Here is a 47,977-nt window from a genome sequence, read left to right as displayed (position 1 = left end):
CGGCGGCGGGCTCGGATGCGGCGGCCGGGGCCTCAACGGCGTGTTCGGTTGTATTCACGGATGTCTTATCCGCGACCACCGGCCCGTCACCTTGCGCCTGGGCGGCCTTCTTGGCCTTGGCCCGTGCCAGGGCGGCGGCGATGGCGGCCTTCTTGGGATCCAGCTCTGCCTTGGGATGTTGCTCCCCAGGTGCCGGGGTGTCAGCCAGCCCATTGCCCTCGCCATTGGCGGCCTTGGCGGCCTTGGCGGCCTTGGCGGCACGACGGGCGATGGCCTCCTGCTTGCGCGCCTCACGGGCGGCAATCATGGCCTCGTTGTCCGGTGCGGGTTCACTCACGGCCACCTGGGCCGTCTCCTGTTTGGCCTTGATGCGGGCCAGGGCGGCGGCGACCGGATCTTCGCCCCCGGCCGTCGTCATGGCCTGGCGACGCTGGGCTGCGGCCTCGGCGTGGCGGGCTTCGCGGGCCGCCTTCTCACGCTCGAAGCGAGCCTGCTTGGCCTCGAAGCGCTGCTTGGCACGTTCGGCCTTCTCGGCCTCGGCACGGGCCTCGCGGATGTCATCCTTGGCGATCTTGTAGTACTGCACCAAGGGGATTTCGCTCGGGCAGACCCAGGCACAGGCGCCGCACTCGATACAGTCAAAGAGGTTGAGCTTCTCGGCCTTGTCGTACTCCTTGACCCGGCTGTACCAGTAAAGCTCCTGGGGCAGCAGGGTGGCGGGGCAGGCATCGGCGCAGGCACTGCAACGGATGCAGGCCTGTTCCGGGCCGGGGGGCGGCAGCTCGGCGCGGGTGGGGGAGAGCAGGCAGTTGGTGGCCTTGACCACGGGGACCATGGCGTGGGGCAGGGTGAAGCCCATCATGGGGCCCCCCATGATGACCCGCTGATCCGCCTCCGGTTGCAGCTCGAAACGCTGGAGCAGCCAGCGTACCGGCGTGCCCAGACGCACCCAGGCATTGCCGGGTTTCTTGAAGGCGTCGCCGGTGAGGGTGACGATGCGCTCGATGAGCGGCTCCCCATCGATGATGGCGCGCTTGATGGCAAAGACGGTGGCGACGTTGAGCACCATGATGCCCATGTCGACCGCCCGGCCTCCCTTGGGCACCTGGCGTCCGGTGAGCAGCTCTATGGTCTGTTTGGCGCCGCCGGAGGGGTACTTGGTCGGTACCGACTTGACCAGCACGTCGGCGTCGCTGGCATGGCGGGTCAGGGCCTCGATGGCCGCCGGTTTGTTGTCTTCCACCCCGATCAGGGTGAGCTTGGGCTTGAGCAGGTGCTTGAGTACCCGGATGCCGTCCATGATCTCGTCGGCGTACTCCTGCATCAACCTGTCATCCGTGGTGATGTAGGGTTCGCACTCCAGCCCGTTGATGATGAGAATTTCGGTGAGCTGGCCACGGCCGTCGAGCTTGCTGTGGGTCGGGAAGACGGCGCCGCCGAGCCCGGCGATGCCGGCCTGCTGGATGCGCTCGAGCAACGCCCCCCGCTCCAGGTTCCAGTAGTCAGGCTGGGGTGTGCGCTCGCCCCAGGCATCGTCTCCGTCCGGGGTGAGGAGGATGCAGAGATCGTCAAGACCGGAGGGGTGCGCCACCGTGTGCTGCTCGATGGCGGTGATGGTGCCCGAGGTGGAAGCGTGCACCGGCACGATGCGTCCCTTGTCAAAACGGGTGAGGGGTTGCCCTTTCTTGACCTTGTCCCCCACCCGCACCAGCAGTTCGCCGGCCGGACCCGCGTGCTGGCGCACCGGAATGATGAGCTGTGGGGGAAGGCCCGCGTCAACGACGGGGGTCAGGCTGGACTGGTGCTTGTTCTCGGGGGGATGGATGCCGCCGTGAAAATCCCACAGAGTGCCGGCTTTGATGCGTTCGAGCAGATGCTGCATGGTTACTCCGCTGTTTATTCCACTATCTTGACCGGAATGGCGACCTTGGCCAGATCCCATTTCCAGTTGTCGACCGTGGTCGGCACCGGGATCATTTCGATACAGTCGGTCGGGCAGGGGTCGACGCAGAGGTCGCACCCGGTGCACTCGGCCGCGATGACGGTATGCATCGCCTTGGTGGCACCCAGGATGGCGTCGACCGGACAGGCCTGGATGCACTTGGTGCAACCGATGCACATGTCTTCGTGAATGAAGGCCACCTTCTTGACGGGGATTGCCGCGTCTTCACCGCCGTCCAGAGACTGGGGCTCGACCCCCATCAGGTCGGCAATCTTGCGCATGGTGGCGTCGCCACCGGGCACGCACTTGTTGATCTTGTCGCCATTGGCCAGGGCTTCGGCGTAGGGTTTGCAGCCCGGGTAACCGCACTGGCCGCACTGGGTCTGGGGCAACAGGGCATCGAGCTGATCGACGATGGGATCGGCCTGCACATGAAACTTGACGGCGGCAAAGCCGAGAATGATGCCGAAGGCCAGGGCAAGCAGGGCCAGCACCAGAATGGCAAAGAGTATGTGAATCATAGCGTTATATCTTGATGAGGCCGGTAAAGCCCATGAAGGCCAGCGACATCAGGCCAGCGGTGACCATGGCGATGGAGACGCCACGAAACGGTGCCGGCACGTCGGCGGCCACCAGCCGCTCACGCATGGCGGCAAAAAGGATCAGCACCAGGGAGAAGCCGACGGCGGCCCCGAAGCCGTAGATGATGCTCTGGATGAAGTTGTGGCGCTCGTTGATGCTGAGCAGCGCCACGCCGAGCACGGCACAGTTGGTGGTGATGAGCGGCAGGAAGATGCCGAGCAGGCGATAGAGGGTCGGGCTGCTCTTGCGGATCACCATCTCGGTGAACTGGACCACCACGGCGATCACCAGAATGAAGCCCAGGGTGCGCAGGTAGGCGATCTCCAGCGGGATCAGGATGTAGTGCTCCATCAGATAGGAGCAGGCGCTGGCCAGCGTCATGACGAAGGTGGTGGCCAGACCCATGCCGATGGCGGTTTCCAGCTTGCCGGAGACACCCATGAAGGGGCAAAGGCCGAGGAACTTCACCAGCACGAAGTTGTTGATCAGCACGGTGCCGACCAGTAAAAGCAGGTACTCAGTCATTGAAGATGGGTTATCCGGTATGAAGGCGGCCGTATTATCTGATGTTAGGTGCCTTTAGACAACCGCAAGGCCGTATGGTTATTATTCGAATGCCCAATTCATGGAGGCATTGTGCGCCCTTTACCCGTCCTGACGCTGACCCTGGCCATGCTGCTCTGGTCCAGCTCCTTCATCGCCCTCAAACATGTGCTGGAAATCTGGTCCTTCGGTCAGGTGCTCTTCATGCGGATGGGGGTGGCGTCCTGTTGCTGGCTGCTCTGCTACCGCCAGCTTGGCCGCGTCACTTACCAGAAGGGGGATTGGCGCTGGTTGGCCCTGATGGGGGCGCTTGAGCCCTGCCTCTACTTTCTTCTTGAAGTCAACGCCCTGCGTTACACCAGTGCCGGCCAGGCCGGTATGGTCTGTGCCCTGCTTCCCCTGATGGTGGCTCTGGTGGCCTTCGTGCTGCTTGGAGAGCGGGTGAGTCGCCGCCAGCTGCTGGGCTTTGCCATCGCCATCGTTGGCATCGCCCTGCTGGGGTTGGGGGAGGGCGCCGACGAGTTCGCCCCCAACGCCCTGCTCGGCAACAGCCTGGAGATGGGCGCCATGCTCTGCGCCGCCACCTATTCCGTGGTATTCAAAAAGCTCTCCAGCCGCTACGGGGTGATGACACTGACGGCGTTGCAGGCCTTCGTCGGCATGCTCTTCTTCGCGCCCTTTGCCTTCAGTGCGCCCTGGCCCGCGAGCTGGGCCTGGCAGGACATGGGGGTCATCCTCTTCCTCGGCGCCTTCGTGACCCTTGGTGCCTACCTGCTCTACAACTGGTCGGTGACCCAGGTGAAAGTGACCCTGGCGGCTGCCTATGTGAACCTCATACCGGTCTTTACCCTGCTGCTCGCCTATCTGCTGCTGGGAGAGACGCTCACGGCCCTGCAATGGGTGGCCTGTGCCGCCGTGCTGGCCGGCATCGGGGTGGGCCAGCTGCCGTCCGGCAGGAAGCGTGCGCAGGCCGTCGCCACCGGGGGATGAGTCGCCGTCATTGGGCTACAGTCTGGGCAGGGAAACACGCTGTCTAAGAAGGAGCCGACCGATGAGCGACATGCACTTGCTGGCCGCGGCCAAAAGCCTGTTGAGCCATCCCCCCTTTACCCTGGCCGATGCCAGAGCCCTGGAGGCGCTGGAAGAGGAAGCGGTGGGGGAGGAGGGGCTCTGCATCGCCGCGCTATGGGACATCGCCCTCGCTTTGGCGGACGAGGAAGCCAGACACTATCTCCTGGGGGATGGCTGAGCGGGTTTCGGGTGGGCGGACAGCAATGACAACGGGGGGCCTGGGCCCCCCGTTGTCATTGGCAGCTGTCGCTCAGATGGAGAGGCTCTTGACGGTGTCCGACACCGAGTTGGCGTCCTCGATGATCTCCTTGATGACGTCGGCGATGATGGTGGCCTGCTCCTGACCTGCCACCGCCTTGTCGGAGACGACGGAGACGGTCTGGGTGATCTGTGAGGTGATCTCCGAGTTGTGCTTGATGACGGTGACGATCTCGCTGGTGGAGCTGGAAGTGCGCGCCGCCAATTGCCTCACCTCGTCGGCCACGACCGCGAATCCCCGCCCCTGTTCCCCGGCGCGGGCCGCCTCGATGGCGGCGTTGAGGGCCAGGAGGTTGGTCTGATCCGCGATGCCGCTGATGGTGGAGATGATGGATTCGATGCTCCTGGATTGCTGGTTGAGCTGCTCTATCTGCTTGCTGACCGCATTGACCGAGGTGTTGATGTGGGAGGAGGTGTCGAGCACCCTGTCGATGACCTCCCGTCCCCTGGCGGCGCTCGCGACGGTTTCGCTGGCGATGGCACATGCCTTCTGGGCCGCTTCCCGGGTGGAGATGGATTTCTCCACCCGTTCGGTGATGTCGCTCGCCAGCTTGATGATTTTGACCACCTTGCCCTCGTGGTTGAAGATGGGGTTGTAGGTGGCCTCCAGCCAGATCTTCTCCCCCCGGTGACCCAGACGCATGAAAAGCCCTGACTTGATGTCACCCGAACCGAGATCTTGCCAGAAATAGGGGTTATTCTGGTAGAAATCGCTGTCACAGAAGAGGCGATGATGCTTGCCGACCACCTCTTCCAGCCGGTAGCCAAAGCAGTTGAGGAAATTCTGGTTGGCGGTGATGACGGTGCCATCGGGTTGGAAATCAATGACCGCCAGGGACTTGTCCAGCGCTGCCAGCAGGGCCTGGGTGCGCTCCAGAGTGGATTGCTGCTGGGTCACGTCGGAGGCGACCTTGGCGATCCGCACCACCTTGCCGTCGATCACGATGGGGAAATAGGTCGCCTCCAGCCACACGGCCTTGCCGGATTTCGACTGGCGAATGAAGCGGCCGCTGCGGGAGACGCCGTGGCGCAGATCCTGCCACAAGGTCTCGTAATCCCGGGTATTGACGTCGTCGGGGAAGCAGAGGGTGCTGTGATGCTTGCCGATCACCTCGTCACGCTCAAATCCCACGATCTTGAGAAACAGCGCGTTGGCGAAGGTGACCACTCCCGCCGGGGTGAACTGGACGAAGGGGACCTGCAACTGGATAGCCTGTTCAAATGCCCCCAGCTCCACCACCCTTGCCGCTTGTTCACTGGCTTCCTTGCTTGCTTTTTGATTCCAGAACATGACAGTGCTCCTCCATGAGACCCTTGAATGAGATAACGACCAAATCTGAGTAAATTAACAATAGCATTGCGTCCTGATGAGTCGTCATCGAACTCAAATTAACTTTTTATTTTTCAATGTTGATAAATGGTTTTTTAATTGTGGGGTCTCGTACAAGGGTTATTTATCTCCTGGGCCGCCCTGGCCCCAGGGAATATTGGCATGAAGGCGCCTCTTTTGGCACTGACAATTGTCACGATGCCCCTATATATCGCCTTCATATGAACCCAGTGGCACGCCATGTGGCCTATATGGGGATTCAATGAGTCTTATATGGGCACGGTGAAATAGGTGGAGGCGGGGATCTGGAAATAGCCGCTATCTGACTCTCTGGTGTGAGAAATAAACGGCCAAGGGTGTGAGTTTTTGGATATGCGGCATGTGTGAACTCGTGACGACATTGCCGCTTCGGTATATTTCCTGTCCCGAAACAGGGGTGTTTATTTTGCCTGCAAGGTGGAGAGTTTCTGGTTCAGGGACTCAATCTCTTTCTGATATCGGGTAGTGACCGACTGCATCTCTGCCGAGACATTGCGGGATCTTGCCTTGTTCTCCGTGATCTGGGTCATCTCGTTGTTCATCTTCTGCTTTTTGGCCTCGATCTCGGTGCGCAGCGCCTCGGCCTGGCGTTGTTTCTGGCCGTTCGCCAGGCTCTGCTCTATCTCCCGGGTCTGGCTGGCCGCCTGCTCCACCGCCTCGGGGGAGGGGGTATAGACATTGAGTGCCATGGGTTTGGCGTCGCTGCTGCAGGGGATGTCGCTGAAGGTGATCTGCCCATCGCGGGCGCATTGATAGACAGCCGCCTGGACAACGGGGACGGTGGCAAGTCCCAGGCAGGCGAGAGAGATGACCAGCATGCGTGACATAGACTCCTCCTTGAATCCTCTTCCTTGCACACTAGTACATGGCGCAAGGTCAGACAACGGCCTCGTTCCGGGTGTGACATTCCGGTCCTCACGTTGCCTCTCTCTGGTCCATGGCGGGGAGATCTCCTGCGCAATGGGTGTGCCATGGCGGCATAAAGCGACGGATCCCTGCCTGTTTCCCCGCAGTTCAACACATCAGAGCACCATAACGGGCCGCAATGAGGTATCTTATGCCCCGATTTCATCCATCAAACGGATAAGAGACAACACATGATCATCAAACCCAAGGTTCGCGGCTTTATCTGCACCACCACCCACCCGGTCGGTTGTGAAGCCAATGTTCGTCGCCAGATCGCTTACACCCAAGCCAAGGGCGCCATCGAGAATGGCCCCAAGAAGGTGCTGGTGATCGGCGCTTCCACCGGCTATGGTCTGGCCTCTCGCATTGCCGCAGCCTTCGGCAGCGGAGCTGCCACCATCGGTGTCTTCTTCGAAAAGCCGAGCTCCGAGACCAAGACGGGCTCCGCCGGCTGGTACAACTCCGCCGCCTTCGACAAGGCCGCCAAAGAGGCCGGCCTCTACGCCAAGAGCATCAATGGCGATGCCTTCTCCCACGAGTGCCGTGCCAAGGTGATCGAGCTCATCAAGCAGGATCTGGGTCAAATCGATCTGGTGGTCTACTCCCTGGCCTCTCCGGTGCGCAAGCTGCCGGACACCGGCGAAGTGGTGCGCTCAGCCCTCAAACCCATCGGCGAGGTCTACACCTCCACCGCCATCGACACCAACAAGGATCAGATCATCACCGCCACCGTCGAGCCGGCGAATGAGGAAGAGATCCAGAGCACCATCACCGTCATGGGCGGCCAGGACTGGGAACTGTGGATGGCGGCTCTGCGCGATGCGGGTGTGCTGGCTGACGGCGCCAAGTCCGTGGCCTACTCCTACATCGGTACCGACCTGACCTGGCCCATCTACTGGCATGGTACCCTGGGCCGAGCCAAGGAAGATCTGGACCGCGCCGCCACCGCCATCCGTGGCGATCTGGCTGCCAAGGGGGGGACCGCCCACGTGGCCGTGCTCAAATCCGTTGTGACCCAGGCCTCCTCTGCCATTCCCGTGATGCCGCTCTACATCTCCATGGCCTTCAAGATCATGAAGGAGAAGGGCATCCACGAGGGTTGCATGGAGCAGGTGGACCGCATGATGCGCACCCGCCTGTACGGCGCCGACATGGCGCTGGACGAGCAGGCACGCATCCGCATGGATGACTGGGAACTGCGTGAAGACGTGCAGCAGACCTGCCGTGATCTCTGGCCCTCCATCACCACCGAGAACCTCAGTGAACTGACCGACTACACCGGCTACAAGCAGGAGTTCCTGCGCCTGTTCGGTTTCGGTCTGGACGAGGTGGACTACGATGCGGACGTGAATCCGGACGTGCAATTCGACGTGGTCGAGCTGTAAGTCGGTCACCAGCACAGACAGGGCCCTGCGGGGCCCTGTTTTTTTGCAGCAGACTCAACCTGTTGCCTCAGGTTTATTATCCGCGATCACCTTTTTCCCCGAACAAACCCGCTAGGCTTGCGCTGTCCGGATCACAGACGGCACCGCCGAGGTACGAAAGTCATGACCACATCCCATGAGGCGCCCAAGAAGCGCCAGCTCCCCACGGTTTATACCCTGCTTTTTATCATCATCGCCCTGATGGCGGCCCTCACCTGGGTGCTGCCGGCGGGCAAATACAACTATGTGACGGCCAAGACCCAGCAGCCGGTGGCGGCAGCGGCCGTGGCCGACTACAGCGGTGACGAGCGACTGCTGCCGGTACCCGGCAGTTACACCGAGCTCCCTTCCCAACCCCAGGGGGTATTCGATGTGCTCAAGGCGCCCATCCAGGGCTTTCACAAGGCGGCGGACGTGGCACTGTTCGTGCTCATCATCGGCGGCTTTCTGGCGGTGACCATGCAGAGCGGTGCGCTGGATGCCGGGGTCGGGGCCATAGTGCGTACCTTCGCCGGGCGCGAGCGGCTGCTCATCCCGGTGCTGATCGCCCTGTTCGCCCTGGGTGGCTCCACCTTCGGCATGGCGGAGGAGACGGTGGCCTTCTGGGCACTCATCGTGCCGGTGATGATGGCGGCGGGCTTCGATCGCATGGTGGCGGCGGGGATCATCCTGCTCGGCTCCGGGGTCGGGGTGCTCGCCTCCACCGTCAATCCGTTTGCCACCGGCATCGCCTCCGGTTTCGCGGGTATCCCCATCGGTGAGGGGATAGGGCTACGGGTCATCCAGTGGCTGCTGCTGGTGATCTTCGCCTCCTGGTTCGTGATGCGCTACGCCAGGCAGGTGCAGCAGGACAAGTCCCGCTCCGTGCTGGCCGACATCGTTTATGACGACGAGTTCTCCCAGATGAAGAGCAGCAACCTCGCCTTCAGCGGCAAGCAGAAGCTCACCATGCTGGTCTTCTTCGGCACCTTCCTGCTGATGATCTATGCGGTGGTGCCCTGGTCCGATCTGGGCATCGATCTGCTGCCCACCCTGGGCTGGTGGTTCGACGAGCTCTCCACCCTCTTCTTCAGCGCCTCCATCCTGATTGCCCTCATCAACCGGATGCCGGAGTCCAACTACGTGGCGACCTTCCTGAACGGGGCGCGGGATCTCATCGGGGTGGCCCTGGTGGTGGCGGTGGCGCGCGGCATCTATGTGGTGATGGAGCACGGCGTCATCATCGACACCATACTGCACTGGGCCGAGGGGCTGGTGAGCGGGCTGTCGTCGTCGGTCTTCATCCTGATGGCCTATCTGGTGCACATCATCCTGAGCTTCTTCATTCCCTCCACCTCGGGGCTCGCGACCGTCTCCATGCCGCTGATGGGACCGCTGGCGGACTTCTCCGGCATCTCCCGGGATCTGGTGATCACCGCCTATCAGTCCGCCTCCGGCTGGATCAACCTGTTTGCCCCCACCGCCGCCCACCTGGTGGCGGGGCTGGCGCTCGCCAGGATCCCCTACGATCGCTTCGTGCGCTGGGTGCTGCCCTTCATCATCGGGGTGGGGCTCATCACCATGGCGGTGCTGGTGGCCGGGGCCCTGCTCCACGACTGATGGCGCGGATAGAAAACGACAGACAACAAAAAGGCTCCCGCGGGAGCCTTTTTCATGAGCCTTGCTTACTGCTTGTAGCCCTTGAGGAAGCGGGCGAGGCGACCGATAGCCTCTTCCAGCTCCTCTTCCCGGGGCAGGAACACCAGCCGGAAGTGATCCGGCGCCGGCCAGTTGAAGCCGGTGCCCTGCACCAGCAAGAGCTTCTCCTGCTGCAGCAGGTCGAACACCATCTTCTGGTCATCGCGGATGTCGTACACCTTGGGGTCGAGGCGCGGGAACATGTAGAGCGCCCCCTTGGGCTTGACGCAGGAGACACCGGGGATCTCGTTCAAAAGCTCCCAGGCTTTGTCCCGCTGGCGACGCAGGCGGCCCCCCGGCAGGATCAGCTCGTTGATGCTCTGGTAGCCCCCAAGGGCGGTCTGGATGGCGTGCTGCATGGGCACGTTGGCACACAGCCGCATGGAGGCCAGCATCTCCAGCCCCTCGATATAGCCCTTGGCACGACCCTTGGGACCGGTGATGACCATCCAGCCCTGGCGGAAGCCACAGGCGCGGTAGGCCTTGGAGAGGCCGTTGAAGGTCACCACCATCACATCGTCGCACAGGGTGCAGACGCTGGTGTGGGAGATATCGTCGTAGAGGATCTTGTCGTAAATTTCGTCGGCGAAGATGATGAGGTTGTGCTGACGGGCGATCTCGATCACTTCAAGCAAAAATTCGCTGCCGTAGACGGCGCCGGTCGGGTTGTTGGGGTTGATCAGCACCAGGCCGCGGGTACGCGGGGTGATGCGGGCGCGGATGTCGTCGAGATCCGGGTACCAGTCAGCCCCTTCGTCACAGCGGTAGTGCACCGCATGGCCGCCGGAGAGGGTGACGGCCGCAGTCCAGAGCGGGTAGTCGGGGGAGGGCACCAGCATCTCGTCGCCATTGTTGAGCAGCGCCTGCATCGCCATCACGATGAGCTCGCTCGCACCGTTGCCGATGTAGATGTCGTCGATGTCGACCTTGCGCATCCCTTTTTGCTGGTAGTACTGCATCACCGCCTTGCGGGCGGAGAAGAGCCCCTTGGAGTCGCAGTAGCCCTGGCTCTGGGGCATGTTGAGGATCACATCCTTGATGATCTCCTCCGGTGCTTCGAAGCCAAACGGGGCCGGATTGCCGATGTTGAGCTTGATGATGCGGTGACCTTCGTCTTCGAGACGGCGAGCTTCTTTGTGCACCGGGCCGCGGATGTCATAGCAGACATCGTCGAGCTTGTGCGACTTGTCGATAGTGAACATGGTGAGCGTGATTCCTTCCCCGTGGGGCGCGTTGGCAGAAAAGCTGTTTTTAGTATCAAATTTCTCTGCCCCTATTCTTCACAGAATTGAATGCTAGAACAATCTAATTTATGGAATAAATCCCTGATATTTACCCCTGAAACAGGGTTGTTGAAATGTTAAATTCAGCATGATCGTTTGCCTCTCTTTGGTAGATTAGTGAAAGATGAGGGGCAGATTCATAAAGCAACATGAGTGTATTGAAATATCTCCCCCATCTGGCACGATTGGCTGGGGTAAAAAAGGCCCCGACCCGTCGGTCTGCCAGGGGAGCACGCAGGCACGGGGGCTCATCTTCCCGCTCTCGAGGTTCACTCATGCAGGCACCCGCCACCGGTCGCTACCGCCATTTCAAGGGGGGCTATTACCAGGTTCTGGCCCTGGCCTTGCACACCGAAACCCAGGAGCAGCTGGTGATCTATCAATCCGAACAGGATGGTCAGGTCTATGCCCGCCCCGTCGCCATGTTCATGGAGTGGATTGAACATCAGGGACAGGTGGTGAGCCGCTTCACGCCGGTGGCCTGAGGCAGGCTTGGCGACATGAAAAAAGGCGCCAGAGGCGCCTTTTTTCATGGTGTCGGGGCTTACAGACCCAGATTGGCTCTGGCATAGGCCTCAAAATCGGTGCAGCCGCCGATGTGCTGCTCATCCAGGAAGATCTGCGGCACAGTGGTGACCGGCTTGCCCGCCTTGGCGGCGAGATCGTCCTTGGTCAGCCCGGCCACGTTGATATCCACGTAGCGGAACTCGAAGTCATCGCGCTCCTCGGTCAGTTGCTCGGCAATCTGCTTGGCACGCACGCAATACGGGCAACCGGGACGACCAAAAATCTCTACAAACATCTTTTCTCTCCATTAAACAAGCCGTTGAAGAAGGCCATTGAGACGAGGCTGGGCACAGCATAGCCGTGGCGCCCTGTCAGTCAAAGCTGAAAATAGCGATGCTTACGTTCGCCATCTCCGATTGCGCCCACTGCTGATGATGGCGCCAGCGTCCCCCAAGGCCGGGGAATCGGGCCGCCTTGCCGGCAAGGCAGCCCGTCTATCACTGCTCGACGATCTGGATGGGTTGTTGCTGGTAGATGCTCTCCAGCACGCCTTTTTCGAAGACGGTCCAGGGCCAGGGCGCCTTGCTGGCGCGGTAGCGCTCGTGGGTCGCCGGATCCTGGGAGAGACCGCGCTGGAACATCACGAAGGCCTTGCGCTGGCCACCGGCGGTGTCGATGAAGCCGGCGAGGTTCGACGTACCTGTGATGGTACCGGTCTTGGCGTGTACCTTGTTCTTCATCATGGGAGCGGTGACGCTGCGTCGCCAGGCCAGGGTGCCGTCTACCTGGGAGCTTGGCAGCAGCTTGATGAAGTCGAGCTCGGCATCGTTCTTCTGGATGAAGTTAAGCACCGACAACATCTGGCGCGCGCTGATGAGATTGTGGGCGGAGAGGCCGGAGCCGTCGGCCAGGGTGGCGTTGCCAAGGTCAATGCCGTGCTTGGTCAGGATGGCGCGCACCGCCATGGTGCCGCTGCGATAGCTGCCCGGCTTGTTGTAGTAGTGATGCCCCACGGTTTTGAGGAAGGTATCGGCGTAGAGGTTGTCGGACTTTTTCAACATCTTGGCGAGCATCACCGGCAGGGAGACAGAGTAGTGGGTCGCCAGGGTCTGGGCACCGACAGGGGCCTGATGGGTGACCCGCAGCAGGCCGTCGTGGCTGATCCCGGCGCGGTTCATGGCCCAGCGGATGTTGTCCCAGCCCCAGGCCTCCACGTCATGGATGGCAAAGCGCAGCCCTTGTGGCTCCTTGTTCGGGGTGATGCAGCCCTTGAGCTCGTAGAAGTTGCCCTTGGCCATGTCTACTTCCAGAGCGCAGAACTGACGCGCCATGTCGCCATAGCTCATCACCTCCACGTTGTCGGCGCCGATGCCGATGGGCACGCCGCTGGCCACGTTGCCCACCGCAGGCTTGCCAATCTGGGTGGCGGTGATGGTGCCGTAGGCGCAGTTCTTGTCGATGATGACCGAGGAGACGGGAGCGGCGAAGCAGAGGGTCTGATCCCCCCAGGACCAGCCGTTGCCACGCTCATAGCCGTTGTAGGCACCGGTGTTGACATAGACGTTGCCCTGAATGCGGGTGACGCCCAACTGTTTGAACAGGGCAACCAGATCCATGCGCGACAGGGTCGGGTCGCCGACGAAGTTGATCCAGATGTCGCCGTTGATGGTAGTGCCCTGTTTGGCGCCGGGCTGGGCCTGGATGTCGGTGGCGAAGCGGAAGTCGGCACCGAGTTCGAGGCGTGCAGCGAGCGCGGTCAACACCTTCATGGTGGAGGCGGGGGCTATCATGTCATCGGCGTGACGGGCAAATTCCACCCCATTGTTGCCCTGTACGATGACGGCGTACTGGCCCCCCTTGGGCGGGGTCAGCGGGGCGGCCTGGACCGCCAGAGAAAAGAGAGCACAAAAACCAATCAACAGCCGCTGCATAGGATCCTCTAACTGAACGAAAGGGCGGCATCAGAAACCGCCCCGATAATCAAACCGGGTGACTGCCGGGTATCGCCTGCCATGGGGTCAGGCCGGGGCGTTGGCAGTCCGGTAACGCCCCTCGTAATCGAATATTTTTTCCTTCACCTGCCAGAAACGTCCCGACTTGCGGGCGATGACGAAATCCGGGTGACGGAACTGGTCTGCCGCGAGCATCACGCTCGCCAGGGTAGTGAATTCGGGCTCCAGGCCCGGGGCGGGCCAATGATGACGCACAAAGCGTTGTTGAAACAAGCGCTGTGCACCCCGGGAGTGAAAGGGGAAGTACTCCGTCAGGGTCAGGCCATCCTCGTCGTGGTAGGTCACCTCCAGCCGCTCCCCCTGCTTGCCGCGCCCAGGGCTCAGGGTCAAACCGGCGCAGCGGATCACCATGCAGTCCTTGAGATTGAGGGCCTCCTTGAGCTTGTCGTCAGGGTCCACCAGCAGCTGGTCACAGCGTTGGCAGCGGCGGGCGGCGATGTCGTTTTCAGCGCCGCATCCAGGGCAGATCTTGGCGCGAAAGCGGTAGTCGCACTCCTCGCGGTTGCCCTCGTCATCTTCAAACAGTCCCTGACAGCGGCGGCCGTAGTGCTCGATCACCTTGCCATCCTCGTCGGTCTTGCCCCAGAAGGTGTTGGCAAAGCCGCAGGCGGGGCAGGGTACCTGAACCGGCTCGGTACCGGCGTGGGGCCTGGGCTCCCCCACTTCGGGGGCAAACAGGTTGAAGTTGTTGCCTGCGTAGTCGAGCACCAGGCAATCGCTCTTGCCGGGTGAGAGGCGCAGGCCCCGTCCCACAATCTGCTGATAGAGCGACACCGATTCGGTGGGACGCAGCATCACGATGAGGTCGACGTGGGGGGCATCAAAACCGGTGGTGAGCACCGCCACGTTGACCAGAAACTTGAGCTCGCGCGCCTTGAAGGCACTGATTAGAGCGTCGCGCTCCGGTCCCGGCGTCTCGCCGGTGACGAGGGCGGCCTGCTGGCCTCTGGCACCGAGCAGGCCATGAATTTCCCGGGCATGCTCGACGGTGGCGGCGAAGATCATCACCCCCTGCCGGTCGGCCGCATACTCCAGCACCTGGCTCAGGATATGGGGGGTGACCCGCTCCTGGCGCTTGATCTCGCCGTTGAGCTGCGCCTCGCTGAACAGGCCGTTCTCCCGCGGCACCAGCTTGCTGAAGTCGTAGTGGACGATGGGGGCGTCCACCAGGCGCGGCGGGGTCAGGTAGCCGTTTTTCACCATGAAGCGCAGGGGCAGTTCGAACACGCAGTCACCGAACAGCCGCTCGCCGTGGCTCTTGACCATGCCGTGGTAGTGGCGCCGGTAGATCCAGCCCAGCCCCAGCCGATAGGGGGTGGCGGTGAGCCCGAGGATCTTGAGGGCCGGATTGGCGGCCTTGAGATGCTCGATCACCTGATGGTATTGGCTGTCGTCATCGAGCGAGACCCGGTGGCACTCGTCGATGATGAGCAGCGAAAAAGCGCCGTCGAAGGCCTCCAGATTGCGCGCCACCGACTGCACCGAGCCGAACACCACCTGGGCGCTCGCCTCCTTGCGTGCGAGCCCGGCGGCGAAGATGTCGGCCTTGAGTCCCCAGGCCTCGTACTTGGCGTGGTTCTGCTCCACCAGCTCCTTGACGTGAGCCAGCACCAGCACCCGGGCACGGGCCTTGCGGGCCAGTTCGGCGATCACCAGGCTCTTGCCGGCCCCGGTGGGCAGCACCACCACGGCGGGATCCGGGTGTTTGCGAAAGTGGCTGATGACAGCGTTGACCGCGTCGGTTTGATAGGGTCTGAGAACGAACATGGGGAACGGCTGTGGCGCAAGGTGGCGCCATTATAGGGATCTTGCGGGGAAAATGCAGCGAGGGGGGCGTGCTGACAGGAAGCGGGCCGGCAAGATGCCGGCCCGTGCAGGTCAGGGACCTCAGTGGAAGGGGAACAGGTAGTTGAGCCAGCTACCCATGCGCATCAGGATCTTGCGCATGATGGCCACGTGGTGGAAGTGCTCGGTATAGATGGCGGCCTGACCGCTGGAACCCGCGATCACCTGGTAGTTTGCCCACTCGGGATCGGTGATCTCGAGCACGATGGGCAGGCGACCCGGTACCTGGGCCGAAGTCTGATCGATAAGACCCGCCTGTGCCTGGATGTTGCCCGGAGCCATGGCCGGGATAACGGACTGCACCTTGGCCTTGAAGATGCGACCCGGAATGCCGTCGAGCACGACTTCGGCCTCGTCACCCGCCTTGAGCCGCTGCATGCTGTTCTGCCAGAACCAGCCGACATAGGCATTGGCATCTTCATGAATGAAGGTCATCACGGGGCGGAACATGAAGGGGGCGGCAATCATGCCCGGGCGCAATGCCAGTTGCACGACATGACCGTCACTCGGGGCGTAGACCACGGTCTGCTCCAGATCGTACTTGGCGATGTTGAGCTGGGCACTCAGGTCATTGAGGGTCGCTTTCTGCTGATCTATCTGGGCGACGATGTCATCCACGTTGGCCTGGGTGACGTCGAGGTCGCGCTGTTTGCCGATGCCCCGTCGCATCAGCTCCTGGGCGCGATCCCTGTCCAGGCTGGCGGAGCGCAGGCGGGCGTCCAGAGCCTTCAGAAAATCGGTGTTGGAGGCGAGGCGCGCCGTCAGGCTGGCGACCTTCTCCTGGAAGGGCTCAGCGTCGATGCGAAACAGTACATCCCCTTTCTTGACCGGCTGGTTGGGCTTGACCGGGACGTCGGTGACACGTCCCTTGACCAGGGGCACGACCGGTGTGGAGACATAATAGTTGCGAGCCAGCTCGGAATAGGGGTGGTTGTAGTTCATCAGCATGATGAGTGTGCCGATGATGATGACGCCACCTAGCACGGCGGTCGGCACGGTCCACTTGTTGAGCGGGATCTTGAAGATCTTGAAAATACCTATGCAGAGGGCCGTATAGGTGAGAATAAGTAGCAGGTCCATGGGGCGTTACCTATTTGTCGGTCTGTTCGAGCGTGGTCATGCGAGCCTGCAGCGCGGCCAGCTCCTCTTTGAGCGCGCTGATCTCGGTTTCGTCATGTTGCAGTCGTTGCGTGAAGCCCCAGCCACGATCGGGGCGATATATCGTGGCCCAGATCCAGAGGAAGGGCCAGAGCACGTGCAGGGTGAACAGGCTGACCCAGCCTGCCACGTGAATGGCGTCCTGATGTGGGTGATTACGGTGCTTGGCAATTTCATATGGAATATCGTGAATGACGATAATGCCATAGAACATGACCAAGACGACAAACACCAGGATCCCCAGGGCAATGTAGTCAAGTACCATAGATTTCTCCCGTCTGAGTCGCAAACAATGCTTCGATTATCGAGTCGAGGCTTCGGCAATAATGACAGCATATTCCGTCGGTGCAAGTCTGCAATCGGAGAGTTGGCATACCGGTACAGGCATGGTTCATCGGTTGCTTGTTTATCACACAAAATTGATTTGGTTAGATAAAATCAAACAGCAATGGATGTCCGAGCGGAGCAAGGTGAGAGGTGAGCCTGATGAACGAATGGTGCAGTGGCAAAGGATGGCGGCTTGGTCTGTTGCTGATCTGCCTGTTGTGGTCCCGCCTCGGCTGGACCGCCGAGCCCAGGATGGAGCCCAATGTGCAGGAGCGGGCACAGACCCTGGTCCTGCTTCATGAACCCATCGTCATGTTGACGGCTAAATATGGCAGCCTGGATGGGGCGGCCAGGGTACGGCTGGCCCATGAGCGAGTTCAGCGGATGGAGCCAAGCGACCTCATGACGCCTGTGGCCGTGGTGAAAGGCTCCCGGCACGGCCAGGAGAGCCGGGAGTTTCTGGTCAATGGCAAGCGCATTCTGGTGCTGCTGGAAGGGGATCTGGATGAATTCGACGAGCTGACCCTGGATCAGGCGGCCGAGCGCGTCCGGCATCGGCTCGACGGCGTGCGTATCAAGTATGTCGAGCTTCACTCGACCCCCTATTTGGTCAAGGCCGTCGGTTTGGCGTTGGTGGCCAGCCTGATCTTCTTCGGCCTCATCTGGCTGTTGCAGCGGGGGCATCGGCGAATCAGAAAGTGGCTGGCCAACCGCCTGCTGCTGCAGAAGGGGCTGATCCCCCACTCCTGGCGTCAGGTCACCGGGAATGTCGAGGTCCGCTTGCTCGGCCTTATCACTCTGCTGCTCATCTTCATGCTCACCTATGGCTGGCTGACCTATGTGCTCGGCCTGTTCCCCCAGACCCGGGCCTGGAGCGATCGGCTTGGGGAATCCCTGTTTGCCCTGTGTGGCGACATGCTGGAGGGCATGATTGCCGCCATGCCCGGTCTGGTGACCGTATTGCTTATCGTGGTCATCACCCGTTTCTTCATCAAGATGCTGGCCATCCTCTTCGACCGTATCGAGCGTGGCCAGTTTCGGGTGCAGGGGTTGCACGCCGAAACCATAGGCGCCACCCGGCGACTGCTGTCAGTGGTGATCTGGCTGTTTGCCCTGACCGTGGCCTACCCCTATCTGCCGGGGGCGGATTCCGATGCCTTCAAGGGGATCAGCGTCTTCTTCGGTCTGATGGTGACACTGGGATCGGCCGGTATCATGAACCATGCCATGAGCGGCCTGGTGCTCATTTACTCCCGCGCACTGCGGCCAGGGGATCTGGTGCAGATCGGCGAGGTGGAGGGGATGGTGAGCGAGCTCAACGCCCTCTCGACCAAGCTGGTGACGCGCCAGGATCACGAGGTCACGCTGCCCAATGCAGTGGTGGTGGGGGGCAAGGTGGTGAACCTGACACGGCTGGCGGGCGAGAAGGGGGTGGCCCTGCTGACCAAGGTGACCATCGGTTATGACACCCCCTGGCGTCAGGTACATGCCATGCTGGAGCTGGCCGCGCGGCGTTGCACCCGGCTCAATCAGGATGAAGCTCCCTTGGTGCGGCAGTTGAATCTGCAGGATTGGTATGTGGAGTACGAGTTGCAGGTAAGAATGAAGGCAAGCGAACTCCCTGCAGTGGTCAAGACGGAGCTCCATGGCCATATTCAGGATGTCTTCAACGAGTTCGGGGTGCAGATCATGTCCCCCAACTTCATTGCCCAGCCGGAGCAGGCTGTGCTGGTGGCCAGGGAGCAGTGGTATCAGGCGCCGGCCCGGGCGCCCGATTCCGCCGAGCCCCCCGCCAGGGAGTGACCACAAAAAGCAGAGGCCCGGCAGCAATGCCGGGCCTCTTGTCATGAAGAGAAGCTGATGCCTCAGCTCTCTTTGGCCTCTCTCAGTTGGGAGGGCCTGAATTTTACCAGGAAGGCGAGGGTGATGAGGGCGGTGCTCACCAGACCGATGATGGTGGAAACATTCATCTCGAGGCCGAAACCGATAGGGGCGTTGGCCAGGTAGGTGATGACCACTGCGGTCATGAAGATGGCGGGAATGGTGCATACCCAGTGCAGCTTGCCTTCCTTGATGAGGTAGGCGGCCGCAGCCCACAGCATGATGACGGCGGTGGTCTGGTTGGCCCAGCCGAAGTAGCGCCAGATCACCCCGAACTCGGCCTTGGAGATGATGAAACCAAGGATGAACATGGGGATGGCGATGAGCAGACGCTTGGCCATGGGCTTCTGGGTCAGGTTCAGGAAGTCCGCCACGATGAGGCGGGCACTGCGAAACGCGGTGTCACCGGAGGTGATGGGCAGGATCACCACGCCGAGGATCGCCAGGATGCCGCCCACGGTACCGAGCAGGCTGGTGGAGACTTCGTGCACCACGGCAGAGGGGCCGCCGCTGGCCAGGGTGGCGTTGAGTGCCTCGGTGCTGTCGTAGAAGGAGAGACCCAGGGTGCACCAGATGAGGGCGATGATCCCTTCCCCTATCATGGCTCCGTAGAAGATGAAGCGACCGGAGCTCTCGTTCTGCATGCAGCGCGCCATCAGCGGAGACTGGGTGGCGTGGAAACCGGAGACGGCACCACAGGCGATGGTGATGAACAGCAGCGGCCAGAGCGGCAGATCTGTCGGGTGCAGGTTGGAGAAGTCCATCCCTGTGTTGTAGAAGCCCTTGCCGGAGACGATGAGGCCGATGATGAGGCCGACGGACATGAAGACCAGCAGCGCGCCGAAGATGGGGTAGAAGCGGCCGATGATCTTGTCGATGGGGACGATGGTCGCGAGGATGTAGTAGGCGAAGATGGCCACAATCCAGTAGACCAGGTCGGTGGAGGTGAGGTTGGCCAAGAGGCCCGCCGGGCTCAGCACGAACACCACGCCCACCAGCATCAGGAGCACCACGGCAAACAGGTTCATGAAGTGCTTGGCGGCGGTGCCCAGGTGCTCACCAACCACGGTCGGTACAGAGGCGCCCTTGGCGCGTACCGACAGCATGCCGGAGAAGTAGTCGTGAACCGCGCCGGCGAAGATGCAGCCGAAGACGATCCAGAGCATGGCGACCGGGCCGTAGAGGGCACCCAGGATGGGGCCGAAGATGGGGCCGACGCCGGCGATGTTGAGCAGTTGAACCAGGTAGACCTTCTTGTCCGACATGGGGACATAGTCCACCCCGTCCGCCATGGTGATGGCGGGGGTCTTCAACTCGGGTTTGGGCCCGAATATCCGTTCGATGAATTTGCCGTATATGAAGTAGCCGGCTATCAACAAGCCGACACAGAGGAAGAACCAGATCATTGCTACGCTCCTGCTTTGTTATTTTTTGGTGTGCGCAGCCAGTGTAGGTGGGGACTTCTGTTAACGGCAGGTGAAAGGGGGTGAGCGGCGACATGGCGACCCGAGCGGTTGTCCGCTGTGATCCGGCGCACATCGCGCCCCGCTTTATTCCAGTCCCAGCTCGTCTTTTAGCTCCTTGAGGTAGCGGCGGCTGACCGGTACCCGGGCCCCGCTCGGGGTCACGATCTCCGCCAGTTGATTCTCCAGCAAACGGATTTCGAAGATGGCGGCCGGGGCCACCAGATACTGGCGGTGACAGCGCAGCAGCGGGGTCTTCTCCTCGAGGGACTTGAGGGTGAGCTGGGTGTGAAACAGCTCGCCCTGGCAGGCGACATGGACGCCGCCGAGATCGGAGAAGGCGTACTCCACCTGGGAGGTTGGGAGCAGCCGCACCCGGTTGTGCAGGTATCCGGGGATATGGTGGATGGTCGGGGCCAGGGTCCCGACCGGTTGCGGGGTGATGTCCTGCCTGAGCCGCGCCAGGGTCTTGGCGAGGCGCGCCGGCTCCACCGGCTTGAGCAGGTAGTCGAAGGCGTTCTCCTCGAAGGCCTGGATGGCGTAGTCGTCGAACGCGGTGACAAAGACGATGCGGGGCAGGGGATCGAGCATGGCCACCAGCTCCATGCCGCTGAACTTGGGCATCTGGATATCGAGAAACACCACATCCGGCTTGAGTTGCTGGATGAGGCCGAGCGCCTCGATGGCGTTGCCCGCCATGCCTAGGATCTCGATGTCGGGATCGCTGGCCAGCAGCTCTGCCAGCTCTTCGCGGGCATAGGGCTCGTCATCGACGATCAGGGTGCGGATCATGTCATCTCCTTGGCGGTGGTGCGGGGTTGTCGTGGGAGGGTCAGGGAGACCCGGGTCCATTGCTCCGGCTCCCACTGGACGTCAATGCCATAGCGCTCGCCAAAGGCGCTCTTGAGGCGCTTGTCCACCAGGCTCATCCCCAGACCATCCCCCTGGCCGGATGGCTGCCAGGCCCCGGCGTTGTCTTCGACGCAAAGGGTGATCGCCTCGGGGGTCTCCCTCGCGAAGAGGCGAAGTCGCCCCTCTCCCAGCAGGGAGCAGATGCCGTGCTTGATGGCATTCTCGATGAGGGGTTGCAGGGTGAAGCTCGGCAGTTGCACCTCGGCAAGGTGGGGCGGGATCTCGTTGATGACGGTGAGCCGCTTGCCAAAGCGGGCCTGCTCTATCTCCAGGTAGGAGAGGCAGTGCTCCTGCTCTTCCCGCAACGTGGTCAGGCCGCTCTGGCGCTTGAGGTTGTTGCGAAAGAAACGGGAGAGGTGCAGCAGCAGCTCCCGTGCCCGTCCCGGATCGCGGCGGGTAATGGCGCTGATGGTGTTGAGGGTGTTGAACAGGAAGTGGGGGTTTATCTGTGCCTGCACCAGCTTGAGCTCGGATTGCACCAGCAGGCGCTGCTGCTGCTCCAGGCGGCCTGCCAGCAGCTGCTGGGACAACAGGTTGGCGATCCCTTCTCCCAGGGTGTGATTGATCTTGAGGAAGAGCCGCTTCTTGGGCTCATACAGTTTGATGGTGCCGATCACCCCCTCGTCACCCTGCAGGGGTATCACCAGCACGGAGCCGAGCTGGCACTGGGGGGAGATGCTGCAACGATAGGGCTGGCTGTTGCCATCGGCGAACAGCACCTTGTTCTGGGCGATGGCTTGCAGGGTGATCGCCGAGGTGATGGGGGTGCCCGGCTTGTGGTGATCTTCCCCGGTGCCGATGAAGGCGAGGATTTTGTCGGTGTCCGTGATGGCGACGGCGCCGACGCCGGTCTCTTCCTGAACGATATGGGCTATCTTGCCGCTGGCCTCCGGAGTGAACCCCTGGCTCATGATGCCGACGGTACGGTTGGCGATGGTGAGCGCCTTGGCGGAGAAGACCCGGGAGAACTTTTCGTACATCCGCTGCTGGTCGCGGATCATGCTGATGAAGAGCGCCGCCCCGCAGGAGTTGGCGAGGATCATGGGGGTGGCGATGGTGCGCACCAGCAGCAGGGACTTGTCGAAGGGGGTGGCGACCAGCAGGATGATCACCATCTGCATGATCTCGGCCACGAAGGTGGTAAAGAAGGCGACCCTGGGCGCAAAGAGGTCATTGACCCTGCCTGCCCGCATCAGCCGCCAGTGCACCAGCCCCCCCAGCAAGCCTTCGCAGGTGGTGGAGATGGCGCAGGCGAGATCGGTGAACCCCCCCAGGGTATAGCGGTGCAGGCCGCCGGTCAGCCCCACCAGGAATCCCACCAAGGGGCCACCCAGCAGTCCCCCCAGTACGGCACCGACCGCCCGGGTGTTGGCGATGGCGTCATCGATGTTGAGGCCCACATAGGTTCCCAGGATGCAAAAGCAGGAGAAGATGACATAGATGAGCACCTTGTGGGGCAGCCTGACGGAGTAGTTGGCCAGGGGACGCAACAGGGGGCTTTTGGAAAAAAGGTAGGCGATGACCAGGCTGACGCTCATCTGCTGGAGCAGAGAGAGGACTAGTTGCATAAAAAAGCTTCCTCAAACACCACGCCGGAGCCTGGCGTTGTCATGACGCAGGGTGAGCCTGAGCCCGTCTTGATGCGGGCTGAGGGCTGAACGCTGCGGCAGTTTGCCAGAATGGAAAAATAAAACCATATAAAATCAGCACGTTAAATTGATATTTGTGTAACCTGCGCCCGCTTGATATTGCTGATACGAGCATGAAGGTATCCACCGGATACGCCACACGGAGGTGGCATGCTCCGCCCGGTCATCGGCTGGGCGTTTTTTATCCAGCTCCAATGGTGGACGATTTCGAGGGGACCTGAGCAATTATTCAGGTTTGTCCAATGAGTTATCCCCAGCTTCTGGGGATAACTCAGAAGGCGAAATAGTAACAGACCCGCCGACCCAGACCGAAAAAGGCGCGTTGCGCGTCGGCCAGCTCTTCCTGTCTGAGGGTGGCGACGATGCTTCGCGCATCTTCCCGCAGATCGATCATGGCCACCCCTTCCGGCCGCTGCCCCTTGAGGTAGGGCTGCACCTTGGGTCTGAGGGGCATGCTGGGCTCGGTGGAGAGCACCAGGGCCAGGGCATCGTCATCCAGGCGCACCAGGGAACCCGGCGGATAGACCCCCAGCACTTTTATCAGCAACCTGACCTGGGTTTGCTCGAACTTCTTCTGGGAGAGCTTGTAGAGCTGGCCGATCACCTGGCTGGGTCCCGGCGGGTTGAGGCCGCTGCGCGGGTGAAGCAGCTCGTCATAGTGATCCACCAGCCCGATGAGGCGGGCGAGGGGGGGGATCTTGTCGCCCTTGATCCCGAGGGGAAAGCCGCTGCCATCGAGGCGCTCGTGATGCAGGTAGGCGACCTCGCGGATCCTGGGTTCGAAAGCCTGCAACTGGTTGAGCATCTCCAGTCCGTACTGGGGGTGCATGTTGAGGAAATTCTGCTCCGCCTTGCTGAGCTCCCCCCGCTTCTGGATGATCTGGCTCGGGATCCTGAGCTCGCCGATGTCGTGGAGCAGGCCCGCCAGACCGGTCTCCTCGATCTCGACGGGATTCATGCCAAGCTCCCGTGCCATCAGCATGGCGATGAAGGCCACACTCAGGCTGTGTTGCAGCAGGGTATCCGTGTTCTGGCTGCGGATGAGGTGCAGACCGAGCGGCCCCTGGTGTTCTGCCAGACGGGCGGCGGTGCTGCGCACTATCTGCGCGGTATTGGCCAGGCCTTCGTCCGGTTTGAGGTTGAGGGCGCCAAGGGCGTCGCGAAGATCTGACAGGGATTGACCGAACGCCTTGTCCGCGATGCGAAGGGAGCGCCTGAACGCCTTTTCGTCGAAGGTGGGGCCCTCAGAAGAGGAGGTGGTATCCCCCGTGTCGCTCATCTCAAGAGAGGGGACGGGTTCGGCCCGCAGCAGGGGCTCGACCGGCAGATCGCTCTTGTCGGGATCCACCATCAGCAGGGTCAGGTCGAGGTGGCGGATGATGTCGAGCTGTTGCTGGTCCTTGATTTTGAAGGCGTTGAACATGAAAGGGTGGCTCGTCCATCCCGTGGGAAGATGGATGTAGTGGCCGACTCTCAACTGCTCGATGGAGGCCTGTATCAGCGCCATGGACTAGCTCTTCTGTCGAATTTGCCTATCAACAAGCTAGCAAAATTAAACAGATAGACAAACAAAAAAGCCCGCGCATGTGCGCGGGCTTTTGTCATCCGTGGCGTTTATCAGGCCTTGGATTTTTTCTTGTTGTCCACCTTGGCGTCGACCTTGGCTGCAACCGGGGCGGCAGCAGGGGCTTCCTCGATGAAGGGACGGCCGTAGTAGGTGTCCATCAGGATGGCTTTCAGCTCGGTGATCAGCGGGTAGCGCGGGTTGGCGCCGGTGCACTGGTCATCGAAGGCTTCCAGCGCCAGCTGGTCTACCTTGGCCAGGAAGTCCGCTTCGTTCACGCCGGCTTCGCGGATGGAGGCCGGGATCCCCAGGGTAGCCTTCAGCTCGTCCAGCCAGGTCAGCAGCTTCTCGATCTTGGCGGCGGTACGGTCACCGGCAGCGGTCAGGCCCAGGTGGTCAGCCACTTCGGCGTAGCGACGGCGAGCCTGCGGACGGTCGTACTGGGAGAACGCGGTCTGCTTGGTCGGGTTGTCGTTCGCGTTGTAGCGGATGACGTTGCTGATCAGCAGGGCGTTGGCCAGACCGTGGGGGATGTGGAACTCCGCACCCAGTTTGTGGGCCATGGAGTGGCACACACCCAGGAAGGCGTTGGCAAACGCGATACCGGCGATGGTGGCGGCGTTGTGCACCTTCTCGCGGGCAACCGGGTCGTTGGCGCCGTTGATGTAGCTGGAGGGCAGGTAGTCCTTCAGCAGTTTCAGGGCTTGCAGCGCCTGACCGTCGGAGTATTCGTTGGCCAGCACGGAGACATAGGCTTCCATGGCGTGGGTCACGGCGTCGATACCACCGAAGGCACACAAGGATTTGGGCATGCCCATTACCAGGTTGGCATCCACGATGGCCATGTTCGGGGTCAGCTCGTAGTCGGCCAGCGGGTACTTCATGCCGGTGGCGTCGTCGGTCACGACCGCAAACGGGGTCACTTCAGAACCGGTACCGGACGTGGTGGTGATACAGACCAGTTCGGCCTTCACGCCCATTTTCGGGAACTTGTAGATACGCTTGCGGATGTCCATGAAGCGCATGGCCAGGTCTTCGAACGCGGTGTCCGGGTGCTCGTACATGACCCACATGATCTTGGCGGCATCCATGGGTGAACCACCACCCAGGGCGACGATCACGTCCGGCTTGAAGGAGTTGGCCATCTCGGCGCCCTTGCGGACCACGGACAGGGTGGGGTCGGCTTCCACTTCGTAGAAGATCTCCACTTCCATGTTCAGCTTCTTGAGCAGGCGAACCACTTCATCGGCATAGCCGTTGTTGAACAGGAAGCGGTCGGTCACCACCATGGCGCGCTTCTTGCCTTCCAGGTCGCCCAGGGCGATCGGCAGGGAACCACGACGGAAGTAGATGGATTTCGGAAGTTTGTGCCACAGCATATTTTCTGCCCGTTTTGCGACTGTCTTCTTGTTGATCAAGTGCTTGGGACCGACGTTCTCGGAGATGGAGTTACCACTCCAGGAGCCGCAACCCAGGGTCAGGGACGGGGCCAGCGCGAAGTTGTACAGGTCACCGATACCACCCTGGGTGGAGGGGGTGTTGATGAGGATACGGGCGGTCTTCATCTTGTCGCCGAAGTACTTGATGCGGTCGGCATTGCGATCCTGGTCGGTATAGAGACCGGAGGTGTGGCCGATACCACCGATGTTGACCATGTCGCAGGCCATTTCGACGGCTTCTTCGAAGTTCTTGGCACGGAACATACCCAGCGTCGGGGAGAGTTTCTCGTGAGCGAACTCGTCTTCCGCGCAGAGTTCCAGACCTTCACCGATGAGGATCTTGGTGGTGGCAGGCACGGTCACACCGGCCATGGCGGCGATCTTGGTAGCAGGCTGGCCCACGATGTCGGCGTTCAGGGCGCCGTTGATCAGCAGCACTTTACGCACCTTGTCCGCTTCGTCCTTGGAGAGGATGTAGCCGGCGTGGGTCGCGAAACGCTCCTTGACCTGGTTGTAGATGGAGTCGACCACGATGACAGCCTGCTCGGAGGCACAGACCACGCCGTTGTCGAAGGTCTTGGACATCAGGATGGAGGCGACGGCACGCTTGATATCGGCGGTCTCGTCGATGACGATGGGCACGTTGCCCGCACCCACGCCGATGGCGGGCTTGCCGGAGGAGTAGGCGGCCTTCACCATGCCCGGGCCACCGGTGGCCAGGATCAGGTTGATGTCGTTGTGGCGCATCAGGGCGTTGGAGAGTTCGACGGAGGGTTGATCAATCCAGCCGATGATGTCTTTCGGCGCACCGGCGGCCACGGCAGCATCCAGTACCAGCTTGGCAGCGGTATTGGTGGAGTTCTTGGCGCGGGGATGCGGGGAGAAGATGATGGCGTTGCGGGTCTTCAGGGAGATGAGGGCCTTGAAGATCGCAGTGGAAGTCGGGTTGGTGGTCGGTACGATACCGCAGATGATGCCTACCGGCTCGGCGATGGTGATGGTGCCCATCTCGTCGTCCTGGCTCAGGATGCCGCAGGTCTTCTCATCTTTATAGGCGTTGTAGATGTATTCGGAGGCGAAGTGGTTCTTGATAACCTTGTCTTCGATGATACCCATACCGGATTCAGCCACGGCCATCTGGGCCAGGGGGATACGGGCGTTGCTGGCGGCCAGGGCGGCGGCACGGAAGACCTTGTCTACCTGCTCTTGCGAGAAGCTGGCGAATTGACGCTGTGCTTCTTTGACGCGGGCAACCAGTGCATCCAGTTCAGCCAAATTGGTTACTGCCATGTTTATCTCCTGATGATTTGAAAACTGTTTAGTAAGACCTTGGCAATGCCCGGCAATTATAGCCACCTTGTCAAGGCGAGAATCACCATAACGGGGTATTTACATGCCTTAGTAAACTGTTTTCTGGCTCGATTATAGGGTCGGGATGTGTCAGAAAAGATTGATCTGGATCATATGTAACAAAAGAACAAAAGAAATTTTGTTTCACCCCTTGTCGCACCACTATGTTACGGGAGTGTGTCATCCTTTCTTGGCATCACGAGCTGCTGTCACGCACCCTTGGAATATCTGCTTAGGGAAGGGGATCCGATGAATTCTCGCCTTGACCGGGATGGGGGGAGGTGGCATTGCCGTGATGGCGGCAGAACGCCCAGCCCCTGACGTTTCATTTATGTTGAGAAAGGGGTTGTTGTTTTCATCCAGTCGCCCTGGCGAAACAGCACATCTGACGGTGGCAGGGAACGTGTCACCTCTTCACAGCCGACCCCACTGGTGCCGCACCAGGGTGAGAAAGGCCAAAAATCGGGGTCACAGGAGCGGGTGGGGGCGGCAAGCAGGTGTGGTGAGAAGCAAGGGTGCCATTTGCCGAAAATATCGTTTCTTGGCTTAGGGTTGATATAACGCGCTGCCATGGCACCCGGCGATGTTAATGGCGACCTCTCTCCCTTAACAACCCGATATGTTGAATTTTGTCGATACATTAGCGGAACTAACTAAAAAGCCCCGGTAAGGGTGAGATTATTTGATTGGAGAAGGGAAAAGCCATGGTGTAAATTTACGCGCAGTTTGGGGGCTGGCCCCTTGTGGCTCGTATTGGTTCTGGATGGCGCCTATGGCAACAATAGACTTCTCTTTATACCTGAAATTTTTCGTCGGCCTGTTCGCGATCATCAACCCGCTGGGTCTGTTGCCGGTCTTTGTGAGCCTGACGGGCCACATGTCGCCGGAGGAGCGACGCAAGACCAACACCACCGCCCACATTGCCGTGATGATCATCCTGATGGTCTCCATGTGCATGGGACAGCTCATCCTCGACAGTTTCGGCATCTCCCTGGCGTCGTTTCGCATTGCCGGTGGCTCGCTGATTACCTTGATCGCCTGGTCCATGCTGCAGGGCAAGCTGGGGGAGGTGAAGCATAACAAGCAGGAGAAGGGTGAACTGGCTGCGCGTGAATCCATTGCCGTGGTGCCCCTGGCTCTGCCGCTGATGGCCGGACCCGGTGCCATCTCCTCTTCCATCGTCTATGCCAGCCAGAAGACCCTGCCCCAGATGGCCGGCATGTTCGTGGTGGTGGTGGCGTTTGCCTGCTGCTCCTGGCTCATCTTCCGCGCCGCTCCCCTGCTGTTCAAGCTGATGGGCAACACCGGCATCAACGTGGTGACTCGTATCATGGGTCTCATCATGATGTCCCTTGGCATCGAGATCATCGTGGCGGGCATCAAGGGAGTCTTCCCCGGTCTGGTGTGAGCCAGGTCCGTTTTTGTCGGAGCCGGTCCTTGTGACCGGCTTTTTATTGTTTCTTTTTTGTTGGTCATTTCCTAGAATCGAGCGGCCCTGTACGAAAAATGACCGTCTCGGGATATTTAAATGCTGAATAAATGGTTTTAAGTTGTTTTTTTGACCATGAAAGCGGCCTGTTCCTGATGATATCTATTGCATTATCAGAATTGTCAGGGAATTATGCGGGCAGCGAGGTGTTTGTCTCGTGGATAACAAATGCATGGAATGTTCTTGTTGGAGTATGGAAATGACTCATAGAAAAACAATTATTAATACCCTTTTATTGACTGCACTTTTCGGTGGCGCCACCCTGGCTCACGCCGCCGATGTCCCCGCCGGTACCAAGCTTGCTCCCGAGCAAACCCTGGTGAAAGGCAATGGTTCCGAACCCGCCACCCTGGATCCCCAGAAAGTGGAAGGTACCCCCGAATCCAACGTATTGCGTGACCTGTTCGAAGGTCTCGTCTCCTCCGGCCCCAAGGGCGAAACCCTGCCCGGCGTCGCCGAGTCCTGGGAAACCAAGGACAACAAACACTACGTGTTCCACCTGCGCAAGGATGCCAAGTGGTCCAACGGGGATCCCGTCACCGCGCATGACTTCGTCTTTGCCTTCCAGCGCGCGGTGGATCCCAAGACGGCCTCTCCCTACTCCTGGTACATGGAGATCCCGACCATCATCAATGCCTCCGACATCATCGCGGGCAAGAAGCCGGCCGACACTCTGGGTGTGAAGGCGGTGGACGATCATACCTTCGAGGTGCAGCTGGAGAAGGCGGTGCCTTACTTCGTCAGCATGCTCTCCCACACCACCACCTATCCGGTCCCGAAGAAGGTGATCGAGAAGTTCGGTGACAAGTGGACCCAGCCCGGCAACATGGTATCCAACGGCGCCTACGTGCTGAAGGACTGGGTGGTCAACGAGCGTGTCGACGTCGAGCGCAACCCCAACTACTGGAACAACGGCAAGACCGTCATCAACAAGGTGACCTACCTGCCCATCCAGTCCACCAACGCCGAGCTGAACCGCTATCTGGCTGGCGAAGTGGATCTGACCTACAACATGCCCATCGAACGCTTCAAGCAGATGAAGAAAGAGCTGCCGGACGAAGTGAAGGTCAGCGGCTATGTGGGCACCTACTACTACACCTTCAACACCAAGCGCAAACCTTATGACGACGTGCGGGTGCGTACTGCACTCACCTACGCCATCGATCGCGACGTGATCGCCGACAAGGTGATGGGCAAGGGTGAGACCCCGGGTTATGCCCTGGTGCCCGACTTCGTGGACGGCTTCAAGCCGGTGGCACCATCCTGGTCCAAGCTGACCCAGGCAGAGCGCGATACCAAGGCGAAAGAGCTGCTGACCGAAGCCGGTTACGGCCCGGGCAACCCGCTCAAGTTCGAGCTGCTCTATAACACCGACGACAACCACAAGAAGGTGGCCGTGGCCGTCGCCTCCATGTGGAAGAAGCTCGGCGTGCAGGTGAGCCTGGTGAACCAGGAGTGGAAGACCTATCTGGAGACGCTCAAGCAAGGCCAGTTTGATGTGGCCCGTCGTGGTTGGATTGCCGACTACAACGAAGCCTCCTCCATGCTGGATCTGATGCAGACCACTCACGGCAACAACGACGGCAAATACTCCAACCCGACGTTCGACAAGCTGATGAGCGAGTCCCGCAACCAGGTGGATGCCGAGGCGCGCAACAAGCTCTATGTCCAGGCCGAAGAGATCCTGGCCAAGGACATGCCGATCGCCCCCATCTATCAGTACGTGACCTCCCGCATGGTCAAGCCCTACGTGGGCGGCTACCCGGCCAACCCGCTGGACAACATCTACAGCAAAGACATGTACATCGTTGCTCACTGAGTAAAGAAACAAGTCGCATAACAAGCAGGGCCCGCCAGACGGCGGGCCTTTATTACAACCGCGACCCTTTGGAAGCAGTACAGGACAGGAAATGTCTATGTTGAAATTCATCCTTAAACGTCTACTGGAAGCGATCCCGACTCTGCTGGTCTTGATCACCGTCTCCTTCTTCATGATGCGCTTCGCCCCGGGTAACCCCTTCACCAGCGAACGCGCCCTGCCGCCGGAAGTCCTGGCCAACATCGAAGCCAAATATGGCCTGGACAAGCCCATCGGCATGCAATACCTCACTTACCTCGGCAACCTGGTCCAGGGGGATCTGGGGCCTTCCTTCAAATACAAGGACTTCACCGTCAATGATCTGGTGAGCCAGGCCCTGCCTGTCTCCGCCAAGATAGGCTCGGTCGCCTTCCTGCTGGCAGTGACCCTGGGGGTCACCTTCGGCACCATTGCGGCCCTGAAACAGAACACCCTCATCGACTACCTGTTGATGTCGTCGGCCATGGCCGGGGTGGTGATACCCGGCTTCGTGCTGGCACCGCTGCTGGTGCTCTTCTTCAGTATCTATCTGGGCTGGTTCCCGGCGGGGGGCTGGCAGGGGGGCGGCGCCCAGTTCATGGTACTGCCGGTGTTCGGCATGATGATGTACTACATCTCGGCCATCTCCCGCATCATGCGCGGCAGCATGATCGAGACCATGAACTCCAACTTCATCCGTACCGCCCGCGCCAAGGGGCTGCCCCTGCGCCACATCATCCTCAAGCACGCGCTGCGCCCGGCCATGCTGCCGGTGGTCTCCTACCTGGGACCGGCCTTCGTGGGCATCATCACCGGCTCCGTGGTCATCGAGACCATCTTCGGCCTGCCGGGGATTGGCCAGCTGTTCGTCAACGGTGCCCTCAACCGTGATTACTCCATGGTGCTCGGTCTGACCATTCTGGTCGGCGCCCTCACTATCACCTTTAACGCCGTGGTCGATATTCTCTATGCCGTCATCGATCCCAAGATCCGTTACTAAGCCGGGAGTACATCATGGTAGTCACAACTGAAAAGCGCGAAGCCGTCGAGGCGTTCGCCCAGAAAGTGGAAGTGGTGGAAGGACGCTCCCTGTGGAAGGATGCCCGTCGCCGTTTCCTGCGCAACAAGGCGGCCCTGACCAGCCTCATCATTCTGACCATCATCGGTCTGGCGGTGATCGTGGGGCCCCACCTGTCCCAGTACACGTTCGATGACCCGGACTGGGGGGCCATGCAGAGTGCCCCGGACATGGAGACCGGCCACTGGTTCGGCACAGACAGCCTGGGGCGCGACCTGTTCGTGCGTACCCTGCTCGGCGGACGCATCTCCCTGATGGTCGGCATCATGGGGGCCCTGGTCGCCGTCATCATCGGCACCCTCTACGGCGCCGCGTCCGGCTTCATCGGCGGTCGCGTCGACAGCCTGATGATGCGGGTGCTTGAGATCCTCAACGCCTTCCCCTTCATGTTCTTCGTGATCATGCTGGTGACCTTCTTTGGTCGCAACCTGGCCCTCATTTTCCTCGCCATCGGGGCGGTGAGCTGGCTCGACATGGCGCGGATCGTGCGGGGCCAGACCCTGAGTCTCAAGAGCAAGGAGTTCATCGAGGCGGCCCACGTCTGCGGCGTCTCCAAGTGGAAGATCATCACCCGTCATATCGTGCCCAACGTGCTCGGCATAGTGGCGGTTTACGCCACCCTGCTGGTGCCGGGGATGATCATGTTCGAATCCTTCCTGAGCTTCCTGGGTCTGGGCGTGCAAGAGCCCATGACCAGCTGGGGCGCCCTGCTGGATGAAGGCTCCAAGTCGATGGAAGTGGCCATCTGGCAACTCCTGTTCCCCGCCGGTTTCATGGTGGTGACCCTGTTCTGCTTCAACTTCCTCGGGGATGGTCTGCGTGATGCCCTGGATCCCAAGGATCGCTGATACCCAGGGACCGGCAAGACGCCAAGGGGCCATCAGACCCGTTCAGGGAACGCACCGCGTTCACCACGGGCAGGCCCCCATCACGACAGCGCGATAAGGAGTACTGAGATGAAATTACTGGATGTGAAAGATCTGCGGGTCGAGTTCAAGACCCCGGACGGCAATGTGGTGGCCGTCAACGACCTCAACTTTTCTCTTTCTGCTGGCGAAACCCTGGGGATCGTCGGGGAGTCGGGCTCAGGCAAGTCCCAGACTGCCTTTGCCATCATGGGGCTGCTGGCCAAGAACGGCGTCATCACCGGCTCGGCCAAATTTCAGGGGGACGAGATCCTGAATCTGCCGGAGCACAAGCTCAACAAGATCCGCTCCGAGAAGATCGCCATGATCTTCCAGGACCCCATGACGTCGCTCAACCCCTACATGAAGGTCAAGGATCAGCTGATGGAAGTGCTGATGCTGCACAAGGGGATGACCAAGGCTGCCGCCTTCGAGGAGTCGGTGCGCATGCTGGACGCGGTGAAGATCCCCGAGTCGCGCAAGCGGATGAACATGTACCCCCACGAGTTCTCAGGCGGCATGCGCCAGCGGGTGATGATCGCCATGGCGCTCCTGTGCCGGCCGCAGCTGCTCATCGCCGACGAGCCGACCACGGCGCTGGACGTGACGGTACAGGCCCAGATCATGACCCTGATGAACGAGCTCAAGCGCGAGTTCAACACCGCCATCATCATGATCACCCACGATCTTGGCGTCGTGGCCGGCATCTGCGACAAGGTGCTGGTGATGTATGCAGGCCGGACCATGGAGTACGGCCGGGTCAACGATATCTTCTATCGCCCGAGCCACCCCTATACCGAAGGCTTGCTGCGCGCCATTCCCCGCCTCGACACCGAAGGGGAAGAGCTGCCCACCATTCCGGGCAATCCGCCCAACCTGCTGCGTTTGCCCACTGGCTGTCCCTTCCAGGAGCGTTGCCACCGGGTGAGCGAGATGTGTGGCCAGCAATCGCCGATCCTGACACCGTTCAACGACGGCCGGGAGCGGGCGTGCCACTGGGTATCGGATGCCATGATCAAGGGAGTGAACTAAATGGGTACTGACAAGAAACTGCTGCTGGAAGTGTCCGACCTCAAGGTTCACTTCCATATCAAGAGTGACAAGGCCTGGCCCTGGGCCAAGCCCTCCGCCCTGAAGGCGGTGGACGGGGTGACCCTGCGCCTCTACGAAGGGGAGACCCTGGGCGTAGTGGGGGAGTCCGGTTGCGGCAAATCCACCTTCGCCCGTGCCCTCATCGGCCTGGTACCGGCCACCGACGGCAAGGTGGTGTGGCTTGGGCAGGACTTGACCAAGCTCGAGCAGAACGCCCTGCGGGAGAAGCGCAAGGAAATCCAGATGATCTTCCAGGACCCGCTGGCCTCCCTGAACCCCCGCATGACCATAGGCGACATCATCGCCGAGCCCCTCATCACCTTCTACCCGACCCTGCCAAGGGAAGAGGTGAAGGAGAAGGTGCGCGCCATGATGACCAAGGTGGGTCTGTTGCCGAACCTGGTGAACCGTTACCCCCATGAGTACTCCGGCGGCCAGTGCCAGCGCATCGGCATCGCCCGGGCGCTCATCCTCGAGCCCAAGATGATCATCTGTGACGAGCCGGTCTCGGCGCTGGATGTCTCCATCCAGGCTCAGGTGGTGAACCTGCTCAAATCCCTGCAAAAGGAGATGGGTCTCTCCCTCATCTTCATCGCCCACGACCTCTCCGTGGTCAAACACATCTCCGATCGGGTGCTGGTGATGTACCTGGGGAACGCGGTGGAGCTGGGGACTGGCAAGGAGATCTTCGCCAATCCCCTGCACCCCTATACCAAGGCGCTGATGTCGGCGGTCCCCATCCCGGATCCGGATCTGGAGCGCAGCAAGGTCATTCAGATCCTGGAAGGGGACTTGCCATCCCCCATGAATCCGCCCTCCGGCTGCGTGTTCCGCACCCGCTGCCCGGTGGCAGGTCCGGAGTGCGCCAAGACCCGGCCTCAGCTCGAGGGCAACTTCGACCACGCGGTTTCCTGTCTCAAGGTGGATCCGCTCTGAGGATGGGATCGTGACAGGGGCGCCCGGGTGGCGCCCCTCTTTTTTGCCTGCCCATCAAATCCTCTCTTGGCGCCAGCGGTTGTCGCTGCTACTATCCGCCGCACAAGGGGAGTAACTTCTCGCCGGTTTGTCGTCATTACGGTGCACCCATATCCTGCAGTGCACCCGGCAGCCGGGCAGTTGACGCAAGTCGGCTGTAAGTGAGACCTTGCCGAGAGGCAAGGTGTATCTGCTCCAAACGCGAACCCACTGCCTCCCGGCCGTGGGTTTTGTCGTTTTGGGAGAAGTGAAAATGGGTGAATGGTGGATGTGGACCGGTTTCTTCAGCATAGTGCTGGTCCTGTTGTGGATTGATATCCGCTTTGTCGGTGGCGGCAAGGCGCACAAGGTGTCGCTGAAAGAGGCGGGCATCTGGTCTCTCATCTGGGTCAGCGTGGCGCTCCTGTTCAACCTGGCCATCTGGCTCTGGCTGGATCACAGTGCCGGGCGCGAAATCGCGAACCAGAAGGGGCTGGAGTTTCTCACCGGCTACCTCATCGAAAAGGCACTGGCGGTGGACAACGTCTTCGTCTGGCTGATGCTGTTCGGCTACTTTGCCATTCCGGCGGAGCTGCAGCGCCGGGTCCTGCTCTACGGGGTGCTGGGGGCCATCGTGATGCGCGCCGGCATGGTGTTCGCGGGCAGCTGGCTCATCGAGCAGTTCCACTGGATCCTCTACCTGTTCGGGGCCTTCCTGCTGCTGACCGGTGCCAAGATGCTGTGGGCGGCCGACAAGGAGCCGGATCTCGAGAACAATGCCCTGCTCGGCTGGATGCGTCGTCGCTTCAAGGTGACCGAGACGCTGGAGGGGGAGAAGTTCTTCGTCTGGCGTGACGGTGTGCGCTACGCGACCCCACTGCTGCTCATCCTGGTGCTGGTGGAGGTGAGCGACCTCATCTTCGCGGTGGACAGTATCCCGGCCATCTTCGCGGTGACCACGGATCCCTTCATCGTGCTCACCTCCAACATCTTCGCCATCATGGGGCTGCGCGCCATGTACTTCCTGCTGGCCGGGGTGGCCGATCGCTTCGCCCTGCTCAAATACGGCCTGGCGCTGATCCTGATGTTCATCGGGGTCAAGATGTTGCTGCTCGATATCTTCAAGATACCGACCGGCATCGCCCTTGGCGTGGTGGCGCTGATCCTGCTGGCCTCCATGGGGCTGAGTCTGCTGATGACCCGCAAAAAGGCGGCGTGAACGGTGCAATAAAAAGGGCTCCCTCGGGAGCCCTTTTTCATGTCAGCAATTTGCTTAGCGCTTGATCTTCTTGGGGTTGGTGTAGCCCCAGACGGTGTACATGTCCGCCAAGAGGGCACCGTTGTACTCCTCCAGATCGGATTGTTTCACTTCAGCATCACCCTGGCGTCCGAACAGGACCACCTCGTCACCGGGTTTGATCCCCTTGATGTCGGTGACGTCCACCATGGTGGTGTTCATGGAAGTCTTGCCCACGACGGGAGCCTTCTGGCCATGGATCAGCACATAGGCCTTGTTGCTCATGGCGCGGCGGTAGCCGTCGGAGTAGCCCATCGGCAGGTTGGCCAGCAGGGAGTCGCGCTTGAGGGTGAAGGTGCGGTCATAGCCGACGGTGTTGCCCGCCGGGTAGTGGTTGACGGAGGCGACCTGGGTCTTGAACGCCATCACCTTCTTGTACTCGGTGTAGGAGGGAATGGTGTCGCCATAGATGATGCCGCCCGGGCGCACCATGTCAAAGTAGGCTTCCGGTACTTCCAGGGTGGCGAAGGAGTTGGCGGCGTGGATGGTGAGCTTGCTGCGATCCAGCTTGCCGGCGTCGATGAGCCACTGGTAGTCCAGCTTGAACTGGGCCAGCCCCAGCTTGACGTCCTCTTTCTCCTCCACCGGGAAGTGGGTCATGATGCCGACCGGGGTGATCCCCTTGAGCTTGAGCATGGCCAGGGCATCGGCCTTGGCATCGTCCTGGCGCAGATCGATGCCGTTGCGGCTCATGCCGGCGGAGTTCAGGCCGATGTGCACCGGGATGTTGGTGTGATGGCGCTGGGCGATGTCGGCGATCCCCTTGGCGCTCTCCAGGCTGCCGATGAGCTCTTCCAGCTTGTAGGGCAGGGCCTGCTCCACTTCATCCGGGGTGGCGGCACGCACCCGCATCAGGCGACCTTCGAAGCCCTTCTCTCGGGCAACACGTGCTTCTTCGTTGCTGGCGATGCCGATGCAGGGGATGGCTGCCTTGACCACGGAAGGGACCAGCAGGTCGATGCCGTGACCGTAGGCGTCCGCCTTCATGATGGCGCAGATCTGCGGGCCCTTGTCACCGAGGCGATTCTTCAGGGTCTGGATGTTGTGCTCGAAGGCACCGAGATCCACTTCCAGCCAGGCGTTGGCGGCGGTCTGTTCCTGACCGTTGCGGTGGTCGTCGGCGAGCGGCAGGTAGGGGGCGGCGACCGCCTGGCCGGCCAGCAGGCCAAAGATCAGGGTCGCGAGCAGTGTTTTCTTGTGCATGGGGCAAGTCCTTTCTTATTGTCTTGAGTTGAGGCTGGGCTCATCGCTGAGGCGAGCTGCGGCAGGTCTGGTCATGGCATGTTGCTATGCTAATGATATATTTCACTTTTTAACCAGATGCCGACTCTGGGAGTGTATCTCAACGGCGTCAATCGTGGCACGTGTTGCAGGAAGAAAATATGAAGCTGACGTTGCGGATTCCACCGCTGCTGCTGTTCGTCGTCATCGTGCTCGCCATGTGGCTGGGGCTGGGCGAGGGGAGGGCGGCGCCCCTGTGGCTGGTGCTGGTCGCCACGCTGTGGCTGGCGGGAGCCCTGTTGGGGGGCGGTGCGCTTTTGCATTTCTGGCAGCAGCGCACCACTGTGCACCCCCAGCGGCTGGAGAGCAGCCGGGTGCTGGTGACCCGGGGCGTCTATCGCATCAGCCGCAATCCCATGTACCTGGGGCTGCTCTGCTGGACCCTGGCGCTGGCGTGCTATCTGGGAGGCATGGCAGTGTGGCTCGGGCCGCTGCTGCTCTGGGGCTGGCTTACCTGCTTCCAGATCCTGGCGGAGGAGCAGGCGCTGCGGCGACAATTCGGCGATGCCTATGACGACTATTGCCGACAGGTCAGGCGCTGGTGCTGAGGCGCGGCGTGCCCATCAGGCATATGACAACGGCCCGCAGAAGCGGGCCGTTGTCATGGGTGTCAGGGGGGATCACGCCTTGGCGGTGTCCACCTCGCCGAGGGGGGCGGTCTCACCCAGGCTGTCTTCGCTCTTGGCCACCACGCTCGCGGCGATGGCGTTGCCCAGCACGTTGGTGGCGGAGCGCCCCATGTCGAGGAAGTGGTCGATACCGAGCAGCAGCAAGATGCCCGCTTCCGGGATGTGGAACTGGTTGAGGGTGGCGGCAATCACCACCAGGGAGGCGCGGGGCACCCCGGCCATTCCCTTGGAAGTAACCATCAGCAGCAGCAGCATGGTGATCTGCTGGGCCGTGGAGAGCTCGATGCCATAGGCCTGGGCGATGAACATCACCGCGAAGGTGCAGTACATCATGGAGCCGTCCAGGTTGAAGGAGTAGCCCATGGGGAGCACGAAGCTGGCGATGCGCTTGTCACAGCCAAATTTCTCCAGCCTGTCCAGGGTCTTGGGGTAGGCGGCCTCGGAGCTGGCGGTGGAGAAGGCCAGCAGGATGGGTTCGCGAATGAGGGTGAGCAGAGTCAGGATGCGGCGGCGGATGAAGAGGCTGCCCATGGCGATGAGCAGCAGCCAGAGGCAGCCGAGCGCCAGATAGAACTGGGCCATGAAGGTGCCATAGGTTGCTAGGATGCCGAGCCCCTCCTTGGCGACCATGGCGGCGATGGCGCCAAACACCGCGAACGGGGCGAAGTTCATCACGTAGCCGGTCACCTTGAGCATGATCTCGGCGCCGCTGGCCATCAGCTTGACCACGGGCTTGGCGTCGTCCCCCAGGGCGGCGGCGGCCAGCCCGAAGAAGAGGGAGAAGACCACGATCTGCAGGATCTCGTTGGTGGCCATCGCTTCGACCACGCTTTTCGGGATGGCGTGGGTCACGAAATCCTTGAGGGAGATGGCGGTGGCAACCACGCCTGAGCTGGTGCCGTCATCGGGCAGGGAGAGGGAGAGCCCCACCCCAGGTTGCATCAGGTGGACCATGACCAGCCCCAGGGTCAGGGACATCAGGGAGGCGAGCATGAACCAGCCCAGGGTCTTGACGCCGATGCGGCCCACGGTGCGGGTGTCGCCCATCTTGGCGATACCGACCACGAGCGTGGTGAACACCAGGGGGGCGATGATCATCTTGATGAGGCGCAGGAAGATGTCGGTCAGCAGGGTAATGTCATCGGCAAAGCCTGCGGCCTGTGCGGGCGCGAGCAGGCGATAACCCTGCCCGGTCACGATGCCAAGCAACATCGCAATGAGGATGGCAACGGTCAACTTGTTCATTTTCATGGGGGAGTTCCGGTTTCGATAGGTGCAATGCCTGTGCAGGCGGCGAGGGACCGCCTCAGTCCTTTTTTGTGATCCGGGCGGTGGAATCCAGACAGCCGGTGTGCTGGAGCATGCCTAATCGCGAAGGGGAAATCCAGTGACTTGTTTCGGAGTTTTGTGTTGTTGTTAGCTGCATTTGATATGCATCTTGTGATTTATTTGTATTAATCGCTGTTTATTTTAATTTTTGCGAGATAAACGGCTTCCATGCTCTGCGCGTCCCGGGGGCTGGCCTCCAGGGTGAAGACGAGCAGGGCCGAGGTGCGGTGTTCCACCTGCATGTCGTCCATGAAGGTGTCTGGCTCGTACTCGTCGAACCCGAATTGGGGGCGGGTCGGGGTGACCCTGACGGCATCCCGCGACAGGGTCAGCGTCTCGACCTGAATCCAGGGGTATCCCTTTGCCTGTGCCACCTCACCGGCCCGCTTGAGCACGTATTTGCGCGCCGTTTCCCTGTCCACCAGATCGTTGCCCACAAACTCCAGTTGCCAGCGGGCCGGGCCAAGCTGGGTCTGTGAAAAACCGGTCTGGCCATTCCAGAACGATTTTTCACTGTCATAGGCGGTGGCGCAGCCCGCTAGCTGGCCGACCAGCAGGGCGCTGAGGGCAAGGGTGCAGAAAGTACGAAGGGAAGACAACATGATGCGGGCCGCTTGGCAAAGGGGGTTTTACTACAGCACAAAGGGATCGGAGAGACAATCGCGGCGGAAGACCATAAAAGAAAAGGCCTTGTCGTCTGACAAGGCCTTTCTCGGGGAATTTGGTCGGTGTGAGAGGATTCGAACCTCCGACCCTCTACACCCCATGCAGATGCGCTACCTGGCTGCGCTACACACCGACGGAGTCAGCTCGGCTGACGGGGAGGGAGTTTATGGAGATGCCCCGACCCTGTCAACAGGGGAAATTCAGGTTCGAGATCGTTTGCCTGCTTTGCGAGCAACTTCGGATCAAAGTGCGACCAGTGGTGCATTTTGTCGGCACCTCATCGTTGTCTTGCAGGAAAAACGGCCACCCGGAGGTGGCCGTTTGGCGTGATGCTCTCAAGCCGAGATCAGCGGTTGAAGGTCAAGCGCTTGCCCAATACCTTGTCGGTGACCTGACCGTTCACCAGGGTCATCTCAAGCAGGGCGCGCTGGAAGCGGTCATCATCCAGGTCAGCGGTTGAAGGTGAGTCGCTTGCCCAATACCTTGTCGGTGACTTGGCCGTTCTGCCAGGCAATCTGGCCGTTCACCAGGGTCATCTCGATGGTGCTCTGGAAGCGGTAGCCGTTGAACGGGGACCAGCCGCACAGGTAGAGCAGGTTGCTGTCGGTGACTACGTAGGGCTTGCCGAGATCCAGCAGCACCAGGTCGGCGAAGTAGCCTTCCCGGATGTAGCCGCGATCCTGCACCTGGAAGCGTTCGGCCACCGCGTGGGAGGTCTTCTTGACGATGGTTTCCAGGCTGAAGACCCCGTTGTGGTAGAGCTCCAGCAGCGCCTGCAGGGAGTGCTGCACCAGGGGCACGCCGGACGGCGCCTTGAAGTAGCTGTTCTGCTTCTCTTCCCAGGTGTGGGGGGCGTGGTCGGTGGCGATGATGTCGAGCACGTCGTTGCGTACCGCATCCAGCAGGGCGTGCTGGTCGGCTGCGCTCTTCACCGCCGGGTTGCACTTGATCTGGCTGCCCAGGGTGTCGTAGTCCGCCTCGTTGAAGAAGAGGTGGTGGACGCACACTTCGGCGGTGATGTTCTTGTCCTTGAGATCCTTCAGATCCGGGGTGGCGGTAAAGAGTGAGAGCTCTTTCGCCGTGGTCAGGTGCAGCACGTGCAGCTTGGCGCCGTACTGCTTGGCCAGGGAGACCGCCATGCTGGAGGATTTGTAGCAGGCGTCCGCGCTGCGGATGCGGCCGTGCTCGCGCATGGGCACGTCTTCGCCCCACTTGGCGCGAGCTTCGTCTTCCAGCACCTTGATGGACGGGGTGTCCTCGCAGTGGGTGACGATCATCACCGGGCTCTCGCGGAAGATGGCTGCCAGGGTCTCCTGGTTGTCCACCAGCATGTTGCCGGTGGAGGCCCCCATGAAGATCTTGATACCGCAGGACTGCTTGGGATCGAGTTTCTTGATCTCTTCCAGGTTGTCGTTGGTGGCACCCAGGTAGAAGCTGTAGTTGGCGGCGGCGGAGTTGGCGGCGATCTGGTATTTGGCTTCGAGGGCGTCGATGGTGGTGGTCTGGGGATTGACGTTGGGCATTTCCATGAAGCTGGTGGTGCCACCGGCCACGGCGGCCCGGGATTCACTGGCGATGGTTCCCTTGTGGGTCAGGCCGGGCTCCCGGAAGTGGACCTGATCATCGATCATCCCGGGGATGAGATGACGGCCCGTTGCATCGATCACCACGGCATCGGGGGCACTGATGTCCGGGGCGACGCGGGCGATCCGCTCACCCTCGATCAGGACGTCGGAGGCATAGATGCGGCCTTCGTTGACCAGGGTGGCATTCTTGATAAGCAATTTGTTCATGGGGGGTTCCAGTTCCTTTGCCGATAATCCGGGGTCATAATATCGCAAACTGCACTTTCTCTGTAGCAAGGCCTGAGTAATGAAGTTATTTGTTAGAGATTTGACTGTGATCGATTCCAGCTATTTATGCGAGCGCCGCGGCATGGTGGGCGAGAGCTGGCTGGTGGACATCGAGATGAGTGGCGAGCTCAACGAGATGAGCATGCTGCTGGACTTCGGTCGGGTGAAGAAACTCATCAAGTCGATCATCGATGAAGAGGTGGATCACAAGCTGCTGGTGCCGACGGAATGTCCCCTGGTCCATGTCCACGCGCTGGAGAACGACGAGAGCACCGTGGATCTGCTGCGTCCGGGTCGCGCCATCCACCTGCGCTGCCCGGCCCAGGGTTTTGCCTTCATTCCCGCCCCCCAGGTGGATAAGGAGTCGGTGACCCGCTATCTGCTGGGGGTACTGGCCAAGCGTCTGCCCGGCAACATCAAGGATCTCTCCCTGACGTTGCGCCAGGAGCGCATCGAGGGCGCCTTCTACCACTACAGCCACGGCCTCAAGAAGCACGACGGCAACTGCCAGCGCATCGCCCACGGCCACCGTTCTCCCGTCGAGATCCTGGTGGACGGGGAGCGTGACGAGGAGCTGGAGTTCAACTGGGCCGAGCGCTGGGCCGACATCTACCTGGGCACCGAAGAGGACAGGGTGGCCCTTGGCGAACTCGCCCTGAGCGAGCGGGCCGAGGCGTCACTGAAAGAAGGGGACGCTCACTACATCGGCTTCAAGTACGTGGCGCCCCAGGGGCTGTTCCAGCTCGCCATGCCGGCGGCGGAGGTGGAGATGATCGACACCGACACCACCATCGAGTTGCTGGCCCACTACATCGCCCGAGAGGTGAAGAAGCAGGTAGGGGACAAGTTCGTCAAGATTGTCGCCTATGAAGGGGTCGGCAAGGGCGCCATCGCCTACGCCTGATCCAGGTTCTTCGCTGCCATGAAAAGGCCCCGCCAATGCGGGGCCTTGTCGTATCGGGTCGTGGCCATCAGGCACTGAGGCGGAAGCGCTGGACCAGCCCCTCCTGCTGCTCGGCAAGGGAGTCGAGCTGCTGGCTGGTCTCGGCGACCCGCTCTATGCCCTGATAGTTGAGATCCGAGATGTCGGAGATGCGGTTGAGGTTGGTGGCGATGTCGGCGCTGGTGGCCTGCTGCTGCTCGGCGGCGGAGGCTATCTGGCTGGACATGTCGCTGATGAGCACCACTATGCCCTGCACCTCTTCCATGGCGTTGTTGGCCTGGGAGCTCTGATCCACGCAGCTGTCCATCTCGCGGGAGCACTCCTGCATCACGTTGACTGCCCGGGCGACGCCTTGCTGCAGGTTCTCGATCATGGTCTGGATTTCGCTGGTGGACTGGGCGGTGCGGCCAGCCAGGTTGCGCACCTCGTCGGCCACCACCGCAAACCCGCGTCCCTGCTCGCCGGCACGGGCCGCCTCGATGGCGGCGTTGAGGGCCAGCAGGTTGGTCTGCTCGGCGATGCCGCGGATGACGTCGAGGATGTTGCCAATCTGGCCGCTCATGGCGCTCACGTCGCCAATCACCTTGCCGGTCTGCTGCAGCTTGCCCGCCAGCTGGTGGGTGGTGGTGATGTTGCCTGCCATCACCTTGCGCCCCATCTCGGAGGCTTTCTCCACATCCTGCACCCGCTCCAGGGTCTGGTTGGCGGCCTGGGCCACCTCCCGCACCGAGGCCTCCATCTGGGTCATGGCGGCGGCGACCGAGGCGGTCTCCTGACGCTGTTTCTCCAGATCCGCCCGCACCGATTCGGTGGTGTGGCGGTTGTCGTGGGCGGCGCTGTTGAGCTGGGTCGAAGCCTGGGAGAGCTGCTTGAGCACATCCCCCATCTGGTGGATCAACAGGTTGATCTGGCTGGCGAGCTGGCCGAATTCGTTCTGGCTCTTGAAGCCGACGCGCTGGGTCATGTCACCCTGGGTCACCTCGGTCAGCACCCGCAGCAGCTCTTTCAAGGGGCGGCGGATGGCCTTGCCCAGGGTGAAGGCCACCAGGATGGCGACGAAGATGGCGATGGCGATGCTGATCCCCTGGGTCAGGGTACTCTGGGTCTGCACCCGATCGGAGGCCTGGATGCTGGCGTTCATCAGCTGCTGGCTCTGGGCGGTGATCCCCTCCAGCTTGTTCTGGATGCTGAGGATGAGCTGGCTCGCCTGCTTGCTCTGCTCGCGCATGGCCTGCTGCTGCTTCATCAGGGCCAGGTATTGGGAGAGCACGCCGTCATTGCCCGTGGTGTCACGCACGAAGCCATGGACGTAGTGGCCCATGTTGTTGTCGAAATCCTTGAGCTCTCCCTGGAGATCCTTGATGGTGCTGTTGAAGCCCTCGATCTGCATCTTGTTGCGCTTGAGCGCCGCCTCGATGGGGGCGGGGATGCTCTGGTTGAGGGCATCCATGGTGGAGAGCTCGATGGCGGAGAGCTTGGTGGTCAGGGTCTCGGAGAGCATCTTGATAAAGCTGTCGTCGATGGTGACCATCATGTCCCCCAGGTTCTTCTTGAACTGGGGCAGGCTGACCTGGAATTGGCCCTTGGCCTGATTGACCTTGTGCAGCCGGGTGAGCAGGGCCTCGTGTTCGCCGGGCAGGGTCTGGGTCAGTTGCAGGTAGTCATCCACCAGCTTGACGAGGGCAGTCATGTCCGCCTGCAACTGGGGATGAACCGCCACCTGCTGCTTGAGGCTGGCGACCATCTTGTCGACCTGGCCCTTGGCCTGTTGCAACTCGGCCACTTCCGCCGGCAGTTGCTTGAGATCCTGCTCGGTCAGCACGTCGGTGAGCCATTTGTTGGCACTGAGCAGGCTTATCTGGGTCTGGCTGCTGGCGAGTACCAGCGGCATGGACTCCTGGGTCACCTGATCCAGGGCGCCGCTGAGTTCGCTCTGGCCGCGAAAGGTCAGTACCGCACTGGCGACCATGACGGTGACCAGGATGGCAAAGCCCAGATAGACTCTCTGTAGGATCGAGAGGTCTGACATTGTTTGTTTCATTATTGTCCCGCTGTCTGTGCAAAAGTCCCTTGCCTGAGTACCCCGTCCCTTTGATACCCTGCATGCCCCGAAGGGGATGCCGTTGTGGTTCGCGGGACGTCTCCTCGCTATCGGTATTCTTCACAATAACTGAAGCGATTGGGACAACGGCTGTGCCAAATGTCGGCTTGTGTCACACTTGGCGCGTTGCGGCGGCCTGTTTGGGAGCCGCTTGAGCTTTGTATTGAATTTTCTTTTTCCTATAAAGGAGTTACCCATGGCGCAAGAAACCATTTTCAGCAAAATCATCCGCAAGGAGATCCCCGCCGACATCCTTTATCAAGACGATCTGGTGACCGCGTTTCGCGACATCCAGCCCAAAGCCAAGACCCATATCCTGATTATTCCCAACGTGCTCATCCCCACCGTCAACGACGTGGAGCCGGATCACGAGCTGGCGCTGGGCCGGATGTTCACCGTGGCCCGCAAGCTCGCCAGCGACGCGGGCATCGCCGAGGACGGCTACCGCCTCATCATGAATTGCAACCGCCACGGCGGGCAGGAGGTCTATCACATCCACCTGCACCTGGTCGGTGGCCAGCCCCTGGGACCCCTGCTGAGCCTGTGATGCGCCTCGTCCCGTCGACCGGCCTGCTGTTGGCCGGTCTGCTGCTGGGAGGCTGTGCCTCCCAGTGGAAAGACATGTTCGTCTCCTACTCGGATCAGATGGTGCCTCTGCGCAACCAGCTGCTGCTGGGCCATGCCGCCGAAGCCCTGCCCGAGGTGCGCGAATCGACCCCGGGGGACGACACCTTCGTGCTCGACCAGCTGGAGAAGGGGCGCATCGCCTGGCTGGCGGGTCAGGACGGCCCCAGCAAGCAGGCCTTTGCCGCCGCCGACAGCCGGCTTGCGTGGGAAGACAATCAGGCCGAGTACCGCCTGAGCCAGGGACTGGCCCAGGCGGGCAGCCTGCTCACCAACGATCAGACCCTGGCTTACCAGGCGCCCGATTACGAGCGCACCATGCTGCACCACTATCTGGCGCTCAACTACTTGCAGCGCGGGGATGCCGACGGCGCCCTGGTAGAGGTGCGCCGTGCCAACCAGGTGCAGGAGCAGGCCCTTAAACGGCGGGCCGACGAGGTGCGCAAGGCCGCGCAGGAGGGGGAGCAGGAGGACGAAGCCGGGGAGATGCGCCAGCTGATGTCGCGCGGCGCCCCCGAGCTCGATCGTCTGATAGGCCAGGTGAAAAACGGTTTCCAGAACGCCTACACCTTCTATTTCTCCGGCGTGCTCTACGAGGCGGCCGGGGATCTCAACGACGCCTGGGTCGATTACCAGCGCGGCTACCAGATAGCGCCGGACAACCAGAGCCTGCAGGATGCCCTGCTGCGCCTGGCCCGGCTTCGCGGCTCTCCCGAGGAGCTCAAGGAGACCGAGCAACGGATGGGCCGCAAGGCGCCGCCCTTGGCCAAGGATCAGGGCCAGCTGGTGGTGCTGTTTGAAGATGGCCTGATCCCGGCGCGCCGGGAGCTCTTCCTGCCGCTGCCCATCTCCACCTCCAGCGGCGATTTTCGTACCTTTACCGTGGCGGTGCCCTATTACGACAATCGGGCCAGCGACGGCGCCCCGCTCACCCTGTCGGTGGGCAAGGGGGTGGCGCAGACCAGCGAGCTGGTGAGGCTGGAGGCGCTGGCGGCCAAGGATCTGCAGGAGCGGCTGCCCGGCATGCTGACCCGGCAGGCCCTGCGGCTGGTGGCCAAGGAGCAGGTACGGCGCACCGCCGCCAAGGAGGGGGGGGATGTGGGCAACATCCTGGTGGGGATCTTCAACACCCTCTCGGAGCGGGCGGATACCCGCAGCTGGCTGACGCTGCCCGCCAAGGCCTCGAGCTGGCAGGGGATGGTCCCGGCCGGGAACGTCACCCTGACCCTGGGGGCGGGCAGCGCCATGCGTACCCTGCCACTCAGCGTCCACGCCGGGCGCACCACCCTGGTGTGGGTACAGCGCCTGGGGAGCGGGCTCACGACCCGGGTGATGCCCCTCTAGGGGGAACCGGATATGGCAACTCAGATGAATGACCGGTCAGGCCGACGGCCACCGGCAAGGAGAGCAAGATGAAAGCACAAGGGTTGGCCCTGGGCCTGGTTCTGCTGCTGACGGGCTGTGCCACCAATACTTCCGGCGTGGCGCTCTATGGCGCGGCCGGTGCGGCGGCGGTGGCCGAGCAGCATCAAAACGTCAACGTCACCCTGACCGAACTCAGCCGGCGCCAGCAGAACGGCCTGTTGCAGGTCAACGTGGCGGCGGCCAGCACCCAGCGTGGTGACAATACGCTGCAATATCTCTTCTACTGGTATGACGACGCGGGGCAGGAGGTGGCCAGCGATGGCCGCGGCTGGACCCCCCTCAAGCTGCATGGCTACCAGACCCGCACCCTGTCCGCCCTGGCGCCGAGCCCGGCTGCACGGGGTTATCGGATTTACGTTCGCGAAGTGATGGAGGAATCCTACTGATGAAAATGAATCATGCCCTGCTGATCCTGACCGGCGCCCTGCTGCTGGGCGGCTGCTCCAGCACCACCGTCAGCTATGGCGATCCCACCGAGACCGAGACGGTGACCGTCGATTACGGCTCCTCCGACTTGCAGGCCATTGCCGACAAGATGGCGGATTCCATGCTGGCGTCCCCGGCCACCAGCGAGATCACCGCCGGGGGCCGCCCGGTGATGTTCATGGACTCCATCCGCAACAAGACCTCGGAGCACATCGACACCGAGGCCATCACCGACACTATCCGCACCAAGCTGCTGCGCTCGGGCAAGTTCCGCTTCGTGGACATGAGCAAGGTGGCGGCGGTCAAGCAGCAGCTCGAATACCAGCAGGGCAGCGGCATGGTGGATCCCGCCACCATGGTGCGGCTCGGCAAGCAGACCGGTGCCCGCTACATGGTCTATGGCAACCTCGCCAGCATCGTCAAGGACAACGGCAAGGTGAAGGACGTCTACTACCAGATGACCATGAACCTGATGGATGTGGAGAACGGCGAACTGCTGTGGGCCGATCAGAAAGAGATCCGCAAACAGGCCAAGAAGTCCACCTTTGGCTGGTGAGGACCCGCGGGGGCAGGGGGATCTGGCGGAGCTGGCGCTCCTCGCCAGCCTGCCGGCGCCCTGGGATCAGGGGCGCCTTGAGCCGCTTGGCCAGGGCCTGACCAACGGCAACTACCGGCTCTGCCTCCCCACTGGCGAGCAGGCCTTCCTGCGCCGCGGTCATCCGGATCCGGTGCGCCTTGGCATCGACCGGGCCACCGAGTGGCAGCTCTACCAGGGGGCGGTGGGGCAGGGGCTGGCGTTGCCCTGTCATCACGGCGATCCCGCCACCGGCCTGATGCTGCTGGCGTGGTGCGACGAACCCAACTGGGCCGAGCAGGCGCCGCCTCT

41 protein-coding genes, 1 tRNA gene and 2 pseudogenes are annotated in these 47,977 nt (G+C 61.3%); 21 read left to right on the top strand and 23 right to left on the bottom strand.

Features of this window, described 5'->3' with window-relative positions; translation table 11 throughout:
- From rsxC to rsxA, 3 genes are all read right to left on the bottom strand, one after another.
- Positions 1 to 1,882 (bottom strand): electron transport complex subunit RsxC (rsxC, locus tag AACR77_RS18055; RefSeq protein WP_231563276.1); only part of this gene is annotated, 1,882 nt, incomplete at its 3' end.
- A 14-nt stretch (positions 1,883 to 1,896) separates the two neighbouring features.
- Entirely contained in the window at positions 1,897 to 2,463 is a 567-nt protein-coding gene (gene rsxB, locus AACR77_RS18050; protein WP_042017194.1) for an electron transport complex subunit RsxB, read from the bottom strand.
- A gap of 4 nt (positions 2,464 to 2,467) precedes the next feature.
- Positions 2,468 to 3,049 (bottom strand): electron transport complex subunit RsxA, encoded by a 582-nt coding sequence (gene rsxA, locus AACR77_RS18045; protein ID WP_039038677.1) that lies wholly within the window; start codon positions 3,047 to 3,049, stop codon positions 2,468 to 2,470.
- Positions 3,050 to 3,160: 111 nt separating this feature from the next.
- On the opposite strand from rsxA, the gene AACR77_RS18040 reads away from it, so the two are divergent.
- Together AACR77_RS18040 and AACR77_RS18035 are read left to right on the top strand one after the other, a co-directional pair.
- A complete protein-coding gene (locus AACR77_RS18040) occupies positions 3,161 to 4,057 on the top strand; it encodes a DMT family transporter (protein ID WP_041212829.1) in 897 nt (298 codons plus the stop codon).
- 61 nt (positions 4,058 to 4,118) lie between these two features.
- The gene (locus AACR77_RS18035) at positions 4,119 to 4,316 is read left to right on the top strand and encodes a hypothetical protein (RefSeq protein WP_039038678.1); all 198 of its coding nucleotides are present in this window, start codon (positions 4,119 to 4,121) and stop codon (positions 4,314 to 4,316) included.
- Between the two features lie 72 nt (positions 4,317 to 4,388).
- Here the strand turns inward: AACR77_RS18035 and AACR77_RS23205 are convergent, their stop codons facing one another.
- The 3 genes and pseudogenes from AACR77_RS23205 to AACR77_RS18025 all read right to left on the bottom strand — a co-directional run bounded on the left by AACR77_RS23205 (position 4,389) and on the right by AACR77_RS18025 (position 6,592).
- Positions 4,389 to 4,820, bottom strand: coding sequence for a methyl-accepting chemotaxis protein (locus AACR77_RS23205; RefSeq protein ID WP_256094419.1), 432 nt, complete (start codon positions 4,818 to 4,820; stop codon positions 4,389 to 4,391).
- Between the two features lie 108 nt (positions 4,821 to 4,928).
- Positions 4,929 to 5,687, bottom strand: a pseudogene (locus AACR77_RS23200) (PAS domain-containing protein); the annotation flags it as partial.
- A 479-nt stretch (positions 5,688 to 6,166) separates the two neighbouring features.
- Entirely contained in the window at positions 6,167 to 6,592 is a 426-nt protein-coding gene (locus tag AACR77_RS18025; protein ID WP_042883177.1) for a DUF4124 domain-containing protein, read from the bottom strand.
- A gap of 270 nt (positions 6,593 to 6,862) precedes the next feature.
- On the opposite strand from AACR77_RS18025, the gene fabV reads away from it, so the two are divergent.
- Together fabV and AACR77_RS18015 are read left to right on the top strand one after the other, a co-directional pair.
- Complete coding sequence (gene fabV, locus AACR77_RS18020) at positions 6,863 to 8,056, top strand: enoyl-ACP reductase FabV (protein WP_041212832.1); 1,194 nt, start codon at positions 6,863 to 6,865, stop codon at positions 8,054 to 8,056.
- Between the two features lie 162 nt (positions 8,057 to 8,218).
- The gene (locus AACR77_RS18015; RefSeq protein ID WP_042883174.1) at positions 8,219 to 9,694 is read left to right on the top strand and encodes a YfcC family protein; all 1,476 of its coding nucleotides are present in this window, start codon (positions 8,219 to 8,221) and stop codon (positions 9,692 to 9,694) included.
- A gap of 65 nt (positions 9,695 to 9,759) precedes the next feature.
- Here the strand turns inward: AACR77_RS18015 and AACR77_RS18010 are convergent, their stop codons facing one another.
- Positions 9,760 to 10,974: a pyridoxal phosphate-dependent aminotransferase gene (locus AACR77_RS18010; RefSeq protein WP_005302243.1), complete on the bottom strand. Its 1,215-nt coding sequence runs from the start codon at positions 10,972 to 10,974 to the stop codon at positions 9,760 to 9,762.
- A gap of 356 nt (positions 10,975 to 11,330) precedes the next feature.
- On the opposite strand from AACR77_RS18010, the gene AACR77_RS18005 reads away from it, so the two are divergent.
- Complete coding sequence (locus tag AACR77_RS18005; protein ID WP_010674028.1) at positions 11,331 to 11,540, top strand: DUF1653 domain-containing protein; 210 nt, start codon at positions 11,331 to 11,333, stop codon at positions 11,538 to 11,540.
- A gap of 59 nt (positions 11,541 to 11,599) precedes the next feature.
- On the opposite strand, the gene AACR77_RS18000 is transcribed toward AACR77_RS18005, so the two are convergent.
- From AACR77_RS18000 to AACR77_RS17980, 5 genes are all read right to left on the bottom strand, one after another.
- Positions 11,600 to 11,857 carry a GrxA family glutaredoxin gene (locus AACR77_RS18000; protein WP_010674029.1) on the bottom strand — a complete coding sequence of 86 codons (258 nt, stop codon included), beginning with the start codon at positions 11,855 to 11,857 and terminating at the stop codon, positions 11,600 to 11,602.
- A 202-nt stretch (positions 11,858 to 12,059) separates the two neighbouring features.
- Positions 12,060 to 13,493, bottom strand: coding sequence for a D-alanyl-D-alanine carboxypeptidase/D-alanyl-D-alanine endopeptidase (gene dacB / locus AACR77_RS17995; RefSeq protein WP_042883171.1), 1,434 nt, complete (start codon positions 13,491 to 13,493; stop codon positions 12,060 to 12,062).
- A gap of 87 nt (positions 13,494 to 13,580) precedes the next feature.
- A complete protein-coding gene (locus AACR77_RS17990; protein WP_042883168.1) occupies positions 13,581 to 15,341 on the bottom strand; it encodes a DEAD/DEAH box helicase in 1,761 nt (586 codons plus the stop codon).
- Positions 15,342 to 15,461: 120 nt separating this feature from the next.
- A complete protein-coding gene (locus AACR77_RS17985; protein WP_039038992.1) occupies positions 15,462 to 16,499 on the bottom strand; it encodes an HlyD family secretion protein in 1,038 nt (345 codons plus the stop codon).
- 10 nt (positions 16,500 to 16,509) lie between these two features.
- Complete coding sequence (locus AACR77_RS17980; RefSeq protein ID WP_042017210.1) at positions 16,510 to 16,842, bottom strand: DUF3302 domain-containing protein; 333 nt, start codon at positions 16,840 to 16,842, stop codon at positions 16,510 to 16,512.
- 221 nt (positions 16,843 to 17,063) lie between these two features.
- On the opposite strand from AACR77_RS17980, the gene AACR77_RS17975 reads away from it, so the two are divergent.
- Positions 17,064 to 18,707: a mechanosensitive ion channel family protein gene (locus AACR77_RS17975; RefSeq protein ID WP_042883166.1), complete on the top strand. Its 1,644-nt coding sequence runs from the start codon at positions 17,064 to 17,066 to the stop codon at positions 18,705 to 18,707.
- Between the two features lie 62 nt (positions 18,708 to 18,769).
- On the opposite strand, the gene AACR77_RS17970 is transcribed toward AACR77_RS17975, so the two are convergent.
- The 5 genes from AACR77_RS17970 to adhE all read right to left on the bottom strand — a co-directional run bounded on the left by AACR77_RS17970 (position 18,770) and on the right by adhE (position 27,102).
- The gene (locus AACR77_RS17970; RefSeq protein WP_042883163.1) at positions 18,770 to 20,191 is read right to left on the bottom strand and encodes a carbon starvation CstA family protein; all 1,422 of its coding nucleotides are present in this window, start codon (positions 20,189 to 20,191) and stop codon (positions 18,770 to 18,772) included.
- 144 nt (positions 20,192 to 20,335) lie between these two features.
- Positions 20,336 to 21,040, bottom strand: a complete 705-nt coding sequence (gene btsR, locus AACR77_RS17965) for a two-component system response regulator BtsR (RefSeq protein ID WP_042883161.1) — start codon at positions 21,038 to 21,040, stop codon at positions 20,336 to 20,338.
- Complete coding sequence (locus tag AACR77_RS17960) at positions 21,037 to 22,728, bottom strand: sensor histidine kinase (RefSeq protein ID WP_042883159.1); 1,692 nt, start codon at positions 22,726 to 22,728, stop codon at positions 21,037 to 21,039. Before AACR77_RS17960 ends, btsR begins: the two co-directional genes overlap by 4 nt.
- 352 nt (positions 22,729 to 23,080) lie before the next feature.
- The gene (locus AACR77_RS17955) at positions 23,081 to 24,316 is read right to left on the bottom strand and encodes an HD-GYP domain-containing protein (RefSeq protein WP_042883157.1); all 1,236 of its coding nucleotides are present in this window, start codon (positions 24,314 to 24,316) and stop codon (positions 23,081 to 23,083) included.
- A 110-nt stretch (positions 24,317 to 24,426) separates the two neighbouring features.
- Complete coding sequence (adhE, locus tag AACR77_RS17950; protein WP_042883155.1) at positions 24,427 to 27,102, bottom strand: bifunctional acetaldehyde-CoA/alcohol dehydrogenase; 2,676 nt, start codon at positions 27,100 to 27,102, stop codon at positions 24,427 to 24,429.
- 832 nt (positions 27,103 to 27,934) lie between these two features.
- Here adhE and AACR77_RS17945 point away from each other — a divergent pair.
- From AACR77_RS17945 to AACR77_RS17915, 7 genes are all read left to right on the top strand, one after another.
- A complete protein-coding gene (locus tag AACR77_RS17945; RefSeq protein WP_042883153.1) occupies positions 27,935 to 28,570 on the top strand; it encodes a YchE family NAAT transporter in 636 nt (211 codons plus the stop codon).
- Positions 28,571 to 28,850: 280 nt separating this feature from the next.
- The gene (locus tag AACR77_RS17940) at positions 28,851 to 30,470 is read left to right on the top strand and encodes an ABC transporter substrate-binding protein (RefSeq protein WP_042883151.1); all 1,620 of its coding nucleotides are present in this window, start codon (positions 28,851 to 28,853) and stop codon (positions 30,468 to 30,470) included.
- 97 nt (positions 30,471 to 30,567) lie between these two features.
- Complete coding sequence (gene oppB, locus AACR77_RS17935) at positions 30,568 to 31,488, top strand: oligopeptide ABC transporter permease OppB (RefSeq protein ID WP_010674330.1); 921 nt, start codon at positions 30,568 to 30,570, stop codon at positions 31,486 to 31,488.
- 14 nt (positions 31,489 to 31,502) lie between these two features.
- The gene (oppC, locus tag AACR77_RS17930) at positions 31,503 to 32,414 is read left to right on the top strand and encodes an oligopeptide ABC transporter permease OppC (protein ID WP_010674331.1); all 912 of its coding nucleotides are present in this window, start codon (positions 31,503 to 31,505) and stop codon (positions 32,412 to 32,414) included.
- A gap of 108 nt (positions 32,415 to 32,522) precedes the next feature.
- The gene (locus AACR77_RS17925) at positions 32,523 to 33,503 is read left to right on the top strand and encodes an ABC transporter ATP-binding protein (RefSeq protein WP_042883149.1); all 981 of its coding nucleotides are present in this window, start codon (positions 32,523 to 32,525) and stop codon (positions 33,501 to 33,503) included.
- Positions 33,504 to 34,499: a murein tripeptide/oligopeptide ABC transporter ATP binding protein OppF gene (oppF, locus tag AACR77_RS17920; RefSeq protein WP_042883146.1), complete on the top strand. Its 996-nt coding sequence runs from the start codon at positions 33,504 to 33,506 to the stop codon at positions 34,497 to 34,499.
- 292 nt (positions 34,500 to 34,791) lie between these two features.
- Positions 34,792 to 35,736, top strand: a complete 945-nt coding sequence (locus AACR77_RS17915; protein WP_029314355.1) for a TerC family protein — start codon at positions 34,792 to 34,794, stop codon at positions 35,734 to 35,736.
- 54 nt (positions 35,737 to 35,790) lie between these two features.
- On the opposite strand, the gene alr is transcribed toward AACR77_RS17915, so the two are convergent.
- Positions 35,791 to 37,017 (bottom strand): alanine racemase, encoded by a 1,227-nt coding sequence (gene alr, locus AACR77_RS17910; protein ID WP_042883144.1) that lies wholly within the window; start codon positions 37,015 to 37,017, stop codon positions 35,791 to 35,793.
- Positions 37,018 to 37,196: 179 nt separating this feature from the next.
- Here alr and AACR77_RS17905 point away from each other — a divergent pair, with 179 nt between their 5' ends.
- A complete protein-coding gene (locus tag AACR77_RS17905; RefSeq protein ID WP_042883142.1) occupies positions 37,197 to 37,643 on the top strand; it encodes a methyltransferase family protein in 447 nt (148 codons plus the stop codon).
- A 72-nt stretch (positions 37,644 to 37,715) separates the two neighbouring features.
- On the opposite strand, the gene AACR77_RS17900 is transcribed toward AACR77_RS17905, so the two are convergent.
- The 3 genes from AACR77_RS17900 to AACR77_RS17890 all read right to left on the bottom strand — a co-directional run bounded on the left by AACR77_RS17900 (position 37,716) and on the right by AACR77_RS17890 (position 39,852).
- A complete protein-coding gene (locus tag AACR77_RS17900) occupies positions 37,716 to 38,975 on the bottom strand; it encodes a dicarboxylate/amino acid:cation symporter (RefSeq protein ID WP_042883140.1) in 1,260 nt (419 codons plus the stop codon).
- 203 nt (positions 38,976 to 39,178) lie between these two features.
- Positions 39,179 to 39,655 carry a CC0125/CC1285 family lipoprotein gene (locus AACR77_RS17895; RefSeq protein ID WP_042883138.1) on the bottom strand — a complete coding sequence of 159 codons (477 nt, stop codon included), beginning with the start codon at positions 39,653 to 39,655 and terminating at the stop codon, positions 39,179 to 39,181.
- A 120-nt stretch (positions 39,656 to 39,775) separates the two neighbouring features.
- A tRNA-Pro gene (locus AACR77_RS17890) sits at positions 39,776 to 39,852 on the bottom strand.
- Positions 39,853 to 39,885: 33 nt separating this feature from the next.
- Here AACR77_RS17890 and AACR77_RS17885 point away from each other — a divergent pair.
- Positions 39,886 to 40,179 (top strand): hypothetical protein, encoded by a 294-nt coding sequence (locus AACR77_RS17885; RefSeq protein WP_081999491.1) that lies wholly within the window; start codon positions 39,886 to 39,888, stop codon positions 40,177 to 40,179.
- On the opposite strand, the gene AACR77_RS17880 is transcribed toward AACR77_RS17885, so the two are convergent.
- Positions 40,169 to 41,512 carry a dihydroorotase gene (locus AACR77_RS17880; RefSeq protein ID WP_039038976.1) on the bottom strand — a complete coding sequence of 448 codons (1,344 nt, stop codon included), beginning with the start codon at positions 41,510 to 41,512 and terminating at the stop codon, positions 40,169 to 40,171. The two genes, AACR77_RS17885 and AACR77_RS17880, sit on opposite strands and share 11 nt — an antisense overlap.
- Positions 41,513 to 41,591: 79 nt before the next feature.
- Between AACR77_RS17880 and AACR77_RS17875 the strand changes: the two genes are divergently transcribed.
- Positions 41,592 to 42,476, top strand: a complete 885-nt coding sequence (locus tag AACR77_RS17875) for a 6-carboxytetrahydropterin synthase (protein WP_042883132.1) — start codon at positions 41,592 to 41,594, stop codon at positions 42,474 to 42,476.
- 67 nt (positions 42,477 to 42,543) lie between these two features.
- Here AACR77_RS17875 and AACR77_RS17870 read toward each other — a convergent pair whose 3' ends face one another.
- Positions 42,544 to 44,556 (bottom strand): methyl-accepting chemotaxis protein, encoded by a 2,013-nt coding sequence (locus AACR77_RS17870; RefSeq protein WP_042883130.1) that lies wholly within the window; start codon positions 44,554 to 44,556, stop codon positions 42,544 to 42,546.
- Positions 44,557 to 44,812: 256 nt separating this feature from the next.
- Between AACR77_RS17870 and hinT the strand changes: the two genes are divergently transcribed.
- The 5 genes and pseudogenes from hinT to AACR77_RS17845 all read left to right on the top strand — a co-directional run.
- Complete coding sequence (gene hinT, locus AACR77_RS17865) at positions 44,813 to 45,163, top strand: purine nucleoside phosphoramidase (RefSeq protein WP_042883127.1); 351 nt, start codon at positions 44,813 to 44,815, stop codon at positions 45,161 to 45,163.
- Positions 45,163 to 46,584: a COG3014 family protein gene (locus AACR77_RS17860; protein WP_042883124.1), complete on the top strand. Its 1,422-nt coding sequence runs from the start codon at positions 45,163 to 45,165 to the stop codon at positions 46,582 to 46,584. The genes hinT and AACR77_RS17860 overlap by 1 nt, the downstream gene beginning before the upstream one ends.
- Positions 46,585 to 46,652: 68 nt before the next feature.
- Entirely contained in the window at positions 46,653 to 47,051 is a 399-nt protein-coding gene (locus tag AACR77_RS17855; protein ID WP_010674345.1) for a YcfL family protein, read from the top strand.
- Positions 47,051 to 47,647 carry a penicillin-binding protein activator LpoB gene (lpoB, locus tag AACR77_RS17850; RefSeq protein ID WP_010674346.1) on the top strand — a complete coding sequence of 199 codons (597 nt, stop codon included), beginning with the start codon at positions 47,051 to 47,053 and terminating at the stop codon, positions 47,645 to 47,647. The genes AACR77_RS17855 and lpoB overlap by 1 nt, the downstream gene beginning before the upstream one ends.
- Positions 47,637 to 47,977 (top strand): annotated as a pseudogene (locus AACR77_RS17845) (hypothetical protein); the annotation flags it as partial. The gene lpoB and the pseudogene AACR77_RS17845, both read left to right, overlap by 11 nt.

The sequence above is a fragment of the Aeromonas sp. ZOR0002 genome, from assembly GCF_963866995.1.
Classification (GTDB): Bacteria; Pseudomonadota; Gammaproteobacteria; order Enterobacterales; family Aeromonadaceae; genus Aeromonas; species Aeromonas caviae.
Note: the sequence above shows the minus strand (reverse complement) of the source record. Positions and strands in the feature narration are given on the sequence as shown.

What these genes read in the sequence shown, in the direction of transcription:
- hinT (WP_042883127.1), top strand. Translation starts at nt 44,813, where the DNA reads ATGGCGCAAGAAACCATTTTCAGCAAAATCATCCGCAAGGAGATCCCC.
- AACR77_RS18025 (WP_042883177.1), bottom strand. Translation starts at nt 6,592, where the DNA reads ATGTCACGCATGCTGGTCATCTCTCTCGCCTGCCTGGGACTTGCCACC.
- AACR77_RS17985 (WP_039038992.1), bottom strand. Translation starts at nt 16,499, where the DNA reads ATGGACCTGCTACTTATTCTCACCTATACGGCCCTCTGCATAGGTATT.
- AACR77_RS17975 (WP_042883166.1), top strand. Translation starts at nt 17,064, where the DNA reads ATGAACGAATGGTGCAGTGGCAAAGGATGGCGGCTTGGTCTGTTGCTG.
- oppC (WP_010674331.1), top strand. Translation starts at nt 31,503, where the DNA reads ATGGTAGTCACAACTGAAAAGCGCGAAGCCGTCGAGGCGTTCGCCCAG.
- btsR (WP_042883161.1), bottom strand. Translation starts at nt 21,040, where the DNA reads ATGATCCGCACCCTGATCGTCGATGACGAGCCCTATGCCCGCGAAGAG.
- AACR77_RS17945 (WP_042883153.1), top strand. Translation starts at nt 27,935, where the DNA reads ATGGCAACAATAGACTTCTCTTTATACCTGAAATTTTTCGTCGGCCTG.
- AACR77_RS18010 (WP_005302243.1), bottom strand. Translation starts at nt 10,974, where the DNA reads ATGTTCACTATCGACAAGTCGCACAAGCTCGACGATGTCTGCTATGAC.
- AACR77_RS17855 (WP_010674345.1), top strand. Translation starts at nt 46,653, where the DNA reads ATGAAAGCACAAGGGTTGGCCCTGGGCCTGGTTCTGCTGCTGACGGGC.
- alr (WP_042883144.1), bottom strand. Translation starts at nt 37,017, where the DNA reads ATGCACAAGAAAACACTGCTCGCGACCCTGATCTTTGGCCTGCTGGCC.
- AACR77_RS18015 (WP_042883174.1), top strand. Translation starts at nt 8,219, where the DNA reads ATGACCACATCCCATGAGGCGCCCAAGAAGCGCCAGCTCCCCACGGTT.
- AACR77_RS17860 (WP_042883124.1), top strand. Translation starts at nt 45,163, where the DNA reads ATGCGCCTCGTCCCGTCGACCGGCCTGCTGTTGGCCGGTCTGCTGCTG.
- oppB (WP_010674330.1), top strand. Translation starts at nt 30,568, where the DNA reads ATGTTGAAATTCATCCTTAAACGTCTACTGGAAGCGATCCCGACTCTG.
- AACR77_RS17905 (WP_042883142.1), top strand. Translation starts at nt 37,197, where the DNA reads ATGAAGCTGACGTTGCGGATTCCACCGCTGCTGCTGTTCGTCGTCATC.
- AACR77_RS17895 (WP_042883138.1), bottom strand. Translation starts at nt 39,655, where the DNA reads ATGTTGTCTTCCCTTCGTACTTTCTGCACCCTTGCCCTCAGCGCCCTG.
- fabV (WP_041212832.1), top strand. Translation starts at nt 6,863, where the DNA reads ATGATCATCAAACCCAAGGTTCGCGGCTTTATCTGCACCACCACCCAC.
- adhE (WP_042883155.1), bottom strand. Translation starts at nt 27,102, where the DNA reads ATGGCAGTAACCAATTTGGCTGAACTGGATGCACTGGTTGCCCGCGTC.
- AACR77_RS17980 (WP_042017210.1), bottom strand. Translation starts at nt 16,842, where the DNA reads ATGGTACTTGACTACATTGCCCTGGGGATCCTGGTGTTTGTCGTCTTG.
- oppF (WP_042883146.1), top strand. Translation starts at nt 33,504, where the DNA reads ATGGGTACTGACAAGAAACTGCTGCTGGAAGTGTCCGACCTCAAGGTT.
- AACR77_RS17900 (WP_042883140.1), bottom strand. Translation starts at nt 38,975, where the DNA reads ATGAAAATGAACAAGTTGACCGTTGCCATCCTCATTGCGATGTTGCTT.
- AACR77_RS17970 (WP_042883163.1), bottom strand. Translation starts at nt 20,191, where the DNA reads ATGATCTGGTTCTTCCTCTGTGTCGGCTTGTTGATAGCCGGCTACTTC.
- AACR77_RS17870 (WP_042883130.1), bottom strand. Translation starts at nt 44,556, where the DNA reads ATGAAACAAACAATGTCAGACCTCTCGATCCTACAGAGAGTCTATCTG.
- AACR77_RS17940 (WP_042883151.1), top strand. Translation starts at nt 28,851, where the DNA reads ATGACTCATAGAAAAACAATTATTAATACCCTTTTATTGACTGCACTT.
- AACR77_RS18005 (WP_010674028.1), top strand. Translation starts at nt 11,331, where the DNA reads ATGCAGGCACCCGCCACCGGTCGCTACCGCCATTTCAAGGGGGGCTAT.
- rsxA (WP_039038677.1), bottom strand. Translation starts at nt 3,049, where the DNA reads ATGACTGAGTACCTGCTTTTACTGGTCGGCACCGTGCTGATCAACAAC.
- AACR77_RS17885 (WP_081999491.1), top strand. Translation starts at nt 39,886, where the DNA reads ATGGAGATGCCCCGACCCTGTCAACAGGGGAAATTCAGGTTCGAGATC.
- rsxB (WP_042017194.1), bottom strand. Translation starts at nt 2,463, where the DNA reads ATGATTCACATACTCTTTGCCATTCTGGTGCTGGCCCTGCTTGCCCTG.
- AACR77_RS18035 (WP_039038678.1), top strand. Translation starts at nt 4,119, where the DNA reads ATGAGCGACATGCACTTGCTGGCCGCGGCCAAAAGCCTGTTGAGCCAT.
- AACR77_RS18000 (WP_010674029.1), bottom strand. Translation starts at nt 11,857, where the DNA reads ATGTTTGTAGAGATTTTTGGTCGTCCCGGTTGCCCGTATTGCGTGCGT.
- lpoB (WP_010674346.1), top strand. Translation starts at nt 47,051, where the DNA reads ATGAAAATGAATCATGCCCTGCTGATCCTGACCGGCGCCCTGCTGCTG.
- AACR77_RS17990 (WP_042883168.1), bottom strand. Translation starts at nt 15,341, where the DNA reads ATGTTCGTTCTCAGACCCTATCAAACCGACGCGGTCAACGCTGTCATC.
- dacB (WP_042883171.1), bottom strand. Translation starts at nt 13,493, where the DNA reads ATGCAGCGGCTGTTGATTGGTTTTTGTGCTCTCTTTTCTCTGGCGGTC.
- AACR77_RS17925 (WP_042883149.1), top strand. Translation starts at nt 32,523, where the DNA reads ATGAAATTACTGGATGTGAAAGATCTGCGGGTCGAGTTCAAGACCCCG.
- AACR77_RS17960 (WP_042883159.1), bottom strand. Translation starts at nt 22,728, where the DNA reads ATGCAACTAGTCCTCTCTCTGCTCCAGCAGATGAGCGTCAGCCTGGTC.
- AACR77_RS17915 (WP_029314355.1), top strand. Translation starts at nt 34,792, where the DNA reads ATGGGTGAATGGTGGATGTGGACCGGTTTCTTCAGCATAGTGCTGGTC.
- AACR77_RS17955 (WP_042883157.1), bottom strand. Translation starts at nt 24,316, where the DNA reads ATGGCGCTGATACAGGCCTCCATCGAGCAGTTGAGAGTCGGCCACTAC.
- AACR77_RS17875 (WP_042883132.1), top strand. Translation starts at nt 41,592, where the DNA reads ATGAAGTTATTTGTTAGAGATTTGACTGTGATCGATTCCAGCTATTTA.
- AACR77_RS17880 (WP_039038976.1), bottom strand. Translation starts at nt 41,512, where the DNA reads ATGAACAAATTGCTTATCAAGAATGCCACCCTGGTCAACGAAGGCCGC.